50 protein-coding genes and 1 tRNA gene (2 of these 51 cut by a window edge) are annotated in these 55,953 nt (G+C 65.9%); 21 read left to right on the top strand and 30 right to left on the bottom strand.

The features are described 5' to 3' along the window. The 4 genes from ACVRRC_RS02090 to ACVRRC_RS02075 all read left to right on the top strand — a co-directional run. Nucleotides 1-69: the 3' end of a 5-(carboxyamino)imidazole ribonucleotide synthase gene (locus ACVRRC_RS02090; RefSeq protein WP_043942081.1), read on the top strand. 1,017 nt of this gene lie to the left of the window's left edge; the window shows 69 of its 1,086 coding nt (coding positions 1,018-1,086); the start codon falls outside the window, past its left edge; it ends in the stop codon at nt 67-69. An 84-nt stretch (nt 70-153) separates the two neighbouring features. Continuing rightward, entirely contained in the window at nt 154-405 is a 252-nt protein-coding gene (locus tag ACVRRC_RS02085; RefSeq protein WP_013981402.1) for a GlsB/YeaQ/YmgE family stress response membrane protein, read from the top strand. 53 nt (nt 406-458) lie between these two features. Continuing rightward, nucleotides 459-995 (top strand): DUF3299 domain-containing protein, encoded by a 537-nt coding sequence (locus ACVRRC_RS02080; RefSeq protein ID WP_472996576.1) that lies wholly within the window; start codon nt 459-461, stop codon nt 993-995. Then, a complete protein-coding gene (locus ACVRRC_RS02075; protein ID WP_106156399.1) occupies nt 992-1,672 on the top strand; it encodes a uracil-DNA glycosylase family protein in 681 nt (226 codons plus the stop codon). Before ACVRRC_RS02080 ends, ACVRRC_RS02075 begins: the two co-directional genes overlap by 4 nt. Here the strand turns inward: ACVRRC_RS02075 and ACVRRC_RS02070 are convergent. The 6 genes from ACVRRC_RS02070 to oscA form a co-directional block, all read right to left on the bottom strand. Continuing rightward, complete coding sequence (locus ACVRRC_RS02070; RefSeq protein WP_125871541.1) at nt 1,662-2,651, bottom strand: 2-hydroxyacid dehydrogenase; 990 nt, start codon at nt 2,649-2,651, stop codon at nt 1,662-1,664. The two genes, ACVRRC_RS02075 and ACVRRC_RS02070, sit on opposite strands and share 11 nt — an antisense overlap. A 96-nt stretch (nt 2,652-2,747) precedes the next feature. Continuing rightward, on the bottom strand, nt 2,748-3,734 hold the full coding sequence (locus ACVRRC_RS02065; RefSeq protein ID WP_472996575.1) for a sulfate/molybdate ABC transporter ATP-binding protein: 987 nt from the start codon (nt 3,732-3,734) through the stop codon (nt 2,748-2,750). Further along, a complete protein-coding gene (gene cysW / locus ACVRRC_RS02060) occupies nt 3,731-4,606 on the bottom strand; it encodes a sulfate ABC transporter permease subunit CysW (RefSeq protein ID WP_008568697.1) in 876 nt (291 codons plus the stop codon). Before cysW ends, ACVRRC_RS02065 begins: the two co-directional genes overlap by 4 nt. Before the next feature lie 10 nt (nt 4,607-4,616). Then, nucleotides 4,617-5,432 (bottom strand): sulfate ABC transporter permease subunit CysT, encoded by an 816-nt coding sequence (gene cysT, locus ACVRRC_RS02055; protein ID WP_170801076.1) that lies wholly within the window; start codon nt 5,430-5,432, stop codon nt 4,617-4,619. A 137-nt stretch (nt 5,433-5,569) separates the two neighbouring features. After that, nucleotides 5,570-6,568, bottom strand: coding sequence for a sulfate ABC transporter substrate-binding protein (locus ACVRRC_RS02050; RefSeq protein ID WP_278348840.1), 999 nt, complete (start codon nt 6,566-6,568; stop codon nt 5,570-5,572). Nucleotides 6,569-6,838: 270 nt separating this feature from the next. Continuing rightward, nucleotides 6,839-7,018: a sulfur starvation response protein OscA gene (gene oscA, locus ACVRRC_RS02045; RefSeq protein WP_011911457.1), complete on the bottom strand. Its 180-nt coding sequence runs from the start codon at nt 7,016-7,018 to the stop codon at nt 6,839-6,841. Between the two features lie 257 nt (nt 7,019-7,275). Here oscA and ACVRRC_RS02040 point away from each other — a divergent pair, with 257 nt between their 5' ends. The 8 genes from ACVRRC_RS02040 to ACVRRC_RS02005 all read left to right on the top strand — a co-directional run bounded on the left by ACVRRC_RS02040 (nt 7,276) and on the right by ACVRRC_RS02005 (nt 13,365). Beyond that, entirely contained in the window at nt 7,276-7,851 is a 576-nt protein-coding gene (locus ACVRRC_RS02040) for an RBBP9/YdeN family alpha/beta hydrolase (RefSeq protein ID WP_011911458.1), read from the top strand. Between the two features lie 47 nt (nt 7,852-7,898). Continuing rightward, nucleotides 7,899-8,537, top strand: a complete 639-nt coding sequence (locus ACVRRC_RS02035) for a peroxiredoxin (protein ID WP_003284022.1) — start codon at nt 7,899-7,901, stop codon at nt 8,535-8,537. 16 nt (nt 8,538-8,553) lie between these two features. Then, nucleotides 8,554-9,147, top strand: a complete 594-nt coding sequence (gene ssuE, locus ACVRRC_RS02030; RefSeq protein WP_017244243.1) for an NADPH-dependent FMN reductase — start codon at nt 8,554-8,556, stop codon at nt 9,145-9,147. 96 nt (nt 9,148-9,243) lie between these two features. Then, nucleotides 9,244-10,209, top strand: coding sequence for a sulfonate ABC transporter substrate-binding protein (locus ACVRRC_RS02025; protein WP_079329337.1), 966 nt, complete (start codon nt 9,244-9,246; stop codon nt 10,207-10,209). Between the two features lie 47 nt (nt 10,210-10,256). Continuing rightward, nucleotides 10,257-11,405 (top strand): FMNH2-dependent alkanesulfonate monooxygenase, encoded by a 1,149-nt coding sequence (gene ssuD, locus ACVRRC_RS02020; RefSeq protein ID WP_095461194.1) that lies wholly within the window; start codon nt 10,257-10,259, stop codon nt 11,403-11,405. A 136-nt stretch (nt 11,406-11,541) separates the two neighbouring features. Then, entirely contained in the window at nt 11,542-12,327 is a 786-nt protein-coding gene (ssuC, locus tag ACVRRC_RS02015; protein WP_045158076.1) for an aliphatic sulfonate ABC transporter permease SsuC, read from the top strand. Then, nucleotides 12,324-13,115, top strand: coding sequence for an aliphatic sulfonates ABC transporter ATP-binding protein (ssuB, locus tag ACVRRC_RS02010; RefSeq protein WP_472996574.1), 792 nt, complete (start codon nt 12,324-12,326; stop codon nt 13,113-13,115). The genes ssuC and ssuB overlap by 4 nt, the downstream gene beginning before the upstream one ends. A 34-nt stretch (nt 13,116-13,149) precedes the next feature. Beyond that, nucleotides 13,150-13,365, top strand: coding sequence for a TOBE domain-containing protein (locus ACVRRC_RS02005; protein ID WP_014595507.1), 216 nt, complete (start codon nt 13,150-13,152; stop codon nt 13,363-13,365). A 17-nt stretch (nt 13,366-13,382) separates the two neighbouring features. Here ACVRRC_RS02005 and ACVRRC_RS02000 read toward each other — a convergent pair whose 3' ends face one another. Continuing rightward, the gene (locus ACVRRC_RS02000) at nt 13,383-13,607 is read right to left on the bottom strand and encodes a DUF2188 domain-containing protein (protein WP_014595508.1); all 225 of its coding nucleotides are present in this window, start codon (nt 13,605-13,607) and stop codon (nt 13,383-13,385) included. Nucleotides 13,608-13,738: 131 nt separating this feature from the next. Between ACVRRC_RS02000 and ACVRRC_RS01995 the strand changes: the two genes are divergently transcribed. Further along, nucleotides 13,739-14,296, top strand: coding sequence for a nucleotidyltransferase family protein (locus ACVRRC_RS01995; RefSeq protein ID WP_472996573.1), 558 nt, complete (start codon nt 13,739-13,741; stop codon nt 14,294-14,296). Between the two features lie 20 nt (nt 14,297-14,316). On the opposite strand, the gene ACVRRC_RS01990 is transcribed toward ACVRRC_RS01995, so the two are convergent. Further along, nucleotides 14,317-14,748: a hypothetical protein gene (locus ACVRRC_RS01990; RefSeq protein WP_084901362.1), complete on the bottom strand. Its 432-nt coding sequence runs from the start codon at nt 14,746-14,748 to the stop codon at nt 14,317-14,319. Nucleotides 14,749-14,821: 73 nt separating this feature from the next. After that, entirely contained in the window at nt 14,822-15,802 is a 981-nt protein-coding gene (locus ACVRRC_RS01985) for a LysR family transcriptional regulator (RefSeq protein ID WP_472996572.1), read from the bottom strand. Between the two features lie 97 nt (nt 15,803-15,899). Between ACVRRC_RS01985 and ACVRRC_RS01980 the strand changes: the two genes are divergently transcribed. Then, entirely contained in the window at nt 15,900-17,111 is a 1,212-nt protein-coding gene (locus tag ACVRRC_RS01980; protein ID WP_472996571.1) for an MFS transporter, read from the top strand. 151 nt (nt 17,112-17,262) lie between these two features. Here ACVRRC_RS01980 and ACVRRC_RS01975 read toward each other — a convergent pair. From ACVRRC_RS01975 to ACVRRC_RS01960, 4 genes are all read right to left on the bottom strand, one after another. Further along, nucleotides 17,263-17,338: transfer RNA gene (locus ACVRRC_RS01975), tRNA-Thr, on the bottom strand. Between the two features lie 70 nt (nt 17,339-17,408). Then, the gene (locus ACVRRC_RS01970; protein WP_472996570.1) at nt 17,409-18,641 is read right to left on the bottom strand and encodes a methyltransferase; all 1,233 of its coding nucleotides are present in this window, start codon (nt 18,639-18,641) and stop codon (nt 17,409-17,411) included. A 90-nt stretch (nt 18,642-18,731) separates the two neighbouring features. Then, nucleotides 18,732-20,108 carry a TRAP transporter large permease gene (locus tag ACVRRC_RS01965; RefSeq protein WP_013981421.1) on the bottom strand — a complete coding sequence of 459 codons (1,377 nt, stop codon included), beginning with the start codon at nt 20,106-20,108 and terminating at the stop codon, nt 18,732-18,734. Continuing rightward, complete coding sequence (locus tag ACVRRC_RS01960) at nt 20,101-20,646, bottom strand: TRAP transporter small permease subunit (RefSeq protein ID WP_013981422.1); 546 nt, start codon at nt 20,644-20,646, stop codon at nt 20,101-20,103. The genes ACVRRC_RS01965 and ACVRRC_RS01960 overlap by 8 nt, the downstream gene beginning before the upstream one ends. A gap of 295 nt (nt 20,647-20,941) precedes the next feature. Between ACVRRC_RS01960 and ACVRRC_RS01955 the strand changes: the two genes are divergently transcribed. After that, nucleotides 20,942-22,048 (top strand): TRAP transporter substrate-binding protein, encoded by a 1,107-nt coding sequence (locus tag ACVRRC_RS01955; protein ID WP_014595533.1) that lies wholly within the window; start codon nt 20,942-20,944, stop codon nt 22,046-22,048. Nucleotides 22,049-22,124: 76 nt separating this feature from the next. Here the strand turns inward: ACVRRC_RS01955 and ACVRRC_RS01950 are convergent, their stop codons facing one another. From ACVRRC_RS01950 to ACVRRC_RS01935, 4 genes are all read right to left on the bottom strand, one after another. Next, entirely contained in the window at nt 22,125-22,550 is a 426-nt protein-coding gene (locus ACVRRC_RS01950; protein ID WP_472996569.1) for an OsmC family protein, read from the bottom strand. A gap of 41 nt (nt 22,551-22,591) precedes the next feature. Continuing rightward, nucleotides 22,592-22,900 (bottom strand): DUF2388 domain-containing protein, encoded by a 309-nt coding sequence (locus tag ACVRRC_RS01945; RefSeq protein WP_045158014.1) that lies wholly within the window; start codon nt 22,898-22,900, stop codon nt 22,592-22,594. Between the two features lie 69 nt (nt 22,901-22,969). Next, nucleotides 22,970-27,664 carry a PAS domain S-box protein gene (locus ACVRRC_RS01940; protein WP_472996568.1) on the bottom strand — a complete coding sequence of 1,565 codons (4,695 nt, stop codon included), beginning with the start codon at nt 27,662-27,664 and terminating at the stop codon, nt 22,970-22,972. A 181-nt stretch (nt 27,665-27,845) separates the two neighbouring features. Continuing rightward, nucleotides 27,846-29,426, bottom strand: coding sequence for a L,D-transpeptidase family protein (locus ACVRRC_RS01935; RefSeq protein WP_197861123.1), 1,581 nt, complete (start codon nt 29,424-29,426; stop codon nt 27,846-27,848). Nucleotides 29,427-29,642: 216 nt separating this feature from the next. On the opposite strand from ACVRRC_RS01935, the gene ACVRRC_RS01930 reads away from it, so the two are divergent. Next, entirely contained in the window at nt 29,643-30,356 is a 714-nt protein-coding gene (locus ACVRRC_RS01930) for a murein L,D-transpeptidase catalytic domain family protein (protein ID WP_011911507.1), read from the top strand. Between the two features lie 97 nt (nt 30,357-30,453). Here the strand turns inward: ACVRRC_RS01930 and tfpB are convergent, their stop codons facing one another. Both tfpB and ACVRRC_RS01920 read right to left on the bottom strand, forming a co-directional pair. Continuing rightward, nucleotides 30,454-32,238: a type IV pilus assembly ATPase TfpB gene (gene tfpB / locus ACVRRC_RS01925; protein WP_108241332.1), complete on the bottom strand. Its 1,785-nt coding sequence runs from the start codon at nt 32,236-32,238 to the stop codon at nt 30,454-30,456. Between the two features lie 96 nt (nt 32,239-32,334). Beyond that, entirely contained in the window at nt 32,335-33,699 is a 1,365-nt protein-coding gene (locus tag ACVRRC_RS01920) for a CYTH domain-containing protein (RefSeq protein ID WP_048328272.1), read from the bottom strand. A 113-nt stretch (nt 33,700-33,812) separates the two neighbouring features. Between ACVRRC_RS01920 and ACVRRC_RS01915 the strand changes: the two genes are divergently transcribed. The 4 genes from ACVRRC_RS01915 to argA all read left to right on the top strand — a co-directional run bounded on the left by ACVRRC_RS01915 (nt 33,813) and on the right by argA (nt 38,411). Then, a complete protein-coding gene (locus tag ACVRRC_RS01915) occupies nt 33,813-34,490 on the top strand; it encodes a TIGR00153 family protein (RefSeq protein ID WP_015278654.1) in 678 nt (225 codons plus the stop codon). Between the two features lie 41 nt (nt 34,491-34,531). Then, the gene (locus ACVRRC_RS01910; RefSeq protein WP_014595539.1) at nt 34,532-35,797 is read left to right on the top strand and encodes an inorganic phosphate transporter; all 1,266 of its coding nucleotides are present in this window, start codon (nt 34,532-34,534) and stop codon (nt 35,795-35,797) included. 118 nt (nt 35,798-35,915) lie between these two features. Then, the gene (gene argE / locus ACVRRC_RS01905; RefSeq protein WP_053527121.1) at nt 35,916-37,067 is read left to right on the top strand and encodes an acetylornithine deacetylase; all 1,152 of its coding nucleotides are present in this window, start codon (nt 35,916-35,918) and stop codon (nt 37,065-37,067) included. Nucleotides 37,068-37,112: 45 nt separating this feature from the next. Then, nucleotides 37,113-38,411: an amino-acid N-acetyltransferase gene (gene argA / locus ACVRRC_RS01900; RefSeq protein WP_013981432.1), complete on the top strand. Its 1,299-nt coding sequence runs from the start codon at nt 37,113-37,115 to the stop codon at nt 38,409-38,411. A 33-nt stretch (nt 38,412-38,444) separates the two neighbouring features. On the opposite strand, the gene gshA is transcribed toward argA, so the two are convergent. The 11 genes from gshA to bcsE form a co-directional block, all read right to left on the bottom strand. Beyond that, entirely contained in the window at nt 38,445-40,022 is a 1,578-nt protein-coding gene (gshA, locus tag ACVRRC_RS01895; protein ID WP_472996567.1) for a glutamate--cysteine ligase, read from the bottom strand. A gap of 126 nt (nt 40,023-40,148) precedes the next feature. Beyond that, nucleotides 40,149-40,538: a PaaI family thioesterase gene (locus tag ACVRRC_RS01890; protein ID WP_013981434.1), complete on the bottom strand. Its 390-nt coding sequence runs from the start codon at nt 40,536-40,538 to the stop codon at nt 40,149-40,151. Nucleotides 40,539-40,540: 2 nt separating this feature from the next. Then, nucleotides 40,541-42,859, bottom strand: a complete 2,319-nt coding sequence (locus tag ACVRRC_RS01885) for a Tex family protein (protein ID WP_048328277.1) — start codon at nt 42,857-42,859, stop codon at nt 40,541-40,543. Nucleotides 42,860-42,956: 97 nt separating this feature from the next. Beyond that, nucleotides 42,957-46,415, bottom strand: a complete 3,459-nt coding sequence (bcsC, locus tag ACVRRC_RS01880; RefSeq protein WP_472996566.1) for a cellulose synthase complex outer membrane protein BcsC — start codon at nt 46,413-46,415, stop codon at nt 42,957-42,959. A 6-nt stretch (nt 46,416-46,421) separates the two neighbouring features. Next, the gene (bcsB, locus tag ACVRRC_RS01875) at nt 46,422-48,644 is read right to left on the bottom strand and encodes a cellulose biosynthesis cyclic di-GMP-binding regulatory protein BcsB (protein ID WP_108241337.1); all 2,223 of its coding nucleotides are present in this window, start codon (nt 48,642-48,644) and stop codon (nt 46,422-46,424) included. Next, a complete protein-coding gene (gene bcsA / locus ACVRRC_RS01870; protein ID WP_151320479.1) occupies nt 48,641-51,238 on the bottom strand; it encodes a UDP-forming cellulose synthase catalytic subunit in 2,598 nt (865 codons plus the stop codon). The genes bcsB and bcsA overlap by 4 nt, the downstream gene beginning before the upstream one ends. 1 nt (nt 51,239) lies before the next feature. Then, the gene (gene bcsQ, locus ACVRRC_RS01865) at nt 51,240-51,974 is read right to left on the bottom strand and encodes a cellulose biosynthesis protein BcsQ (RefSeq protein WP_472996565.1); all 735 of its coding nucleotides are present in this window, start codon (nt 51,972-51,974) and stop codon (nt 51,240-51,242) included. Continuing rightward, nucleotides 51,971-52,204, bottom strand: a complete 234-nt coding sequence (gene bcsR / locus ACVRRC_RS01860) for a cellulose biosynthesis protein BcsR (RefSeq protein WP_108241339.1) — start codon at nt 52,202-52,204, stop codon at nt 51,971-51,973. Before bcsR ends, bcsQ begins: the two co-directional genes overlap by 4 nt. 7 nt (nt 52,205-52,211) lie before the next feature. Further along, entirely contained in the window at nt 52,212-53,837 is a 1,626-nt protein-coding gene (gene bcsG / locus ACVRRC_RS01855; protein WP_472996564.1) for a cellulose biosynthesis protein BcsG, read from the bottom strand. After that, nucleotides 53,834-54,016, bottom strand: a complete 183-nt coding sequence (bcsF, locus tag ACVRRC_RS01850) for a cellulose biosynthesis protein BcsF (protein ID WP_013981442.1) — start codon at nt 54,014-54,016, stop codon at nt 53,834-53,836. Before bcsF ends, bcsG begins: the two co-directional genes overlap by 4 nt. Next, the gene (gene bcsE, locus ACVRRC_RS01845; protein WP_472996563.1) at nt 54,013-55,551 is read right to left on the bottom strand and encodes a cellulose biosynthesis protein BcsE; all 1,539 of its coding nucleotides are present in this window, start codon (nt 55,549-55,551) and stop codon (nt 54,013-54,015) included. The genes bcsF and bcsE overlap by 4 nt, the downstream gene beginning before the upstream one ends. Nucleotides 55,552-55,767: 216 nt before the next feature. Here bcsE and ACVRRC_RS01840 point away from each other — a divergent pair, with 216 nt between their 5' ends. Beyond that, nucleotides 55,768-55,953, top strand: partial view of a diacylglycerol kinase gene (locus tag ACVRRC_RS01840; RefSeq protein ID WP_013981444.1) — the 5' portion only. 201 nt of this gene lie beyond the right edge of the window; only the first 186 of its 387 coding nucleotides appear in the window; it begins with the start codon at nt 55,768-55,770; the stop codon falls past the right edge of the window.

Raw genomic sequence — 55,953 nt, 5'->3', positions numbered from 1 at the left:
CGCTGCCCGGATCGCGCCACCCTGGACCGGCAGATCACCGCCGTGGAAAGCCTGATCCCGCATTCCTGACGGCCGACCGTCCGGCGCCGGCGAACGGCGACGGCGCCCTCCGGTCCATTGGTTACCTACCTTTCGGACCTGAGGAGCACAACCATGGGCATCATCGGCACCATCATCATCGGCCTGATCGTCGGCCTCGTTGCGCGTTTCCTGAAGCCGGGCGACGACAGCATGGGCTGGATCATGACCATCCTGCTGGGTATCGGCGGCTCGCTGCTGGCGACCTACGGCGGTCAGGCGCTCGGCCTGTACCAGGCGGGCGAGGGCGCAGGCTTTATCGGCGCCGTGGTCGGTGCGATCATCCTGCTGGTGATCTACGGCATGGTCACCAGCCGCAAGCACTGACCCGCCGCGGGGCCGCGCCCTGCGGCCCCGTTCCCTTCTCACGTAGTGACCTCATGCGTTCATTTCTCGCCTCGCTGTTCTGCTGTCTCGCCCTCGTTGCCACCGCCCATGCCGCGCCATCGGAACTCGACTGGCTGGAACTGATGCCGCCCGAGGATCGCCAGGCGCTGGAGGAGATGCCGGAGATCGACCATGCGACGCCCGAGGACCTGGGCTTCAGCGATCAGGGCGGGCTCAAGCAGGAGGCCGGACTGCCGGCGGTGATGTATTCGGCCAAGACGGTCGCCGAGCTGAACGGCCGCGAGATCCGTCTCGGTGGCTACCCGGTGCCGCTGGAAAGCGATGCCCGCGGGCGCAGCACCGAGTTTTTCCTCGTCCCTTATCCCGGTGCCTGCATCCACGTGCCGCCGCCGCCGCCGAACCAGATCGTGCTGGTGCGTTACCCCAAGGGCATCGCCCTGGAGGACATCTACGCGCCACTTTGGGTCGACGGACGCCTGCAGATCGAGCCGGTCAGCAACGATATGGCCGATGCCGCCTATGCCCTGGACGCCGCGGCGATCGAGCTGGTCGAAGAAGACGACTATTGAACCGTGTGCCTGCATCGCTGCGCCAGGCGCTGCGTGACCTGGCTGCCGACACCGACGGCATCGATACGGCGATCTATGCAACCTACGACCGTGATCCGCTGGAGCCCATCATCGGCCTCGGTGACGCCGACGCGCCGCTCTGCTTCTTCGGCCGCGACCCGGGCCGCGAGGAAGTGCGTCACGGCGAGCCCTTCATCGGCGCCGGCGGGCAAATCGTCCGGCGCGTGCTCTATCGCCACCTGCACGGCGCAGAGATGCCGGACTTCGAGGCGGGCCGGGCGCTGGGCCGGCACTACTTCTGGATCAACACCGTGCCGTACAAGCCCATCGGCAACAAGGCCTGGTCCATGGCGGTGAAGCGCCGCTTCCAGCCGCTGATGCGCCAGTTGCTGATCGACAGCTGGCATGGCCGGCACATCGTCACCCTCGGTCGCGAGGCCTTTCTCTGGTTCGCCATCGGCCAGCCGCGCGAGGCGCGCCAGCGCCTGGAGGCGTTCTGGCAGCGTGAGGATCGCTTTACGGCCAACCTCGATATCGACCTGCAGGACGCGCAAGGCCACGCACGAACCTTCACCCTGCACCCGCTGCCGCACCCCTCACCGCTGAACCAGACCTGGTTCAAACGCTTCCCCGCGTTGCTGGAAGCGCGCCTGCGCCAGCTCGACGCTAGTCGCTGACCTGATTGGCGAGCTGCCCGGCCTGCCAGGCAGCGACGTTGCCCAGGGTGGTGCCGGCGATGGCTGCCAGCGCCTCCTCGGTGAGGAAGGCCTGGTGGGCGGTGACGATCACATTGGGGAACGACAGCAGCCGCGCCAGCACATCGTCCTGCAGCGGCAGGCCGGAGTGATCCTCGAAGAACAGCCCGGCTTCTTCCTCGTAGACATCCAGCCCCAGATAGCCGAGCTGGCCGCTCTTCAGCGCGCCGATCAGCGCCGGCGTGTCGATCAGCGCGCCGCGGCCGGTGTTGATCAGCATGGCGTGCGGTTTCATGGTCGCCAGGCTCTGCTGGTTGATCAGGTGACGGGTCTCTTCGGTGAGCGGGCAGTGCAGGCTGACGATATCGCTGCCGGCCAGTAGCTCGTCGATCGCCACGTAACGCATGCCGAGGCGCTCCAGCTCCGGGTTGGGGTAGGGGTCATAGAGCTGCACCTCGCAGCCGAAGCCCTGCATGATCCGCGCGAACACCGCGCCGATCTGCCCACTGCCGACCACACCGACGCGCTTGCCGACCAGATCGAAGCCGGTCAGCCCCTGCAGCGAGAAGTTGCCTTCGCGGGTGCGGTTGTAGGCACGCGGCAGACGGCGGTTGAGCGCCAGAATCAGTGCCACGGTGTGCTCGGCCACGGCATGCGGCGAGTAGGCCGGCACCCGCACCACCGGCAGACCGAGACGCCTGGCGCAGGGCAGATCGACATGGTTGTAGCCGGCCGAGCGCAGTGCGATCAGCCGCGTGCCGCCGGCCGCGAGCTGCTCCAGCACGGGGGCGGAGAGCACGTCGTTGACGAACGGGCAGACCACTTCGGTGCCCGTCGCCAGGGCCGCGGTGTCAGGGTCCAGGCGGGTCTCGAGAAAGTGAAGCTCGAAGCCGTGGGAGCGGTTGGCGGCCTGGAAGCTGTCACGGTCATAGGGCTTGCTGCTGAACAGGGTGATGCGCATGGGGGCCTCGCGATAAGGGGCGACTGCCGACAGGGTGCGACAGTTGCCCGCCGCGGCCAAGTCGCTTCTGTCGCCCGATATGACCGGCGGCACGCATCAGCCTGCGCGCAGTGCCTGCCCCTTGGGCTGGAAGTACAGCGTGCTGCCGCGTTGCACGCCCACCAGGCTGGCGTGGTCGTTGCCGACCTCCGCTTCGATCGGCTCGGCTTGCCCTGCGACTTTCAGCGTGACGCGGGTCAGCGCGCCGAGCGGGCGGATGTCGCGCACCTCGCCGGTCAGGTGCTCGGCCAGCGCTTCACGGCTCAGGGAAACCTCATGCGGGCGGAACAGCACGCTGCGCTGTTCGTCCAGCTGCAGGCGATTGGCGTCGCCGAGGAAGTGGTAGACGAACTCGCTGGCGGGGTTGGCGTAGACCTCCGCCGGCGTGCCGATCTGCTCGATCACACCCTTGTTCATCACCACGATGCGATCGGCGACCTCCATCGCCTCCTCCTGGTCGTGGGTGACGAACACGGAGGTCAGGTGCACGTCCTCGTGCAGCCGCGCCAGCCAGCGGCGCAGTTCCTTGCGCACCTTGGCGTCCAGCGCGCCGAAAGGCTCATCGAGCAGCAACACCTTGGGCTCCACTGCCAGCGCGCGGGCCAGGGCAATGCGCTGGCGCTGGCCACCGGAGAGCTGTTCGGGGTAACGGTCCGCGAGCCAGTCCAACTGCACCAGATTCAGTAACTCGTGCACCTTGGCGGCGATCACCGCTTCGTTCGGGCGCAGCTTCTTCGGCTTCATGCGCAGGCCGAAGGCCACGTTGTCGAACACCGTCATGTGGCGGAACAGTGCGTAATGCTGGAAGACGAAGCCGACGTTGCGGTCGCGCACATCGCGGCTGGAGACATCCTCGCCATGGAACACGATGCTGCCGCTGTCCGGCGTTTCCAGCCCGGCGATGATGCGCAGCAGGCTGGTCTTGCCGCAGCCGGACGGGCCGAGCAGGGCGACCAGTTCGCCGCTCTGGATGTGCAGGTCGATCGCCTGCAGCGCCTGGAACTGGCCGAAGCGCTTGTTGACGTCACGGACTTCGATACTCATGGCTGTGCTCCGGTTTTCAGGCGCGCGATGCGCGATTCGCTCCACTGCTTGAGCAGCAGGATCACCAGCGCCAGGGCCAGCAGCAGGCTGGCCACGCTGAACGCGGCGACGTGGTTGTATTCGTTGTAGAGAATCTCGACGTGCAGCGGCAGGGTGTTGGTCAGCCCGCGGATATGCCCTGAGACCACCGACACCGCGCCGAACTCGCCCATCGCCCGCGCGGTGCAGAGCACCACGCCGTAGATCAGGCCCCATTTGATGTTCGGCAGGGTGATGTGCCAGAACATCTGCCAGCCGCTGGCGCCGAGCAGCCGCGCGGCTTCCTCTTCGGTACTGCCCTGTTCCTGCATCAGCGGGATCAGCTCGCGGGCGACGAAGGGCACGGTGACGAACAGCGTCGCCAGGACGATGCCCGGCACGGCGAAGACGATCTGGATATCGCGATCACTCAGCCACTCGCCGAAATAGCCCTGGGCGCCGAACAAGAGCACGTAGATCAGGCCGGCGATGACCGGGGAGACCGAGAACGGCAGGTCTATCAGGGTCACCAGCAGGCTCTTGCCGCGGAACTCGTACTTGCTCACGCACCAGGCGGCGGCGACGCCGAACACCAGATTGAGCGGCACCGAGATGCCCACGGCAAGCAGGGTGAGCTTGAGCGCGGCCAGGGCATCGGGCTCAAGGATCGCCGTGAAGAAGGTGCCGACCCCTTGCTTGAAGGCTTCGCCGAGGACGATCAACAGCGGCAGCAGAAGGAACAGCGCGAAGGTCAGCCAGGCCGCGCCGATCAACAGGCGGCGGGCCGTTTGCTTGCCGCGACGGGTAGTGGCGGCGCGGGCATTCGCAGACACGGGCAGGGAAGCGGTAGTCATGCTGGCCTCCTCAGCCGTGGGCAATGCGGCGCTGCAGCAGGTTGATCGCCAGCAGCAGGATGAAAGACACCACCAGCATCAGCACGCCGATGGCCGTGGCGCCGGCGTAGTCGTACTGGTCCAGCTTGACCATGATCAGCAGCGGCAGGATCTCGGTCTTCATCGGCATGTTGCCGGCGATGAAGATCACCGAGCCGTACTCGCCGACGCCGCGGGCAAAGGCCAGGGCGAAGCCGGTCAGCCAGGCGGGCAGCAGCGCTGGCAGCAGCACATGGCGAACCACCTGCAGCGGACGCGCGCCAAGGCAGGCCGCGGCTTCTTCCACTTCACGCGGGATATCGGCGAGCACCGGCTGGAGGGTGCGCACCACGAAGGGCAGGGTCACGAAGGTCAGTGCCAGGGTGATGCCCAGCGGACTGTAGGCGATCTTGAAGCCCAGCTCGGTAGCGAACTGGCCGATCGGTCCGTTCGGCGCGTACAGCGCGGTGAGGGCAATGCCTGCCACCGCGGTCGGCAGGGCGAAGGGCAGGTCGATCATCGCCTCGATGATCTTGCGGCCGGGGAAGCGATAGCGCACCAGCACCCAGGCCAGCAGCGTGCCGATCACGCCATTGAGCACGGCGGCCGCGAAGGCGGTGCCAAAGCTCAGCTTGAGCGCCGCCAGCACGCGCGGCGCGCTGACGATGGCGATGAACTGCGCCCAGGAGAGTTCGGTGGTCTTGAGAAACAGCGCACCCAGGGGAATCAGCACCAACAGGCTGAGGTACACCAGGGTGTAGCCCAGCGTCAGCCCGAAGCCGGGTATGACGGAGGTAGATCGGGACATGGACGTTGCCTTTTATTCGAGCGTCTGGCGGCTGAAGTGTCACGAGCGCAGCGTGCAGGGAGGACGCCCACCACCGCTTTCCTCACGGAAGGCAGCGGTGGACCGGTGAAGCCTGGTCCACCCTGCGAAGCCAAGGCCTACTGCGCCTGATAGATCTGGTCGAAGAGGCCGCCATCATTGAAGAACTTCGGTTGTGCGGCCTTCCAGCCACCAAAGTCCCCGTCGATGGTGACCAGCTTCAGCGCCGGGAACTGATCCTTGAATTCGGCCGCTACGGCCTCGTTGCGTGGCCGGTAGAAGTTCTTCGCCGCGATGCGCTGGCCTTCCTCGCTGTACAGGTAGTTCAGATAGGCCTCGGCCAGCGCCCGCGTGCCCTTGCGCTCGACGTTCTTGTCCACCACGGCCACCGGTGGCTCGGCAAGGATCGACAGCGAAGGCGCGATGATCTCGAAATCTTCACCGCCCTGTTCCTTCAGGGCCAGGAAGGCCTCGTTCTCCCAAGCCAGCAGCACGTCGCCGATGCCGTTGTTGACGAAGGTGACAGTCGAGCCGCGGGCGCCGGTATCGAGCACCGGCACATTCTTGTAGAGCTTCTCGACAAAGGCCTGGGCCTGTTGCTCGTCGCCGAATTTCTGCTGGGCGTAGGCCCAGGCGGCGAGGAAATTCCAGCGCGCACCGCCGGAGGTCTTCGGGTTCGGCGTGATCACCTCGACGCCCGGCTTGACCAGGTCGTCCCAGTCCTTGATGCCCTTCGGATTGCCCTTGCGAACGAGGAACACGATGGTCGAGGTATAGGGCGTGCTGGCGTCCGGCAGGCGGGTCTGCCAATCCTCGGGGATCAGTTTGCCGAGGCGATGCAGCTCGTCGATATCGCCCGCCAGTGCCAGGGTCACCACATCGGCGCGCAGGCCGTCGATCACCGCGCGGGCCTGCTTGCCCGAGCCGCCATGGGACTGCTGGATCTTGATCGGCTCATGGCCCTGGGCCTGCCAGTGCTTGTTGAAGGCGTCGTTGAATTCCACATAGAGCTCGCGCGTCGGATCGTAGGACACGTTGAGCAGGGTATCGGCGGCCAGTGCAGGGCCGGCGATCAGCGCGCTCGCCAGGGCGGCGAGGGCGAAGCGACGAATGGACATGGTGCAGCTCCTGAAAAAACTAATTTGGTATGTGTTGGCGCTTCAGGGGCGGTCGCTGAAATCACGCTGGAAGACAGGCAGGGCGAGGCAGAAGCAGCTTGGCGGGTTGCAACCTGGTCTAGCGGTGTCAGGTGGTTTTCAGTGACTCGATTAATTAGCTCCGCATTCGCGGGCGACAGCTGCAGTACCGGTGCGTGTTCATGGTCTCGGCTCGTTTCATGGTCACGCCCTCCGGTGGTCCAGTCGGGCTGATGGATGGGGTAGTCGGGGTCAGGCGTTCTTGCCGGTCGGCTGCAGGCGGAACTTCTCCTTGCGCTCGATCTGCACGACCTGGCCGTTGTGCACGGTGATTTCAACCGAGCCGAACTTGAGGCCGCTCAGGGCACTGTGGATCTCGCGCAGGATGCTGGCTTCGTCCTGCCCCTCGAGGTTGCGAATGGTCGCGGTCATTGCTGTTCTCCGTGAAAGCCTTTCGTGACGACCGGAACGGCCGTAGCCAGCAAGGCGTGGAGCGGATGATAAGTTCGGCCGAAATATTCTTAAAAATATTGTTTAAGAACATTTATAGATTCTTATGGAATAAGGAAGTGGCTCGTTATCAGGTGGTCTTATAGATGAAAAAAATATAAATAAAGAATTCTTTATTCTTTTTAAGTGAATCGATCTGCTGTCTAGACTGGCCGCCATGAATCACAGGAGGCGCCGATATGCGCAGCATCCGATATCTGATCGTGCCGGGCTGGCACGGCTCGCCCGATGAGCATTGGCAGAGCCATTGGCAACGCACCCTGCCGGGCAGCGCCCGAGTAGAGCAGCAGGACTGGCTCCTTCCGCGTCGTGAAGACTGGGTCGCCGAGCTGCAGCGCAGCATTGCCGCCCATGCCGAACCGGTCATTCTGGTGGCGCACAGCCTGGGTTGCATCACGGTTGCGCACTGGGCGGCTCAGGCGCCTGCGCAGCTGCTGCAACGGGTGCGCGGCGCCCTGCTGGTGGCCCCCGCGGATGTCGAACGCAGCGGCTGCCCGGAACCCTTGCGCAACTTCGCCCCGATCCCTCGCCAGCCTTTGCCATTCGCCAGCCTGCTGATCGGCTCGGACAACGACACTGCCGCCAGTGCCGCGCGTGCCGTCGAGATGGGCCACGCCTGGGGCAGCGAGACCACGATCCTGGCCGGCGCCGGGCATATCAACGTGGCCTCCGGACATCGGCGCTGGGAGCAGGGCTTCGCCAGCCTGTACCGCTTGCAGAGCCGGATCGAGCGACAGGCGCAACGGCGCGCCTGAATCGCTATCAACCAATGCCGCAACCCACGCAAGAAAGGAGAACGAAGATGAGCATCCGCCTCGGCGACATCGCCCCCGATTTCGAACAGGATTCCAGCGAAGGCCGCATCCGCTTCCACGAGTGGCTGGGTGACAGCTGGGGTGTGCTGTTCTCGCACCCGGCCGACTTCACCCCGGTGTGCACCACCGAACTGGGCTTCACCGCCAAGCTGAAGGACGAGTTCGCCAAGCGCAACGTCAAGGCCATCGCCCTGTCCGTGGACCCGGTGGATTCGCACATCAAGTGGATCGACGACATCAACGAGACGCAGAACACCCGCGTCAACTTCCCGATCCTGGCTGATGCCGACCGCAAGGTCTCCGAGCTGTACGACCTGATTCATCCCAACGCCAACGACACCCTGACGGTGCGCTCATTGTTCGTCATCGACCCGAACAAGAAGGTGCGTCTGACCATCACCTACCCGGCGAGCACCGGGCGCAACTTCCACGAGATCCTGCGGGTGATCGATTCGCTGCAGCTCACCGACAACCACAAGGTCGCGACCCCGGCCAACTGGCAGGACGGCGACGAGGTGGTGATCGTGCCCTCGCTCAAGGACGAGGAGGAGATCAAGCAGCGCTTTCCCAAGGGCTATCGCGCGGTCAAGCCGTACCTGCGCCTGACGCCGCAACCTAACCGCTGAGCGAGGACGATCACCGATGATGGTCGTTTCCCTGGCCGGCAGCCCCAGCCAGCGCTCGCGCTCCGGCGTGCTGCTGGATGCGGCGGGTGACTGGCTGCAGCGCCACGGCGTGGAGGTGGTGCGCTACGCCGTACGCGATTTCGAGCCGGCCGACCTGATCCACGCCCGCTTCGACAGCCCAGTGGTGCAGCGTTTCGCCGAGCACGTCGAGCAGGCCGATGGTCTGCTGGTGGCCACGCCGGTGTACAAGGCGTCGTTCGCCGGTGCGCTCAAGACGCTGCTGGACCTGCTGCCGGAGCGGGCGCTGGCGAACAAGGCGGTGCTGCCGCTGGCCAGCGGTGGCAGCGCGGCGCACATGCTGGCGCTGGACTACGCGCTCAAGCCGGTGCTGGCGGCGCTCAAGGCACAGGAGATCCTGCACGGCGTGTACGCCGTGGACCGGCAGATCGCCTATGCCGAGGGCAACCAGCCGGCGCGACTGGATGACGAGCTGCGTGAGCGCCTCGAAGCCGCCGCGTCGCAGCTGCTCGCGGCGCTGGCGCGATGTCCGCGGCCACTCGATCCGCACCTGTTGAACGACCGGCTGGCCAACGCCCGCTGGAGTATCTGAAAACCCGGGCTCCGGCCCTGACGCCTCACCCCGCCTTACTCCCCCGCCAACGGGTGAGCAGGTCGCTTCCCAATCCGATCGCAGAGGAGCGTGCTCATGAGCACTCGCAACCTGCGTCGAGGACTGGTCGCCCTGCTTGCCGCGACCCTGTCCATCGGCGCTTTCCATGTCCAGGCCGAAACCCTACGGATCGGCTACCAGAAATACGGCACGCTGGTGCTGCTCAAGGCCCGTGGCACGCTGGAGCAGCGGCTCGCCGGGCAGGGCTTCGACGTTCAGTGGACGGAGTTCCCTGGTGGCCCGCAGCTGCTGGAAGGGCTCAACGTCGGCTCCATCGACTTCGGCGTGACCGGTGAAACCCCTCCGGTGTTCGCCCAGGCCGCCGGTGCCGATCTGCTCTACGTCGCCCATGAGCCGCCGGCGCCCAGTGGCGAGGCGATCCTCGTGCCGAAGGACTCGCCGATCCGCTCGGTGGCCGAGCTCAAGGGCAAGAAGATCGCGCTGAACAAAGGCTCCAATGTGCACTACCTGCTGGTCCGCGCGCTGGAATCGGCGGGGCTGCAGTACCGCGACATCCAGCCGGTGTACCTGCCGCCAGCCGATGCCCGCGCCGCCTTCGAGCGCGGCAGCGTCCATGCCTGGGTGATCTGGGACCCGTTCCAGGCCGCCGCCGAGGCGCAGCTGCAGGCGCGCACCCTGCGCGACGGCCAGGGGCTGGTCAGCAACCATCAGTTCTACCTCGCGGCGCGCCCGTTCGCCGAGCGCAATCCCGCGGTCATCAGCACCCTGATCGGTGAAATCCGTGATATCGGCCGCTGGGTCGAGGCCAATCCGGACCAGGCCACCGAGCAGGTGGCGCCGCTGCTCGGCCTGTCCCGCGAAATCACCCGCAAGGCGGTGATCCGCCAGGGATACGGTGCCCGGCCGATCACGCCAGAGGTGGTTCGTGCCCAGCAGCGCATCGCCGACACCTTCGCCGAACTCAGGTTGATTCCACGAAAGCTGGTCATCCAGGACGCGGTCTGGGCGGCGCCGAAGAGCATCGCCCAGTACCCGGAATAACCCTCCTTGCCCTCGGTTCGCCCGACGAACAAAACGGAGTTCTACCCATGAGCCTCAACATCTTCTGGTTCCTGCCCACCCATGGCGACGGCAAGTACCTCGGCACCAGCGAAGGCGCCCGCGCCGTCGACCACGGCTACCTCGGCCAGATCGCCCAGGCCGCCGACCGCCTCGGTTTTGGCGGCGTACTGATTCCCACCGGCCGCTCCTGCGAGGATTCCTGGCTGGTGGCTGCCTCGCTGATCCCGCTCACCCAGCGCCTGAAATTCCTGGTCGCGTTGCGCCCGGGGATCATTTCGCCCACCGTGGCGGCGCGCCAGGCGGCAACGCTGGATCGGCTCTCGGGCGGTCGCGCGCTGTTCAACCTGGTCACCGGCGGCGACCCGGACGAGCTGGCCGCCGACGGCCTGCACCTGTCCCACGCCGAACGCTACGAGGCCTCGGTCGAGTTCACCCGCATCTGGCGTCGCGTGCTGGAAGGCGAAACCGTCGATTACAACGGCAAGCATCTGCAGGTCAAAGGCGCCAAGCTGCTCTACCCGCCGATCCAGCAGCCGCGCCCGCCGTTGTATTTCGGGGGTTCATCCGACGCCGCGCACGAGCTGGCCGGGGAGCAGGTAGACCTGTACCTGACCTGGGGCGAGCCGCTGGAAGCCGTGGCCGAGAAGATCGCCCAGGTGCGCGAGAAGGCGGCCCGGCATGGCCGAACGGTGCGCTTCGGCATCCGTCTGCATGTGATCGTGCGGGAAACGGATGCAGAAGCCTGGGCCGCCGCCGACCGGCTGATCAGTCACCTGGACGACGACACCATCGCCCGCGCCCAGGCCTCCCTGGCGCGCTTCGATTCGGTGGGCCAGCAGCGCATGGCTGCGCTGCATGGCGGGCGGCGCGACCGCCTGGTGGTGGCGCCGAACCTCTGGGCCGGCGTCGGCCTGGTTCGCGGCGGCGCTGGCACCGCGCTGGTGGGCGACGGCCCGACCGTGGCGGCACGGGTCAGGGAGTACGCCGATCTCGGCATCGACACCTTCATCTTTTCCGGCTACCCGCACCTGGAAGAGAGCTATCGGGTCGCCGAACTGCTGTTCCCGCACCTGGACATCGCCCAGCCCGAGCGCCCGGCGAGCCGTGGCTATGTCAGCCCGTTCGGCGAAATGATCTCCAGCGACATCCTGCCGAAGGCGGCAGCAGCGAGTTGAGTCGGCGGGGTGGTCTGAACCCGATCCTACGGGGTAAACCCCCGCCCTGCGGTCGGCCTGTGCACATCGAGCCGTTGGCGAAAGCGACCGACCGCAAACCTTACGTCAGCGAAATTCGAACATACGGAGCAAAAGCATGACCTTCAATTCTCTTGGTCAGCGTCTGGCGCCGTGGGCCTTGCCGGTCGCGCTGCTGGCGGCCTGGCAGGGCGCGGTGGTCCTCGGGCTGTTGTCCACCCGCATCCTGCCGGCGCCCAGCGCTGTGCTTGCGGCCGGCTGGGAGCTGCTCGGCAGCGGCGAGCTCTGGACCCATCTGGCCATCAGCGGCTGGCGCGCCGGCGTCGGCTTCGCCATCGGTGGCGGCATCGGTCTGCTGCTCGGTTTCATCACCGGTTTGTCGACCTGGGGCGAGCGTCTGCTCGACAGCTCGGTGCAGATGATCCGCAACGTGCCGCACCTGGCGCTGATCCCGCTGGTGATTCTCTGGTTCGGCATCGACGAGAGCGCAAAGGTCTTTCTCGTTGCGCTCGGCACCCTGTTCCCCATCTATCTGAACACCTACCACGGCATCCGCAACGTCGACCCGGCGCTGGTGGAAATGGCGCGCAGCTACGGACTCAGCGGATTCGCCCTGTTTCGCCAGGTGATCCTGCCCGGCGCGCTGCCGTCGATTCTGGTTGGCGTGCGCTTCGCCCTCGGTTTCATGTGGCTGACCCTGATCGTCGCCGAGACGATCTCGGCCAGTGCCGGCATCGGTTACCTGGCGATGAACGCCCGCGAGTTTCTGCAGACCGACGTGGTGGTGCTGGCGATCCTGCTCTACGCGCTGCTCGGCAAGCTGGCCGACCTGGCCGCCCGCGGCCTCGAACGCGCCTGGCTGCGCTGGCATCCGGCCTATCAGGCCAAGGCGGGTGCGCAATGACCGCGCTGCACAACATCCGCCAGGGCATCCCGTTGGCAATCGAGAGGATCGAGAGATCCTTCGGCGAGCGTCAGGTACTCAAGGGCATCGATCTGCATATCCCGGCCGGCCAGTTCGTCGCCGTGGTCGGCCGCAGCGGCTGCGGCAAGAGCACGCTGCTGCGTCTGCTGGCTGGCCTCGATCACCCGAGTCGCGGTGCTGGCCTAGGGCCACTAGAGGCCGTGCGTGACGACATCCGCCTGATGTTCCAGGACGCCCGCCTGCTGCCCTGGAAGCGCGTGATCGACAACGTCGGTCTGGGGCTTTCCGGCAACTGGCGCCAGCAGGCCGAGGAAGCGCTGGCCGCGGTGGGCCTGGGCGAGCGGGCCCATGACTGGCCGGCGGCGCTGTCCGGCGGGCAGAAGCAGCGCGTCGCGCTGGCCCGGGCGCTGATCCATCGTCCGCACCTGCTGTTGCTCGACGAGCCACTCGGTGCGCTGGATGCGCTGACCCGCATCGAGATGCAGCAGCTGATCGAACGGCTGTGGCAGCGGCATGGCTTCACCGTGCTGCTGGTCACTCACGATGTCAGCGAAGCGGTGGCGGTGGCCGACCGGGTGATCCTGATCGAAGACGGCCGCATCGGCCTGGACCTGCCCATCGACCTGCCACGCCCGCGTCACCGTGGTGATGCGCGTCTGGCGGCGCTGGAGGCGCAGGTGCTCGACCGTGTCCTGGCCTTACCGGCGTCGCCGCCTCAGGCACAGGCGCTATCCCCCCTGCCAACCCAGCTGCGCTGGGCGCTATGACCGAATCACAATTTCATACAGACGGAGCAACGACATGACCATCAAAGCCATCAACGTGCGCAACCAGTTCAAGGGCACCATCAAGGAGATCGTCCAAGGCGATGTGCTCTCGGAAATCGACGTGCAGACCGCCGCCGGCATCGTCACCTCGGTGATCACCACCCGCTCGGTGCGCGAGCTGGAGCTGCAGGTCGGCAGCGAGGTGATCGCCTTCGTCAAATCCACCGAAGTGTCGATCGCCAAGCTGTAGAGGATGGGTTGGCGGAGTCAGCCCTTACTCTCACGAGGGTCGGCACTGCGCGGGTAGGTGCGCTCTTCCTGCAGGGTGCCGTCCTTCTTGTGGATCTTTACCGAAGCCGTCCGGCCTTCGAGAAAGGCCGCGGTGATCTGTAGCATCTCGTCCTTGGTGGCCGCGGTCTTCGAGGCACGGGTCGCCCCTTGCTTGCGCAGTTCCCAGCCCGAATCGGTGGCGCTGATGTGGTAGTTGTCCATGCGCGAATCCTCTGCTGTGGGTTGCGGTTTAGAGTGCTGCGCAAAACAGGGGTTCGGTAAGACGGGGCACCGGCAGCGCCGTTGTGCGCCAACTGCTAGCCTGGCCGCTTGCAGCCTCCAGGACCGAGCTCATGCCGACACACGCCCAGTTGCGCGCCATCATCGCCGCCGATCCGCTGCGCATGCGCTGCCTTGCCCACGTCAGGGCGCTCGCCTTGCCGGATTGCTGGGTGGCCGCCGGATTCGTGCGCAGCGCGGTATGGGATCACTTGCATCGGCGTGGCCGCAGCGCCTTGCCGGCGGACATCGACGTCATCTGGTTCGACCGGGCTCGCTGCGAGGCAGCGGTGGACGCCGAGATCGAAGCGAGATTGCGCCGTGCCGACGCCTCGCTCGAGTGGTCGGTGAAGAACCAGGCGCGCATGCATCTGCACAACGGCGATCGGCCCTATAGGACCGCAGCAGACGCGATGTGCCATTGGCCGGAAACGGCCACGGCCATCGGGGTCAGGCTGAGCGCGGAAGGCGAGATCGAGGTCGCCGCCCCCCTGGGTCTGGACGACCTTTTCGCGCTGATCGTACGTCCCACCGCGGCCTTTCGTGGCCGTAAACGGCAGGTCTATCTCGATCGCCTGGCCGCGAAGCGCTGGTCCGAAACCTGGCCGGACCTGCGCATCGTGCAAGGCTGAGCGCCGCGACGCTTGGCATTCTAGATGAAGGCCTGTCGCGCGACGCCACGTGGCTGGCGATTGCGTCCCGGCAGCTGCTCGAGGCGCTTGTGCCATTCGGCACGCACGGACGGAACGGCAACCGGCTTCGCTGCCGCGTCGGGCGCAGTCGGAGCGGCCTTGATCGCCGCTGCGGGTGTTCGCGTGCTCGCCGGCTTCACCGCCGCAGCGGGAGCAGTGGTTGCAGTCGTCGCGACCGCCGCGGGCGCAACCGCCACAGTTTTCGCCGCCTTTGCGGCAGCCCGCAGTTCGGCGAGGCTCGGTGTCTTGCGTACAGGCTCGCTTACCGCCTTTTCCACGCTGCGCAGGCACAGCTTGCAGGAAACCTGAGTGGCGTCCGCCGAACTGTTCAGGCTCGATCCCGTGCGCCCACATGCGACATTGCCATTGGAGGCGGAGTAATGAATCACCAACGTTCTGTCTCCTGATTTTGGGGCGCGGGATTCTACACGCTCAGGCCACCCTGGCAATGCAGGTGACAGACTCTCAGGGAACAGGCCGTCCGGCGATGGCGGCAGGTTGCGGCGCGTTGGTGCCTGTATGGGTCATGCCGACGAGGTTGGGCATGTCCGTACGGATGATCTCGGCGAACAGGCGCAGCTTGGCGGGATAGCTGCGCGCATGTGGGTAGATGAGGTAGACGGGCAGGGGAGCGGCTCGCCACTGTGGCACGAGCTGGACCAGCCGGCCTTCTTCGATGTCCTGTGCAACCACCCAGGCGGAGCTGACGCACGCGCCAAGCCCTGCCAGCGCCGCACTGCGCAGGGCGTAGAGGCTGTCGGTACTCATGCGTGGCTGGATCGCGAAGCGATGCGAGCGCCCGTCCGCCTGGCAGGTCAGCACGACCTCGTCGGTGTAGTAGGTTCGCAGGGCCAGCCAGGGCAGGCGCTGGAGTTGCTCGGTGGTGGTCGGCAGCGGGCCCTCGCCAACCAGTGCCGGATGGGTCACCACTATGCGCGGGACTTCGCCGAGGCGGATAGCGACCACGGACGGGTCCTCGATGGCGCCCACTTGTATGGCGCAATCGATTCCCTCGGCCGTGAAGTTGGGCGAGCGATCATGCAGTACCCATTCGACGCTCACGTTCGGGTAGCGCGACAGATATTTGCCGAGCGGGGCAACCAGCTGGTTCTGGCCGAAGGCGTGCGGGACCTGCACCCGAAGCGTGCCGCGCGGGTCGTCTCGCGCGCCGAGCAGCTCGGCTTCCATCTCGCCCCAGCTTTCGAGGACCTGCCGGGCGAAACCGTAGCAGCGCTCACCATCACCGGTAAGCTGCATTCGGTGGGTCGAGCGATTGAGCAGCTGCAGGCCGAGTGACCGCTCCAGCGCCTGCAGACGTCGGCTGACCGTGGGCTGGGTTGTGCCCAGTTGCGTCGCCGCCGCGGAGAGGCTTCCGGCGTCGACGATTCTGATGAACGTGCGTAGTAGTTCGATGCGATCGATGCCCGCTGTCGAGTAGTCATTCATACGTGTCACGCATAACGGATCTGTGTCTGACGGTACTACAGTCGCCGTTTATGCGCACGGAGAATGTCGCGACTCTGTTCGGACTGGGATTGCCCTCATGACTTCCACTTCCTCATCCCTGACGCTCAACAACAGCACGGATCTGCTCTCGCCTGGGCTTGTCCTGCTCCTGGCATCGGGTGCCGGCTTCAGCGTGGCCACGCTCTATTACAGTCAGCCGATCCTGGGTGTGCTCGGTTCTGATATCCAGGCCAGCGAAGGTGCGGTCGGCATGGTTCCGATGCTGACGCAGCTTGGCTATGCGCTCGGCATTCTGCTCCTGGCGCCGCTGGGTGATCGCTATGACCGGCGCGGGATCATTCTGGCAAAGGCCTCGATGCTCATGCTGGCTCTGCTAATCGGCAGCATCGCCCCGGGCGTCGGTACCTTGCTCGCCGCGAGCCTGGTGATCGGCCTTGCCGCGACGCTGGCGCAGGACATCGTTCCAGCGGCTGCCACCCTGGCGCCCGAGACGCAGCGCGGGAAGGTCGTGGGTACGGTCATGACCGGGCTGCTGCTGGGCATTCTGCTCTCCCGGGTCATGAGCGGCCTCATTGCCGAGCAATTCGGCTGGCGTGCCGTTTACGCCCTCGCGGCTGGCTCGATTGGCTTGATCGGGGGCGCCGCCTGGCGCGGATTGCCACGGTTCGCACCAACCACGTCACTGGGCTACGGCGCCTTGCTCGGCTCCATGCTCAGACTCTGGGCGCAACATCCGACCCTGCGCCGCGCGGCTGTTTCCCAGGGTCTGTTGTCCGTTGCCTTCAGTGCGTTCTGGTCGACGCTCGCCGTCATGCTGCACGCCAGTTTCGGGCTCGGTAGCGCCGCGGCCGGAGCGTTTGGCCTTGCAGGAGCCGCTGGTGCGCTTGCCGCGCCTTTAGCCGGACGACTGGCCGATCGCCGCGGACCAGAGCGCGTGACACGCCTCGGTGCGGCCCTGACCACCGTATCCTTCGCGGCCCTCGGGTTGGTCGGTGTGGTGCCACCGCAAGCCCAGTTGGGTCTGATCGTGGTGGCCGCCATCGGCTTCGACTTCGGCATTCAGGCGACCCTGGTCGCCCACCAGACCATCGTCTACGGCATCGACCCGCCCGCGCGCAGTCGCTTGAATGCCGTGCTGTTCACAGGTGTGTTCGTGGGGATGGCGACGGGCGCGGGACTGGGCAGCCTGGCGCTTGGGCACTGGGGCTGGAATGGCGTGGTCGTGCTGGCGACTCTGGCATCCAGCGGCGCGCTGGCGGCCCGCCTTGTGCGAAGGACTGCGCCTTGATCGCTATCGAGCTCGGCTAGTGCCGCAGATGCGCGTCGACTCTGGCGCATCTGCGGCATCACCTCGAACGGTGCTCGCCTGTGTTGGCGGCGAGCATTGCTGGCTCAGCCAAAAACGAAAAAGGCCCGCATTTCTGCGAGCCTTCAAATCGTGGTGCCGGCACCAGGAGTCGAACCCGGGACCTACTGATTACAAGTCAGTTGCTCTACCAGCTGAGCTATACCGGCAAGTGAGGGTCGCCATTATATCCATTGCGGGCGGCGAGTAAACCGTTAGCTGACGGTCACTTGCGCTGGCTTATTCAGGCCGCTTCACATTTTGTGCGCTGTGGCTGCGCTCGGCCAGCAGAAGGATGTTGCGCGGTGTCAGCTCGCTGGGGCAGAAGGTGCCAAGGTGCACGCGGTAGCCCTGTTCCTCCAGCAGCAGGGCGCGATCGAGCAGTAGCCAGAGTTCCAGCGGGCGGCGGAACAGGCCGCGCACCAGTTCGAGGTTGCGCACTTCGGCGAGGCGTTGCCAGCCGGCCCGCTCCAGTGCGGCCCAGTCCTGCTCGCCCGGGGCGGGCAGTTGCTTGAGGGCGGCCAGGTCGCGGCAGTAGTCGGCGAAGGCTTTCTTCAGCCAGGCGCTGGGCAGCGAGGGCGTCGGCAGGTAGTCGTCCTGCTGGCGCAAGCGTCGCTGCAGCAGATCGAAACCCAGCCGCCAGGCCATCGAATGGTCACGGTTGCGCCGTTCTCGCGCGCCGGCGGTGACGGTTTCGCTCAGCGGCAGGCCGAGGTCGTCGCGGCTGAGTTGCAGCGCCGTGGCCCGGCCGGCTTCGGAGAGCGGCACGTAGATTTCGTCCCGGGTGCGGTTGTAGCAGCAGGGGGCGATGGCGAGCTGGCGACAGCCCTTGGCAATGCTCAGGCGCAGCAGGCGTACATGCAGATCACCGCAGGCGTGCAGTGCGACGGGGGTGTGCGTGGCTTGTAGCTGGTCGCCGGCATCGGCTGCGAGCACGTCCTGGCAGCGGTGTCGGGCCGGGATGCCGAGCCGCTCGCTCATATGCGTGCCTGTCCGTACCAGTGCTTCATCCCATTCCAGGCAGGTCAGCGCGGCGCCATCGCGGGCGAGATAGCGTCCGAGATGGCCCTTGCCGGCACACCAGTCCAGCCAGTGTGTCGGCGCTTCGGCGAACCGTAGGCGGGCGCCGAAGGCCTGAATCTGCAGGGCCTTGCGGCCTGGCACGTCCACCGCGTGGCGATGGTCCATGGCTGGCGATTCGCCGGCGGGCAACGCGTCGAGATGGCTCAGTCGGTCGGCGAGGTCAGCCAGCTCAGGAAAAGGTTCGGGTGCGGCGAGCGTCGTCGGCTGATTGTGCGCGGCCTCGGCATCGGCCAGCGAGCGGCTTCGCAGCCAGGCGGCCAGTTCGGGGTGCTCGGCTTCCCATGGCAGCGTTTGGCAGACGAACGGCCGCGGCCGCCAGAGCGACTGGTGCGCAGTGAGGAAGCGGTCCAGTGCCTGGAAGCGCTCGAGCAGGTTGGGGGCGGCGGACATCGGCGGGGCGGGTATATGAACAGGCGCCGATTGTAGCGGGAGCGCCTGCCATAAAGCACAACGCCCGTCGAGGACGGGCGTTGTGTCGGGCTACTTGCCGTAGACCTGTTCCGGCAGCCAGGTCACCAGGCCCGGCCACATGTACGCCACCACCAGCATGCCGATCTGGATCATGATGAAAGGCAGCACACCCTTGTACATCACGCTGGTGGGCACGCTGCGTGGCGTGACGCCGCGCAGGTAGAAGAGCGAGAAGCCGAAAGGTGGGGTGAGGAACGAGGTCTGCAGGTTGATGGCGAACATCACACCGAGCCAGACCGGGTCCAGGCCCATAGCGAGCAGGATCGGGCCGACGATGGGCACCACCACGAAGATGATCTCGATGAAGTCGAGGATGAAGCCCAGCAGGAAGATGACCAGCATCACCACCAGGAAGGCGCCGAGCACGCCGCCGGGCAGCGAGTGCAGGGCATCCTCGATCAGCGCTTCACCGCCGAAGCCACGGAAGACCAGGGAGAACAGCGAGGCGCCGATGAGGATCAGGAACACCATCGAGGTGATCTCGGTGGTGCCGAAGGCGACCTGCTTGAGCTGGGCGAAATTCAGCTGGCCTTTGGCGATCGACAGCAGCGTTGCGCCCAGCGCGCCGATGGCGGCGGCCTCGGTCGGCGTGGCGTAGCCGGCGAGAATCGAGCCGAGCACTGCGGTGATCAGCGCCAGCGGTGGCAGCAACGCACCGATCAGCTTGCCCCACTCGATCGGCCCCAGCTCTTCCTGCGGCAGCGCTGGCAGCTTCTTCGGCTGGAAGATCGCCACCGCGACGAGGTAGAGGATGTACAGGCCGACCAGCACCAGGCCGGGGATCAGCGCACCAACGAACAGGTCGCCGACCGAGACGGTCTTCGGCGAGAAGATGCCCATCTTCAGCTGCGCCTGCTGGAAGGCGCTGGACATCACGTCACCCAGCAGGACCAGGATGATCGATGGCGGGATGATCTGGCCGAGGGTGCCGGTGGCGGCCAGGGTGCCGGTGGCGATGGCCGGGTCATAGCCGCGGCGCAGCATGGTCGGTAGCGCCAGCAGGCCCATGGTGACCACGGTGGCGCCGACGATGCCGGTGCTCGCGGCGAGCAGCGCACCGACCACGCAGACCGAGATCGCCAGGCCGCCGCGCATGGTGCCGAACAGGCGCGACATCGACTCCAGCAGGTCCTCGGCAACCCTGGATTTCTCCAGCATCACGCCCATGAAGACGAACAGTGGCACGGCCAGCATCGTCTGGTTGTTCATGATGCCGAAGATGCGGTTCGGCAGCGCATGCAGGTAGCCGACGTCGAATGAGCCAGTGACCACGCCGATGCCGGCGAACAGTAGCGCCATGCCGCCCAGGGTGAAGGCCACGGGGTAGCCCGACATCAGGGCCAGGCAGATGCTGATGAACAGCGCGATAGCCATGAACTCAGCCATGCTTCACCTCCGGCTCCGGCAGGCGGCCCGCGATGCGATAGGCCACCTTGACCAGATCCGAGAGTGCCTGCAGCGTCAGGCTGCCGACCAGCAGGAGGATGATGCTCTTCTGTAGGTAGACGAACTTCAGCCCGCCGGATTCGTTCGAGCCCTCGCGCGTCGCCCAGGAGTTGCTGACGTAGTCCCAGCTGTTCCAGCCGATGAACAGACATACCGGCAGCAGGAACAGCAGATGGCCGAGGCCGTCGACCGTCGCCTGCCGGCGGCTGCTGAACTTCTGGTAGAAGATGTCGACGCGCACGTGGCCGTTGCGCTGCAGGGTCCAGGCCGCGGCGCCCATGAACACCAGCGCATGGCCGTACATCACCGCTTCCTGCAGGGCGATGGCGCCGATGCCGAAACCGTAGCGCAGCACCACCACGATGGCGGTGCCGATGACGAGAAACAGGGTGATCCAGGCACAGAGCTGGCCGAGGCGCATGTTGAACGCATCGATGAGGCCAGCCACGCGCAGCAGGGGCGGGGGGCTCTGGGACATTTTTAGTCCTTCTTAGGTAGACGCAAGGTTGGCGGGAGACGGCGATTCTTGCAGTACTGGCGCTTTGCAGCAATCGGCCTACGACTTTTAGCTTATGCGCTAGGCTTGAGACGCCGAAGGCTCTAATGTTAGTCGAGCCCGGAGTGGTGTCTGCACCTCCGGCGCAGGTTTCGCCGCATGAGCCCGCTGCCAGTCAGGCTGGTGGGCGCACACGGATCGAGAAGCGCAGGCGGTCCGGCAACAACGCGTGGCCTTGCCAATGCGCAATAAGAACAAATAACAAGGAGTTACCCTCATGAAACGTCGTGACATTCTCACCGCCGCTGGCGTGGGCCTGGCGGCTACCGCTCTGGCCGGTTGCAATGACAAGAGCGAAAAACCAGCCGCGGGCGAGAGCAAGCAGGCGAGCGAGCAGCAAACCTTCAATTGGAAAATGGTCACGTCCTGGCCGAAGAACTTCCCGGGCGTGGGCGTCGGTGCCGAGCGTTTCGCGCAGCTGGTCAACGAGATGAGCGGCGGCCGCCTGAAGGTCAAGGTCTACGCGGCGGGTGAGCTGGTTCCGGCACTGGAAGTGTTCGATGCGGTGTCGCGCGGCACGGCGGAAATGGGCCACGGCGCGCCTTACTACTGGAAGGGCAAGGTTCCGGCCGCGCAATTCTTCTGCGCACTGCCGTTCGGCCCGAACGCCCAGGAAATGAACGCCTGGCTGCACCGCGGCGGCGGCATGCAGCTGTGGGAAGAGGTCTACAAGCCGTTCGGCGTGCTGCCGATGGCCTGCGGCGCCACCGGCGTGCAGACCGCGGGTTGGTTCAACAAGGAAATCAACTCGGTCGACGACTTCAAGGGCCTGAAGATGCGCACCCCGGGCCTGGGTGGCGAAGTGCTGACCAAGATGGGCGGTACCGTAGTCAACATGCCGGCCGGCGAAATCTTCACCGCGCTGCAGACCGGTGCGATCGACGCCACCGAGTGGATCGGTCCGTACAACGACCTGGCGCTGGGCCTGCACAAGGCGTCCAAGTACTACTACACCCCGGGCTGGCAGGAGCCGAACGTCACCTTCGAACTGGACGTCAACCTTAAGGCCTGGGAAACCCTGCCAGACGACCTGAAGGCGATCGTTCGTGCCGCGGCACGCGACGTCAACGGCGACATGCTCGACGACTACAACGCCAAGAACATGGAAGCGCTGGAGCAGCTGCGCGAGCAGGGCGTGGAAGTCCGTCGTCTGCCGGACGAAGTGCTGGCTCGCCTGAAGGAAGTCGCCGCGGAAGTGGTCGATGCCTCCGCCAAGGCCGACCCGGTGGCCGCCAAGGTGTGGGAGCAGCAGAGCGCCTATCTCAAGCGGCTGTATGAGTACGCCGAGCTGAACGAGAAGGACATCTACAACATCCGCGGCTGATCACGGCGGATGCAAGAACGCCACCCTGGCAACAGGGTGGCGTTTTTTTTGGCGGGGCGGAACGTTGCCGTGTCGGTCAGCCTTCCAGCGTCGCGTTCAGGCTGATGCGTGCGTTGAGTACCTTGGACACCGGGCAGCCTTCCTTCGCCTGGTTGGCGATTTGCTGGAACTGCGCATCGTCCGCACCCGGAATGCGGGCCTTGAGGGTCAGGTCGATCGCCGTGATGCTGAAGCCCTCGCCGTCCTTGTCCAGGGTCACCTCGGCGCGGGTCTCGATGCGCTCGGCGGTGAGGCCGGCCTGGCCGAGCATCATCGACAGGGCCATGGAGAAGCAGCCGGCATGGGCGGCACCGATCAGTTCTTCCGGATTGGTTCCGGGTGCGCCTTCGAAACGGGTGTTGAAGCCATAGGGGTTGTCCTTCAAGGCACCGCTTTCGGTGCTGATGGTGCCCTTTCCATCTTTCAGGCCGCCTTGCCAGATGGCGGAAGCGCTCTTCTTCATGTTCGGTCCTCGCGTGGGTGGGTGGATGGTCAGCGCACCGCTCAGCGAGGCTGTTCCGCCGCCAGAATCGCGCTGGCCAGCTCCATGTCGGTCGCCTGCAGCTGCGGCTGTTCGCTACGCAGTTGCTGCAGCATCGCTTCCAGATACGGACCACGGATCTCGCCATTGCTGGCAACGAAGGTGCCGGCATCCTCACGGGCCGGAATCACCAGCTTGTTGTCCTTGAACGTCAGGTAGGTGGACGCGGTGGTCGCGCCCGAGGACAGGATGTCACGTACCAGGCCATCGGCCACGGCACTGCCGAGCGGTGCCAAGGCCAGGGCGAATGCGGCGATAAATGTCTTGCGCATGAGCGGAAACCTCCTTGCTATCGTCCTCTGTTGAGAGTGCGAGCCGTTGCGCAGAGTTCCGGTTGCCGCTCAGACGCCCGTGTCGATGAGGCTGCGGATGCGCGCCGCGAGGATGTCGATGCTGAACGGCTTGGCGAGGATATCCATGCCGGGGCCGATGAAGTCGTTGCGCATTTCGTCGTCTGGCACGTATCCGGTGATGAACAGCACCTTCAGCTCCGGGCGATGCTGCCTGGCGCTTTCCACAAGCTGCCGACCGTTGAGCCCGGGCAGACCGAAGTCGCTGACCAGCAGATCGAGGCGCTGATCGCCGTGCAGGTAGGGCAGCGCACTGGTCGCATCGCAGGCTTCCAGCACCTGGTAGCCGAGCTCCTGCAGTACTTCCACCACCAGCATGCGTACCGCCGCTTCGTCCTCCACCACCAGTACGATCTCGCCACTTCTGGCACCTGGCATGTCGGTCGCTTGCGCCGGCCCGGGCTGGGCCTGGTCGTCGCTCAGATTGCGTGGCAGATAGAGCGTGACCCGGGTGCCCTCGCCGAGGGCGCTGTCGATGCGTACATGGCCGCCGGTCTGCTTGGCGAAGCCGTAGACCATCGACAGGCCAAGGCCGGTGCCCTGGCCGATCGGCTTGGTGGTGAAGAACGGATCGAACGCCTTGGCGATGGTCTGCGCCGACATGCCGGCACCGTTGTCGGTGACGCAGAGCACCACGTAGTCGCCGGGCTCCGGCGCGTCGGGCTGGTGCTGCTCGATGCGCTGGTTTTCGGTGTGCACGCCGAGGCGGCCGCCGTTGGGCATGGCATCGCGGGCATTGATCACCAGATTGAGCAGGGCGTTCTCCAGTTGGTGGCCATCGGTGTAGGCGAGCCAGGCATCGGCCTGCAGGTCCACTTCCAGTTGGATGTGCTCGCCCATGGTGCGGCGCAGCATGTCTTCCATCGACACCACCAGCATGTTCACGTCCACCGGTTTGGGATCCAGCGACTGGCGCCGGGCAAAGGCCAGCAGGCGATGGGTCAGCGCGGCGGCGCGGTTGGCCGAGGTGGTGGCGGCGTCGATGTAGCGGTCCAGGTCGCCGGTGCTGCCGCTGGCAACGCGGCGCTGGATGAGGTCCAGCGAGCCGAGCACGCCGGTCAGCATGTTGTTGAAGTCATGGGCCAGGCCGCCGGTCAGCTGGCCGATGGCTTCCATCTTCTGCGCGTGGCGCAGTGCTTCCTCGGCGCGTTCGCGTTCGGCCATCTCGATATGCAGGCGGCTGTTGATCGCCGCCAGCTCGCGGGTACGTTCGGCCACACGCCGTTCCAGGCTTTCGTTGAGTTCGCGCAGGGCTTCTTCGGCGGCAACCTGGGCCGTCACGTCGGTGTTGGTTCCGAACCAGTGGGTAACCTGGCCGAAGTCGTCGCGAATGGGCAGCGCCCGGGAGAGGAACCAGCGGTACTTGCCGTCCTTGCCGCGCAACGGGAAGGTTTCCTCCCAGATGGAGCCGATGGCGAAGGCACGCTTCATCGAGGCGCTGACCCGCTCGTGATGATCGGGATGGTTGACCGCGCGCCAACCCAGCGCGCGCATGGCCTCGCTGGTGGTGCCGGTGTAGTCGTACCAGCGCTTGTTGTACCAGTAGATGCGCCCGGCGGGGTCGGCCATCCAGGCGAACTGGCTCATGTTGTCGGCCAGGGTGCGGAACTGCTCTTCGCTCTCACGCAATGCGCGTTCGGCGCGCATGCGTTCGTCGGCGGTCCAGGCGCGGTCGGCCACTTCGCGGATGAACGAAATGTCCTCGTCTAGCCAGGCGCGCGGCTGCTCCTCGAGCAGCATCATCACGGCGGAGATGCGGCCCTGCTCGAACAATGGCACGCAGACGATGCTGCGGATCAGGCTTTCGGCGAAGTTCTCGGCGTGGCTGGCGGTGCGGGCGTCGTGCAGCACGTCCTCGATGACCACCAGCTCGTTTTCCTGCAGGTCGTAGAAGAAGTCCCCGTAATCGGCGAAATAGACCATCTCATTGCTGCTGTCGGAACCGCCGTCGCTCCAGTAGCGCTCGATGGTGGCGCTCTGGCTGGAGGCGTCGACACTGGCGAACAGCACCCGCGATACGCCGATGGTCCGGCCGATCACGCTGACGGCGGCATGGGCGATGGTCTGGCTGTCGTGCTGTTCGCGCAGCAGGTCGCCCAGCTCGATCAGCGCCGTCTGCCGCTGCTCGGCCTGCTGACGATCCTTGATCTGCTCTTCGAGCATCTCGTTCATGCGCAACATGCGCTCGGCGGCGTTGCGTTCGGCAGTGATGTTGCGCGCCGTACCGAGGATGCGGACCTCGCCGCTGGGGTCGAGCAGCCGGCGGCCGCGGTTGGCCAGCCAGACGAAGTCGTCGATGCGGGTGTCGTAGATTCGGTAGTCGAGCTGGAACTCGCCGTCGCCCTCACCGGCGAGGGTTTCACCCAGCGCCCGGATCAGCTTGCCGCGATCGTCCGGATGCACCCGTGCCAGCACCTCATGCACATCCAGCCCCGGCTGCTCGGGTGGTATGCCGGCCATCGCCTTGAGCTGGGCGTCCCAGTGCAGGGAATGCTGATGGTCGCGGTACTCCCACACGCCGATTGAGGCGATCTCGTTGGCCAGGCTGATGCGCTGTTCCGCCTCGCGCAACGCCTTGTTGGCGCGGATGCGCTCGGCACTGCTGCGCAGCCGTTCGAGAACTTCACGCACCAGGGTGACGTCATCGCTGGTCCAGGCTTGCGCCTGGCCTCGCATGAACAGCAACACCAGCGGCTGGGTGCCGATCGTCGGTAATTCGGCCATCAGCAGCCCCGTGCTGGCCAGCCGCTCGTGCAGCCCAGGTTGCGACTCATCCCGGTCGAGTACGACCAGATGCTCGCGCCGCAGGCGCTCGGTCAGCGTCGCGCCGTCCGCCAGGGCGTGCCGGCCGAGCCGGCTCGGTGTGCCTGGCGCCAACCATTGTTGCTGTACCACCAGTGCATCCTGTTCCAGGCAGGCCCAGGCGATGCAGTCGCTGCGTGTCAGACGTGCCAGGCGTTCATCCAGTACGCAGCAGAGGTCCACCTGTTCGCTGTTGGCCTGCAGGCAGTCGCTCAGTTCCAGCAGGAACGCCTGCAGGGCCTGGTGCTGGGTGCGCTCGCTGATGTCGCTGAAGGTGCAGATCGCCCCCTGCAGTTCGCCGTCACGGAAGATCGGTGCGACCCGGTATTCGACGGGCAGGCTGCTGCCATCGACGCGGAAGAACAGCTCGTGTTCCACATGCCGCGGCTGACCGGTGACCGCCGTATGCTGGATCGGACACTCCTGCACCGGATAGGTGCTGCCATCGGGGCGACTGTGGTGGATCACATGGTGCAGGTGCCTGCCCAGTACCTCTTCACGGCTGGCGAAGCCGAGAATCTTGAGAAAGGCGTCGTTGCACAGGGTAACGGCGCCGTTGCGGTCGATGGAGTAGAAGCCTTCGTTGGCCGAATCCAGCAGCAGGCGGGTAAAGGCCTCGCTCTCCAGTCGCTGCATTTCCGAACGCCGACGGCTGTCGATGTCCTGGGCGACACAGACCCAGCGCAGCAGCTGTCCGTCGGCGTCGTAGGTAGGCGCCGCGTTGGCCTGGAACCAGCGCAGGTTGCCGTCGACATCGCGCAGCGGCAGCTCCAGTTTGAAGGGCAGCTCCCGGCGCAATGCGGCTTGCCATTGCTCGGCGACGCGCTGGCGATCACTGGTCGACACAGCGGCCAGCCAGCCTTCGCCGGTGGAGCTCGCCTCGCCGAGCCCGGTGAACTCGCACCAGTAGCTGTTGCAAAAGGTGAGGCCACCCGCGGCATCGCATTGCCAGATGATCTGCGGGCTGAGGTCGACCAGGGCGCGGTAGCGCTCCTCGGTTTCGCGCGCCGCCGCCTGCTGCTGACGGGATTCGGTCAGGTCGCGCAGGATCTTGACGAAGCCCTGCGTCTGGCCGTCGTGCAGCAGTGGCGTGAGGATGCCGCTGGCCCAGAAGCGTGAGCCGTCCTTGCGCAGATGCCAGCGTTCGTCGCCGGCACGCCCCTGCTCCAGCGCCGTGCGCATTTCGGCCTGGGGGACCTGTGCGGTGCGATCGGCTTCGCTGAAGATGCACGCCACGTCGCGGCCGATGGCTTCCTCCGGCGACCAGCCCAGCAGCCGCTGCGCACCGCTGTTCCAGCTGGTGATGCGGCCCTGCAGGTCGGTGGCGAGAATGGCGTAATCCTGGGCGCTGTCGATGATCTGCCGGCTGCGTTCCTGCTCGCCGCGCAGTCTGCTGAGCTCCAGCAGGGCCATGACCTGGCGCGCCACCGCCAGCAGCTGAGTGCCCTGGCGCGGCGTGAGTTCGCGGGGCTGGTGGTCAAAGACGCTCATGGTGCCCAGTGGCAGCCCGTCACTGCTGCGCAGGATCACCGCGACGTAGAAACCAGTGGTCTGGCCGTCGGCCAGCCGCGGCAGTTCGAACTGGGCGAGGGTGTCGGTATGGGGGAGAACCAGCGCGCCTTCCTGACGGATCGCCCAGGCCGACGGTGACCGTTCGCGCACGACAGCTTCGCGCTCCAGTGCGAACGCAGCCATGCAATGCTGGTACTGGTCGTCGACGAAATGAATCGCTGCCGCCGGACAGGCGCAGAGATCTGCAGCCATGGCGGCCAGCGCCTCGAGGTCCGTTATGCACAGAGCGTCGAGCGCGGTGTAGCGAGCCAATGCGATCAGCCGTTCAGCTTCATTCCAGGTCGCTGCGGGAGCGCAGTGTTCGGCGTTCAAAGTGTCCTGCTCGGCTATCCATGGCACTGAGTAATTCAGACGGTTTCGGTAGTTAAGCACCCGGCAGCGGCGGTCGTTGTCGAGTGGTCAGCAAAAGACTACGCCGAGGCCGCGAGGTTCAGACGGCGGGTAACAAAACTCCCGACGAACGGAGCACGTCGAAGCCAGCCGAATCGCGCATTCAGCGGGCCGCGTCCAGGGCCCGCAGCAAGGCTGCATCGCGCTTGTAGATGTCCGGGCGGTAGCGGGGCAGGCCGCTGTCGTCGGCATCCGCCGTCCAGTAGGCCATCAGGATCGGTGTCTGCCGGGCGAGCCGGTATTCGTGGGTCTCGCCGCTTTGCAACAGCCTGGCGACGGTGTCCCGCTCGTCCTCCTCGAGCAGCAGATCGACCAGCTGCAGGGCGGACTCGACCCGTACGCAGCCGGAGCTGACCGCGCGGGCGGCACGTTCGAACAGCGGCTTGCTCGGCGTGTCGTGCAGGTACACCGAAAACGGATTGGCGAAGCGGATCGCCACCTGGCCGAGAGGGTTGGCCGGGCCGGCGTCCTGGCGCAGCAGGATGCCGCGCGGGTTGGCCCAGTCCACGGCGTAGGGGTCCACGGCATTGCCTTGGGCGTCGATCACGCGCATCTGGTGGCGCGCCAGGTAGGCGATGTCCTCGCGAATCAGCGGCAGCTTGTCTTGCTTGAGAATGGTTGGCGGCACGGTCCAGGTGGGGTTAAGGGTGAGGCGTGAGATCCGCGATTTCAGCAGCGGAGTCTGCCGCGCCTCGCGGCCGACCTGGGTGCGCGTCTGCCAGAACGGGCAGCTGTCGCGGAAATAGATCAGCCGTGCCCCGGCGATGTCCACCAGCAGCGATTGAGGCTCGAGGTCGCGGCTGATCCAGCGCAGGCGCTCGAGGTTGATGCGCAACTGATCGAGGCGGCTGGCCGGGCTGACATTGAGCGCCACCAGGGTGGCGGCGCCGACGACGCCATCGGCCTCAAGCCCGTGCTGCAGCTGGAAGCCACGTACGGCCTCGACCAGTTCGTCGTCGTAGCGCAGGTCCAGCGCGGGCGTGCTGCCGGCACCGGCGAGCAGCAGTTCGCGCAGCAGCGGGCTGCGCTCGTCACGCATTCCGGGGCGCAGCGTCGGGCCGCTCGGCAACGGGCGCCAGGCCGGCAGGGCTGCCTGGCGCTGCCTGGCATAGGCCGCACGCAGGTCGCGGTACAGGGCGTGCGGCGGGCGCGCGCGATCGAATGCCCCAGGCAGATCGGTGAGGCCCTGCACGGCGATCTGCAGAAGCCGCTGGCGATCATCCGCCTCCGGCGCATCCGGGCTGCGCCAGATGGGTTCGATGTCCGCCTGTCGCAGCCGTCCGCGGGCCAGGTGGTGCAGCGCTTGGAGGTAGGCCTGGCTGGCAAGCAGGTCGTCGCATTCGGGCCGGCGTGGGGAAGACGCGACCGGGTAGAGCTGCTCGCGTATCCGCTCCGGCTGGTAGTAGGCAGGGTCCAGGCCGTCGTCGGCCAGCTGCGCGAGCTGCTGCAGCAGGCCTTCGAGCAGGGAGCGGGAGGTCCAGGCGGGCTGGAACTGGCGGGCCTGGTAGAACGCGTTCAGGTGTTCGCTAATCGCGGACCTGACCGGCAGCTGCGGGCAGCTCTGCGGCAGGCCTTCCAGCACGCTTTGCAATGTCGCCTGCTGGGCGGAGGCAGACGTGGCGAGGGCCAGGCCGGAGGCGAGGCATAGCCAGATGGCCAGACGGGATGCACATTTTCTGAACAACGTTTCGCTCCAGACCGCTGCGGTGGCTGCTAGACTGCGCCGCTATAGGGCTGCGGCTCCGGCATCGACCGGTGACCGTTCGGACCATAAGAACATATCGTGCCGGACATGTGGGCTTCACTCGTCCCGGCTTCGTCGCGCTGCTGCATTGGGTAGCGAGTATAAGGCGCCGACCAGACAGGAAGTCGTCAGGTCGTGCCCGTGGGGTTGCTTGTGATGATTTCAGTGCTTCGACGTGCCTGCCTGGCGGCGGGCCTTCTCGTCTTCGCCGCGCCGCTCTGGGCGGCCACCGCCACCTATCAGCCGATGGTCGACAGCCTGGCGCGGCTGGCGCCCAAGCTGGACCGGCAGGTCCTGACCCACGCGGTCGCAGCAATGCAGTGCGCGGTCAACAATGGCGCCGGAGCCGCGCAGCGTCTGGCGGTGATCGATTATTCACTGCCTTCCAGCGAGAAACGCCTGTGGATCTTCGACCTGGAGAGGGAGCAGCTGTTGCTCGAGGACCTGGTCGCTCACGGGCAGAAATCCGGCGATAACCACGCCACGCGTTTCTCCAATGCGGTGGGCAGCCACCAGTCCAGCATCGGCCTGTTTCGCACTGCCGAAAGCTACAGCGGCAAGCACGGCTACTCGCTGCGCATGGACGGGCTGGAGCCGGGCATCAACGACCGCGCCCGTGAGCGCGCCATCGTCATTCACCCTGCCGACTACGTGAATCCCTCCTGGATCGCTACCCAGGGCCGCATCGGCCGCAGCCAGGGTTGTCCGGCGGTTCGGCCCGAGGTGGCACGGATGGTGGTCGACAGCCTCAAGGGTGGCCAGTTCATGTTCTCCTGGTACCCGGACCAGCAGTGGTTGCAGTCCTCGGCCTACCTCAACTGCAAGCCCAATCAGGTGGCGAGCATCCTCGCGGCGCGATCGGACGGCTGAATCGTCGTTCTGCTTGAAGGCAGGCGCCTCGGGTCGTTCGGTGCTGCGCTGAGCGGTTCGCCGCCAAGGCCGCTCTTACAGCGCCCGCTTGAATGGGCTACTTCTGCTCGCTCTGCGGCGTCACCCGCAACACTTCTTCGACGGTAGTCAGGCCGGCAGCGATCTTCTGCGCGCCGGACAGGCGCAGGCTGCGCATACCGTCCTTGAATGCCTGGCGACGCAGGGCGACGATGTCGGTATCGGCGGTGATCAGCGGCTTGATCGCGTCATTGAGCAGCATGATCTCGTAGACGCCGGCGCGCCCGCGATAACCGGTGTCCCGGCATTCCAGGCAGCCGACCGCCCGCTGCGCGGTGCTCGGCAGCGGCGCATTCCAGGGCCTGGTCAGCGCGGCCCAGTCGTCGGCGTCCAACTGCATCGGCGCCTTGCAGTGCGGGCACAGCGTGCGCACCAGGCGCTGCGCCATGACGCCGAGCAGGGTGGCCTTGAGCAGATAATGCGGCACGCCCAGCTCCAGCAGGCGGGTGATGGCACTCGGCGCGTCGTTGGTATGCAGCGTGGACAGCACCAGGTGGCCGGTCAGTGCGGCCTGGATGGCCATCTCCGCGGTTTCCAGGTCGCGGATCTCGCCGACCATGATGATGTCCGGGTCCTGACGCATCAGCGCGCGCACGCCGCTGGCGAAGGTCAGGTCGATGTTGTGCTGCACCTGCATCTGGTTGAAGGCGCCTTCGATCATCTCGATCGGGTCCTCGATGGTGCAGACGTTCACCTCCGGCGTCGCCAGCTGCTTGAGCGTGGTGTAGAGCGTGGTGGTCTTGCCCGAACCGGTCGGCCCGGTGACCAGAATGATGCCGTTGGGCTGGCTGGTCATGCTTTGCCAGCGGCGCAGGTCATCGGCGGAAAAGCCCAGCTGGTCGAAGCCCTTGAGCAGCACCTCGGGGTCGAAGATGCGCATCACCATCTTCTCGCCGAAGGCGGTCGGCAGTGTCGACAGGCGCAGCTCCACCTCGCCGCCATCCGGCGTCTTGGTCTTGACCCGGCCATCCTGCGGCTTGCGCTTCTCGGCCACGTTCATGCGGCCGAGGGATTTCAGCCGGCTGACCACCGCCATCGTTACCTGAGGCGGGAACTGATAGACGTTGTGCAGCACGCCATCGATGCGAAAGCGCACGGTGCCCTGCTCGCGGCGCGGTTCGATGTGGATGTCGCTGGCGCGCTGCTGGAAGGCGTACTGGAACAGCCAGTCGACGATATTGACGATGTGCGAGTCGTTGGCGTCCGGCTCCTGATCGCTGGCGCCGAGGTTGAGCAGCTGCTCGAAGTTGCCGACGCCGCTGATCTTCTGATCCGTGCTGCTGGCACCGCTGACCGACTTGGCCAGGCGGTAGAACTCGACGGTGAAGCGTTGAATGTCCGTCGGGTTGGCCACCACACGCTTGATCGGCCGCTTGAGCACGTGGGTCAGGTTGGCTTCCCAACCATGCACGAAAGGCTGGCTGCTGGCGATGGTCACGGCGCTGGCATCCACCGCCACGGCCAGAATGCTGTGGCGCTGGGCGAAGGCGTAGGACATCAGTGGAGTGACGGCGGCGACGTCGATCTTCAGCGGATCGATGCGCAGGTAAGGCTGGCCGGCACGTTCGGCCAGCCAGACGGTGAGGGTTTCCAGATCGAGCTTCTTGCCCGGACGCTGCAGGTCGTCAAGCTGCTGGGCGGCGAGGAATTCCAGCGGATGCTGCTGGTTGGCCACCGCGCTGCGGCGTACCGTCAGGCACTGCTCGGCGCTGTCCTGCGCGACCCGCCCCTGGGCAACCAGCTCGCGCAACAGGTCGGCAAGATCGAGAGGGCGGTCCTGGGTGGGCGAGTTCAGCACGGACATGGTGTTCCTTCGACGTGGCGCGCAAAAATCCAAGCTTGCCGTTAAACACCCGGCGTTGTCTGCCGCCGGGGTTCAACTTTGCGCAGCGTTATGCCGTTATTTTTCCAGCAGCTTCCAGGCCTTGAGCGTCCATACCCGATGGGCCTGCTCGACGCGTTGCTCGCGCGCTGCTTCGTCCAGCGGCTGACGGGCCATTTCGTGGAGCTTGGCCAGTTCGCCGTAGAGACGGTCGGTTTCCGGTAGCTCCAGCACGCCGCGCGCCAGGTGCAGCCATACCAGCATGCGCTCCATGCGCGGGCTCTGCTCGGCCAGGTCTTCCGGCTGCTGCTGGTAGCGCGGCAACTGCAGAGCCTTGGCTTCTTCGGCCAGCAGGTGCGGCAGCCATTTGCCCAGCTCGGCGGCACCCTGGCGATCGCCACGGGCGTTGCGGCCTTGGGTCCAGCTGCGTTGCAGCAGCCAGAGGGACGCCTTGAGCGACAGCAGGCCCCAGCGGGTCTGACCCAGTTCCTCGGTGAACTGCGTCGGTGCGGCCTTGCGCACCCCCTCATCGTCCTGACCGGCTTCGACTCGCGGACGCCAGTCCTGGATCAGCATATCGAGCAGTTCGCGCAGCTCTCGGCTGCTGGCACGTGGGGCGGCCTGGCCGAGGCTGCCGAGCAGGGCGCGCAGTTCGACGAGCTGCTGCAGCCATTCGCCCAGCAGTTTCCAGCGGCCATTGAAGCGGTACTGCTCGGCCAGTCGCTGGCTATTGCCGAGCAGCTGCCAGCCAAGCGCGACGACGGCATCGTCCAGCGGCATGCTCGCTGCCAATTCAGGTGCGGGCAGCTGCAGGCTGTAGCCATCGGCGTCATACAGGCGGTAGCCGCGTTCGGCCTTGCTGATGTCGCAGGGCATCAGCGGCAGGTCGGCGGCCAGTTCGGCGGCCAGTTCCAGCAGCGCTTCGGGCTCGCCCTGGCGCAGTTCCAGCTCCAGCTCGCAGATCTCCTCGGACTGCTTGCCGGCCTTGACCTGGCCCAGGTCCAGTGCGGCTTCGATGACGACCCTGGTCTTTCCGCGGCCCCAGGCGATCTCGGCCTTCTCGCGGACGAAATCGGTGGTGAAGATCGGTTTCAGGGTCTTCTTGTCCAGGTCGGCGAGGCTGGCCGGCCAGCAGTCATCGCCAAGCTTCTTGATGTCCAGCTTGGCCTTGTCCAGGTACCAGTCCCACTCGTTGCGTTCGGACAGGCCGGCGACGCTCTGGCCGCGGCTTTTCAGGGTCTGGATGAACTGCTCGCCGTCGCGCCGCAGGCGCAACGCCACGCGGGCATGAGCCAGATCGCGCTCGGCGGTGTCGTAATACTGGTTGAACAGCTCATGGCGCGACCAGCCGCTCTTGTTGCGCTTCTTCAGCAGCGGATGTTCGCGCAGGGCGAGCAGGGTCTCGCGGCTGGCGCGTAGCTTGATTTCGGTTTCTTTCTGCATGGTGCCGACTGGGTGCCTATGATGTGTTGATGTTGCAGCCTGATGACGCACGGTAGCAGGCGTGATGGCCTGTCCGTATACTTGCCGCCTCTTTCAAGCCGGGGCCATACCCTATGCCAGTCAATCCTTTCGTCAGCTTGTTCGGACGTTCGCCAATCGGCCCGATGCAGCAGCATATGGCCAAGTCGCATGAATGTGCAGCGAACCTGGTGCCGCTGTTCCAGGCGGTAATGGCCGAGGACTGGGAAAAGGTCGAGCAGATCCAGCAGCAGATGGCGCAGCTGGAGAACGAGGCCGACAAACTGAAGAAGAGCGTACGCCAGCACCTGCCCAAGAGCCTGTTCCTGCCGGTGCCGCGCTCCGATCTGCTTGATCTGCTGAGTGTACAGGACAAGATCGCCAACCGCGCCAAGGACATCGCCGGCCTGATGCTGGGTCGCTGCATGACGATCCCGCAGCCGCTGCAGCCGCAGATGCTGGCCTATGTACAACGCACCGTCGACGCCAGCGCTCAGGCGCTCAAGGCGCTCAAGGAACTGGATTCGTTGCTGGAAACCGGTTTCAGTGGCCGCGAAGCCACACTCGTCGAAAAGATGGTCGAGGAGCTCGAGGAGATCGAGCGCGAAACCGACCGCATGCAGATCACGGTACGCCGTGCGCTGTTCAATCTGGAAAAGGACCTGCCAGCAGTCGACGTGATCTTTCTCTACAAGATCATCGAATGGATCGGTGATGTAGCCGACCGCGCCGAGCGCGTCGGCAACCGTCTGGAACAATTGCTGGCGCGCTGAGGCGCCAGCGTCCTTTCTGGGTTCAACAGGTAGTTTTCCTTATGTCTCTTATTGCGGATTACGGCTTCGTACTCCTGATTCTCGCCTGCGCATTCGGTTTCTTCATGGCCTGGGGTGTCGGTGCCAACGATGTCGCCAACGCCATGGGCACTTCGGTGGGTTCCCGTGCGTTGACCATCAAGCAGGCGATCATCGTGGCGATGATCTTCGAGTTCTGCGGCGCCTACCTGGCCGGTGGCGAGGTTACCGAGACGATCAAGAACGGCATCGTCGATGCCGAGGTCATCTCGCCCGATCTGATGGTGCTGGGCATGATGTCGGCGCTGTTGGCGGCCGGTACCTGGCTGATGATCGCGACGATGAAGGGCTGGCCGGTTTCCACGACGCATTCGATTATCGGCGCTGTCATCGGCTTCGCTGCCGTCGGCGTATCCACCGACGCGGTGCACTGGGAGGCCATCGGGCCGATCGTCGCCAGCTGGGTGGTCACGCCAATGCTTTCGGGGGTCGTCGCCTTCGGCCTGTTCATGAGCGTGCAGAAACTGATCATCAACACCGATCATCCCTTCGAGAACGCCAAACGCTTCGTCCCGCTGTACATGTTTCTCACCGGTTTCATGGTCGCCCTGATGACGGTGACCAAAGGTCTTAAGCATGTCGGCCTGCACCTGAGCAGCCAGCAGGGCGTGGTCATCGCCTTCGGCATCGGCCTGCTGGTAGCACTGCTCGGCGTGGCACTGCTCAGCCGTATCAAGCTGGACGTGGAGGCGGACAAGACCTTCCACTTCGCCAGCGTGGAAAAGGTCTTCGCCGTGCTGATGATCTTCACCGCCTGTTCGATGGCCTTCGCCCATGGTGCCAACGACGTCGCCAACGCCGTCGGCCCGCTGGCCGCCATCGTCGGTGTGATCGAATCCGGTGGTGCTGCCGACATCGCCGCCAAGTCCGCAGTGCCGGGCTGGGTGCTGCTGCTGGGCGCGCTCGGTATCGTCATCGGTCTGGCCACCTACGGCTACAAGGTGATCGCCACCATCGGCAAGGAAATCACCGAGCTGACCCCGAGCCGTGGCTTCGCCGCCGAACTGGCCACCGCGACCACCGTGGTCGGCGCCTCGGCCATCGGCCTGCCGGTTTCCACCACCCATACGCTGGTGGGTGCCGTGCTTGGCATTGGTATCGCCCGCGGTATCGGTGCGCTGAACCTGGGCGTGGTCGGTTCGATCTTCATGTCCTGGCTGATCACCCTGCCGGCCGGCGCCTTCCTCGCGATCGTCTTTTTCACCGTGCTCAAGTTCATCTTTACCTGAGTCGAGCCGCCGCGATCGACGCCCCGCCTCGGCGGGGCGTTTTCGTTTGCGGGTCCCGCCGTCGCGCGTTTCGTGCTTCACTGCACCTTCGTTCCGATCGCATCACGGGAGGTCACCGGTGCCCATTCCTTCGCTCAAGGAGCAGTTCGCCGCGCTCATTGCCGCGCCCTCCGTCAGTTGCACGCAGCCTGGCTGGGATCAGAGCAACCGTCCGGTGATCGAGCTGCTGGCCGCCTGGCTCGGCGAGCTGGGCTTCGCCTGCGAGACGCCGGAGGTCGCGCCCGGCAAATTCAATCTGCTGGCCAGCTACGGCAGCGGTCCCGGTGGCCTGGTGCTGGCCGGACACAGCGACACCGTGCCGTTCGATGGTGAACTGTGGACGGCCGATCCGCTGCGCCTTCGCGAGGCCGATGACCGCTGGTACGGGCTCGGCAGTTGCGACATGAAGGGCTTCTTTGCGCTGATCATCGAGGCGGTGCGGCCTTTGCTGGAGCAGCCGTTCCGTCGTCCGCTGCTGATCCTTGCCACCTGCGACGAAGAAAGCTCGATGTCCGGTGCCCGCGCCCTGGCCGCAGCCGGCCAGCCGCTCGGCCGCGCGGCGCTGATCGGCGAGCCCACGGGTCTGCGGCCGGTGCGTCTGCACAAGGGCATCATGATGGAGCGCATCGACATCCTCGGGCAGAGCGGACATTCTTCCAACCCCGCCTACGGCCACAGCGCGCTGGAGGCCATGCACGGCGTGATCGGCGAGATGATGACGCTGCGTCGGCAGTGGCAGGCCGAGTACGACAATCCGCTGTTCGACGTGCCCAAGCCGACCCTCAACTTCGGCTGCATCCACGGCGGCGACAACCCCAACCGCATCTGCGGACAGTGCGCGCTGGAGTTCGACCTGCGCCCGCTGCCGGGCATGGACCCGCAGCAGCTACGCGGGATCATTCGCCAGCGCCTGCAGCCGCTGGCCGAGCAGCACCAGGTGAAGATCGAACTGGCGCCGCTGTTTCCGGCGGTGCCACCCTTCGAACAGCCGGCCGAAAGCGAGCTGGTGCGCCTGGCCGAGCGCCTCACCGGGCACCGTGCCGAGGCGGTGGCGTTTGCCACCGAAGCGCCTTATCTTCAGCAGCTCGGCTGCGAGACCCTGGTGCTCGGCCCCGGCGACATCGCCTGCGCGCACCAGCCCGACGAGTACCTGCAGCTCGAGCGCATCGAACCGACCGTGCAGCTGCTGCGTCGGATGATTGAGCACTACTGCCTGCAACCCCAGGCCTGACCGGCCGCCCACCCGACGAACAAGACCTGCCACAAAGGCTTTTCCATGCACGACTACGTCACCTGGCTCCGCGATTCCTCGCCCTACATCAACTCGCACCGTGATCGCACCTTCGTCGTCATGCTGCCGGGCGACGGCGTGGAGCATGCCAACTTCGCCAATATCGTCCACGACCTGGTGCTGCTGCACAGCCTTGGCGTGCGCCTGGTGCTGGTGTTCGGTTCGCGGCCGCAGATCGAGGCGCGGCTGGCGGCGCGCGGTATCACGCCGCGCTTCCACCGCGACCTGCGCATCACCGACGGTCCGACCATGGAATGCGTGATCGATGCCGTCGGCCAGCTGCGCATCGCCCTGGAGGCGCGGCTTTCCATGGATAAGGCCGCTTCGCCCATGCAGGGCGCACGCCTGCGGGTGGCCAGCGGCAACTTCGTCACCGCGCGACCGATCGGCGTGCTCGATGGCGTTGATCTGCACCACACCGGCGAGGTGCGGCGCATCGATCGCAAGGGCATCGGTCGACTGCTGGACGAGCGCACCATCGTGCTGCTCTCGCCGCTGGGCTACTCCCCCACCGGAGAGATCTTCAACCTGGCCTGCGAGGACGTCGCCACCCGCGCCGCCATCGATCTGCAGGCCGACAAACTGGTGCTCTACGGCGCCGAGACCGGCCTGCTCGACGAAAGCGGCAAGCTGGTGCGTGAGCTGCGTCCGCAGCAGATCCCGGCCTATGTCGAGCGCCTCGGCAGCCAGTACCAGGCCGAGCTGCTGGATGCGGCGGCGCAGGCCTGCCGCGGCGGCGTGCGGCGTAGCCACGTGGTCAGCTATGTCGACGACGGTGCGCTGCTGAACGAACTGTTCACCCGCGACGGTGCGGGCACGCTGGTGACCCAGGAGCAGTTCGAGCAACTGCGTGAGGCGACCATCGAGGATGTCGGCGGGCTGATCGATCTGATCACCCCGTTGGAAGAGCAGGGCATTCTGGTGCGGCGCTCGCGCGAAGTGCTGGAGCGGGAAGTTGAGCAGTTCAGCATCGTCGAGCGCGACGGGCTGATCATCGCCTGCGCGGCGCTTTATCCGATCGCCGATTCGGATGCCGGCGAGCTGGCCTGTCTGGCGGTCAATCCGGAGTACCGTCACGGCGGGCGTGGCGACGAGCTGCTCGAACGCATCGAGGAGCGCGCCCGGGCGCTGGGGTTGAAGAAACTCATCGTGCTCACCACGCGTACCGCGCACTGGTTCCAGGAGCGCGGCTTCGAGCCCATCAGCGTCGATCGTCTGCCGGCCGCGCGGGCCTCGCTGTACAACTTCCAGCGGAATTCGAAGATCTTCGAAAAGCCGCTCTGAAGCCGGCTGGCGGGCGTTGCGCCCGCCGGCCGGTTAGAGCGTCAGGCTGCGCTGGTAATCGGCGACGAAGCTGTCGAAGTCCGGCTCGTCCGCAGCTTCCATTGCCGCCTGGCGCTCCAGCGACTGCCGCGCCGCCGTTTCGAACTGCTGCAGTTCATTGGCGCTTGGCGCCTGGCTGCGGAAGTAGTCGGCGTGGGCAAGCGTCTGGCGCATGGCGAACTGGCTGAAACTCTCGCCGTTCGTGCGCAACTGCTCGAGCACGCGCGCCGAGGGCGTCAGGCTGCTGTCGGCGACCTTGGCGCGCTGTTCGGCCAGTGCTTCGGCATGCCGGCTGTCGCCATGGCTGCGGTCGAGCAGGGCGGCGACTTCGGCGATCTCGTCGAGCAGCTGGCCGGCCCACTCGCCGAGCGGGACGGCCTCGCCGCAGTGCTGCAGCTGCAACCCGGGGCGTCGGCCCTCCTTGACCACCTTGAGGAAGTTGTCGGTGGCCGCGCCGCACTCGCCATCGGCCAGGCAAGGGCTGTCGGCCAGCGCGCAGAACAGCAGGAAGGCGTCGAGGAAGCGTGCTTCGTTGAGGTCGATGCCCAGCGGCAGGAACGGGTTGATATCGAGGCAGCGCACTTCGATGTATTGGATGCCGCGGGCGCGCAGGGCCTGCAGCGGGCGTTCGCCGGTGGCGGTGACGCGCTTGGGGCGAATGTTCGAGTAGTACTCGTTCTCGATCTGCAGCACGTTGGTGTTGAGCTGCTGCCAGTTGCCGGCGGCGTCCTTGATGCCCATTGCCTCGTAGGGTGAATACGGCGTGGAAACTGCGCGGTAGAGGCTTTCGGTATAACTCGACAGGTCGTCGTAGCAGGGCGTGAGGCCGGCCTGGGCATTGTTCTGGTAGCCCAGGTCGCTCATGCGCAGGCTGGTGGCGTAGGGCAGGTACAGGGTGTCGGCGTCGAGCGCTTCGAGCTGATGCGGGCGCCCGCGCAGGAAGCCGGCGTCCAGTGCCGGCGAGGCGCCGAACAGGTACATCAGCAGCCAGCTGTAGCGGCGGAAGTTGCGGATCAGCCCGATGTAGCGCGCGGAGCGGTAGTCCCGCTCGGTGCGGGTATCGCCATCATCGGCCTGCAGCACCGGCCACAGCGCCTCCGGTAGCGAGAAGTTGTAGTGGATGCCGGCGATGCACTGCATGGTCTTGCCGTAGCGCAGCGCCAGGCCCTGGCGATAGACATGCTTGAGCCGCCCGATGTTGGAGCTGCCGTATTCGGCGATGGGGATGTCCGCTTCGCTCGGCAGCGGACAGGGCATCGACGGACTCCACAGGTATTCATCACCCAGCTTGGCGTAAGTGAAGCGATGGATCGCTTCAAGCTCGGCCAGGGTATTGCGAGGGTCCTGGTCGGTGCCGGTGATGAACTCCAGCAGCGCCTCGGAATAATCGGTGGTGATCTGCGGGTGGGTCAGCGCCGAGCCCAGCGCGATGGGGTGCGGCGTCATGGCCAGATGGCCGTGGGCATCGACGCGCAGGCATTCGCGCTCGATTCCGTGCAGGCATTGGTTGAGCAGCGGCAGGTGTGGAGCCTTGGCCAGCAATGCCAGGCGGTGGGTGAGAAGAGCGCTCAACTTGTGGATTCCTTCACGCGACAGTCGCCCCAATATGGGGATGGAAACGCCGCTTCACAAGAGGCAGCGTTGCTTCGACCACAGGCCAGGCGTGCCGACTCCGCGAGCGGCTGGTGGCACAGGCCGCTAGAGGCAGGCGAAGGTCGCCTGGGCCTTGGCGATCAGCTTGTCGCCCTGATGGACCTCGGCTTCGAGCACCTGGGTCCGCCGGCCACCGTGCACCACCCAGGCGCGACAACGCAGCTCGCCATCGGTCACCGGGCGGATGTAGTTGACCTTGCATTCGAGCGTGACGCTGTTCGGCGAGCCATCGCCCAGGCTGTGGCTGGCCTGGCCCATGGCGGTGTCGATCAGCGAAAACAGCGCGCCGCCATGCAGCTTGCCGTGCAGGTTGCGCAGGCCGTCGTGCATGGACAGGCCGAGCACGGCCTCGCCGTTGCCGACCTGGTGAATCTCCAGGCCGAGCAGACGGCCGAAGGCGCTGGAGCTGCCCACCGCCTCGACTTGAATGCTCATGCTTATTTCCTCAGCTGCTTGGCGTTGGCGAACAACGCCGCCATGGCGGCATTGGCCGGCGCCGGCTTGTCCTCCCTGGCGTGGCGCTCGCTACGCGGCGCATTGCCTCGTGGCTTGCCACCGCTGCGCTGCGGGCCGTCGGTCTTGGCACCGGGCGTGTCGCTCATGCGCATGGACAGGCCGACGCGGTTGCGTGGGATGTCCACTTCCATGACCTTGACCTTGACGATGTCGCCGGCCTTGACCACCTCGTAGGGATCCTTGACGAACTTCTCCGACAGCGCGCTGATGTGCACCAGGCCATCCTGGTGCACGCCGATGTCGACGAAGGCGCCGAAGTTGGTGACGTTGGTCACCACGCCTTCGAGCACCATGCCCGGCTCCAGATCGCTGAGCTTCTCCACGCCGTCCTGGAACTCGGCGGTCTTGAACTCCGGACGCGGGTCGCGGCCGGGCTTGTCCAGCTCGCCGAGAATGTCGGTGACGGTGGGCAGGCCGAAGGTCTCGTCGGTGAACTGCTTGGGGTCCAGGCGCTTGAGAAACGCCGAGTCGCCGATCAGCGAGCGGATATCGCGGCCGGTGTCCTGGGCGATGCGTTGCACCAGCGGATAGGTTTCCGGGTGCACCGCCGAGGCGTCCAGCGGGTTGTCGCCGTTCATCACGCGGAGAAAGCCGGCGGCCTGTTCGAAGGTCTTCTCGCCCAGGCGCGGGACCTTTTTCAGCTCGCTGCGGGACTTGAACGCACCGTTGGCATCGCGGAACTGCACGATGTTCTGCGCCAGCGTCGCGTTGAGGCCGGAGATGCGGGCCAGCAGCGCGGCGGAAGCGGTGTTGACGTCGACGCCGACGGCATTCACGCAGTCCTCGACCACGGCATCCAGCGAACGCGCCAGCTTGAGCTGGGACACGTCGTGCTGGTACTGGCCGACGCCGATGGACTTCGGGTCGATCTTCACCAGCTCGGCCAGCGGGTCCTGCAGGCGGCGGGCGATGGAGACGGCACCGCGCAGGGAGACGTCCAGATCCGGGAATTCGCGGGCGGCGAGCTCCGAGGCCGAATACACCGAGGCGCCGGCTTCGCTGACCATGATCTTGGTGAGTTTGAGACCCGGTACCTTCTTGATCAGCTCGCCCGCCAGCTTGTCGGTCTCGCGGCTGGCGGTGCCGTTGCCGATGGCGATCAGGTCGACGGCATGCTTGGCGCACAGCTTGGCGAGGATTGCCAGGGTGCCGTCCCAGTCGTTGCGCGGGGCGTGCGGGTAGACGGTGGCGGTTTCCAGCAGCTTGCCGGTGGCGTCGACCACTGCGACCTTGCAGCCGGTGCGCAGGCCCGGGTCCAGCGCCAGGGTCGCGCGCGGGCCGGCCGGCGCAGCCAGCAGCAGGTCATGCAGGTTACGGGCGAACACCGAGATCGCCTCGTCTTCGGCCTTGTCGCGCAGCTCGCCGAGCAGGTCGGTTTCCAGGCTGGTGTAGAGCTTGACCTTCCAGGTCCAGCGCACCACCTCGGCCAGCCACTTGTCGGCGGCGCGGCCGCGGTTGGCGATGCCGAAGCGCTCGCCGATCATGCCTTCGCCCGGGTGCATGCTGCCCGGGGTCTCATCGCCGACCTTGAGGCTGACGCTGAGGATGCCCTCGTTGCGTCCGCGGAAGATCGCCAGTGCCCGGTGCGAGGGCGTGTTCTTCAGCACCTCGTCATGTTCGAAGTAGTCGCTGAACTTGGCGCCTTCGGTTTCCTTGCCTGGTACGACGCGGGCACTGAGGGTGGCGTTGTGCTTGAGGAAGTCCCGCAGCTTGGCCAGCAGGTCGGCGTCCTCGGCGAAGCGCTCCATGAGGATGTACTTGGCGCCTTCGAGCACGGCCTTCACATCGGCGAAGCCCTTCTCAGCGTCGATAAAACGGGTGGCTTCGCTTTCAGGGTTCAACTCGGGATTGCCGAACAACGCATCGGCCAGCTCGCCGAGACCGGCTTCCAGGGCGATCTGGCCCTTGGTGCGGCGCTTCTGCTTGTAGGGCAGGTAGAGGTCTTCGAGGCGGGTCTTGGTGTCGGCGAGGTCGATCTCGCGCTTGAGCTCGGGGGTCAGCTTGCCCTGTTCCTCGATGCTGGCGAGGATCGAGACGCGCCGCTCGTCCAGCTCGCGCAAGTAGCGCAGGCGCTCTTCCAGGTTACGCAGCTGGGTATCGTCGAGGCTGCCGGTGACTTCCTTGCGATAGCGGGCGATGAAGGGAACGGTGGAGCCTTCGTCGAGCAGCGCCACGGCGGCGGCGACCTGTTGCGGGCGTACGCCCAGCTCGTTGGCGATACGGGAATTGATGCTGTCCATGTGGTGTCCTGCGGGCGGAATGACGGCCGGCCGGCCAGAAAAGCGGGCAAGTATAACTGCGCCCGCTTGAACTGGGTCGGTCAGGACGACCGCTTCGTCAGCGGAAATCCGCGTATGGCGTCAGAGGCTCGACCGGCAGAGGGAGGTTTCCACGCCAGGGCATCAGGTTGTAGCGCAGGTAGAGCAGCGCGCGGCTGGGTGCGTAATCGTCGCTGTGCAGCAGGCTGACGCCGCCGCCCAGAACGAAATGATCGCTCAGGCGCCGTTCGAACAAGCCCTGCAGACGATAGCTGATGCCGCGATTGGTGGAGCCTTTGCTTTCGCCATTTGCTGCGGCAGCTGCTCTCTGCTCGCTGCTCAACAGCGAACGCAGCGGATAGTCAGGGCCGCCATCGCTCTGCGATACCGACCAGCCGACGCTGCTTTCCAGCAGCACGGACCAGTCTTCGTTACGCCAGGCGTAGCTCACCGGCACGCTGATGGAGTTGTAGTTCTGCGGGCTCCAGTAGCCGCCCTGGCCCAGGGTGTAGCCGCTCAGGTCCTTGTCGTAGCCGAAATGGATGAACGTCAGGCCGGTACGCACGCGCTCGCTGGGGCTGTCGACCAGCTTGTAGTAGTAGCCGGTCATTGCCGTGGTGCGATTGTTGCGCGCGACGTTGTCGCCAAGCAGCCAGTGATAGCCCAGCGAGGCCCATACACCATGCGCGCCGCCCTGGTCCCAGCTCAAGCCAAGGCTGCTGCCGTTCGCGGTCACGGCGCCCCACTGCTCGCCTGTCACCGGATCGCGACTGCCGCCATAGGACAGCAGGGAATTGCTCATCGGTCGGCGCGACGCAGTGAGCGACAGGCCGAAGGGCCCGGCGTCGCCGCGGCCGGTGATACCGCCATAGACATTATTGATCTCGAACCCCTGGGTCAGGCCCAGATCGGCTTCCCAGCGCTCGTCGCGCCAACCGCCGGCCAGTACTGCGGCTTCGGCCTGCTGACGCTTGTCCACGCATTTGCCGTCGTCGAACGCGCAGGTGCCAAAGGGGGCGTCGCTTTCGAGCGTGCCGGCATCCAGCGCCAGCCGCTCGGCGCGGACAAAGCTGCGCCCATTGGCTGCCGGCCATTCCACGTGCAGCAGCGTCGTGTCGGTCAGCAGTTCGGAGATGCCCGGGGTGCCGTCGTCGTTGCGCCAGCCGTGGTCATGCAGCAGCGTCACGGTGACATCCTGCTGCTGGTGCAGGTTCGCCACATCGCTGCGCAGGCTGCGGATCAGCCAGTCGTCCGTCTCGTTCTCACGGGTAGCCTGGGTCAGATCGGCGTCGCTCGCGCCTTCCGGCACCAGTTCGGCATCGACCATGGCCTTGCGGTAGTAAGCCATCGCACGGTCCGGCTCGGTCCTGGCCAGCAGGCGTGCCGTATCGCGGCGCAGCAGCGGGTCCGGCGCCTCGACCTGAGCCTCCAGCTGCTCGAGCATCTGCCGGGCCTTTGCCACTTCGCCGACCGCCGCCCAGCTGTTGGCCAGGCGCCGAATGGCGTTCGACTCATCGTTGCTGAACTGTGGCGGTGCGTCATGCAGGGCCTGGCTGGCTTCGTTCACCTGTCCCGCGGCGAGCAGCAGCTCGATCTGGGCGAGTCGTGCCGCGGCGTGTTCCGGATCGATGCGCAGCGCGCGTGCCAGATAGGACTGTGCTGCGGCTGGCTCGCCGCGCTCCACCGCCCAGTCGGCCAGCAGCAGGAGGTCGTCCACCGAGTCTCCATGGCTGCGCAGGTGCTGCTGCATCAGATCGGCCGCCGCGGTTTCTCGCCCCGCCGCGCGCAGCTTGGCTACACGCGACATGAATTCGCGCCGCTCGACACGCGTCGCAAGCGCGCGGATGTCATCGTTCCAGTCGCTCGCGGGGACCTGTTGCAGGCTGGTCAGGGCCTGGGTATCGCGTTCGGCCGCGGCGAGATAGAGCGCATGTGCATAGCGTGTGGTCGGATCAGCGGGCTTGCGCGCGAGCAAGTCATCGAAGGTGCTGTCCGCCTCGTAGAAGGCGCCCTGCGTACGTAGCGAATTGGCCAGCCGGTAGGTCAGCCAGGGGTCGTTCGGGTCGAGCCGGCGAGCCTGGCGCAGTGCCTCGCTCGCCGCAGCCTGGTCGCCGCGCTCCAGTGCCTGGTCGGCCTGGAGCTGATAGCGAGCCAGGAGCAAAGCATTGCGCAGTTCGTTGAATTCCTGGCGCTGGGGTGCAGCAAGGGTTTCGATGAATGCCAGCGCACGCTCCGCGGATTCTGCTCGATAGAGGCGCACCAGCCCGCGGATCGCGCCGCCGTTGGCCGGGTCACGCGCAAGCAGGCGGCGATAGGCGGCTTCGGCTTCGTCGGTGCGGCCTTCGGCTTCGGCGACCTGGGCCAGACCGAGCGCGGCGAAGAGGCTATCGGGTTGTTGCCTGAGCGCACGGGTATACAGCGCCGCCGCTTCGCGGGGCCGCTGTTGTTCCAGTGCCTGGTCGGCCTGCTCGAGGGCGAGCCAGTAGTGGGTCGAGTCGATCAGGTCGCTCCACTTGCTCAGGTTGTCGATGTCCGCCTCGTTGTCCTTGGCGCGCTGGAAGTACACCAGGGCTTCCGGGCGGTGACCGGGGCGCATGAGGGCAAGGCCCAGGCCGCCGAGCAGTTCGGGGTCCTTCGGGTACCCGCGCAAGGCCTGGCGGAGTTTGGCTTCCGCGGCTTCGTCCTGGTCCTGATCGAGCAAGCGCAGGCCCTCTTGGCCAGCCCGCCAGAGCGGGTCGGCGAGCAGCCGCTGCTGCCGCTCCAGGTGTTGCCGGGCGTCACCGGCGAAGCGCCCGTTCGGATAGCGCTCGAGAAAGGCCTTCCAGGCCTTGGGTCCGTTGTCGTCGATCCGCCTGGTAGCCAGGTACTCGAACTCCCGCTGTGCCGCGGCATCGGTCGCCACCGGGTTTCGGCCCAACTCGGCCAGCAATGCCAGCGCCGCCTTGTCCTGCCCATCGGCAAACAGCAGATTCGCCAGCAACTGGCGTAGCTGGGGGTTGCCCGGGTACTCGTCGTCCAGGCGGCGCAACGCACCGATCGCCGACGTGCGCTGCCCCGGCTGGGCGCTGCGCAGGCGCCAGTATTCGACGGCCAGTTCCAGTGTCGGTGGCTGGTCGCCATAGAGGGCTTTGAAGCCCTGCAGCGCGTCATCCAGCCGGCCGGCCAGGGCTGCCAGACGGGCCTGCTGCAGGCGCTGTTGGCCTGCTTCACTGCTCAGCTCCACGAGCATCCGCCCGGTGCGCTCGGCCTCGCTGCCGGCGGCGGTACGCTGCAGGTTCTGCTGCAGCGCCTCGAGCTGCTGCAGGTCACGCTGACGCAAGGCAAGCCGCATCTGCGCCAGCGTTGCCTGAGCATGGCCGGGCGCGACACGTTGCAGCCGTGTCAGGGCGTCACGAACCAGCTCGTCACGGTTGACGGCTTCGGCGGCACGTACCTGTGCCAGCAACCACTGGGCCTGCTCGGCGCGATCGGCCGGGATCTCGGCATGGCTCCAGATCGGCAGCAATGCCGCGAGCAGAAGAAGCGGGGGCTTGCGCATGGCGGATTACCCGGCATCGCTCAGGCGGCGCCCGGCAGCCCAGCGCAAGGCCCGCCACAGCACGATGGCGAACAGCACGACACTGGCTGCGGCCAGAAACGCCAGCAGCACGGGGTGTGCGGAAAGGTGGAACCACAACAGCAGCCACCAGGGCAGCTTGCCCACGTAATAGGGTTCGCCCACGACATGGCTGCTGACGCCGCTGGTGCGAATCAGGGTAACGGCGCCGGCGAAGGCTTCCTGCTTGCCCGAATCGGTCAGCGCATCGCGCAACAGGCCGTAATCCGTCGGCGTCGAGGCAAGCAGGGCGATGAGACTGCGCTGTGCGTGGAAGGGTGACTGCTGACCGACGACCGCCGCCAGAGGACCGTTGGCGCTCATGCCCAGCTTGCCGCCGGCGGACCGTCCGTCCGTGCCGGCAGCGCCGTGCTGCAACCAGCTGCGTGGCGACTCGAGCAGGAACGGCAGGGAGGCATCGTTGACCAGCTCATTGGGCAGAGGGCCCAGCAGCAACAGGTCGGCGTCGGCCTGCGCCGCGGACTTCCAGTTGTCGGTGATGCGCACGCCGAATGCCGGGTAGCCGGTATGAGAGCCGATCAACGCAAGGGTATCGAGCAGGGTGCCGACCTGCGCCTCGTCGGGCTGGGCCGAGGTCAGCACCAGGGTCTCGGAAAGATCAGCCATCCGGCTGAAGGGGAAGCCGCTGCGCGAGAAGGCCTTCAGGTCGGGCATGGCCATGTAGTGGTGATAGCCCGACAGGTCGATCGTCGATTGCTCGTCGATGGCGGCCTGGATGTTGGTCGGCAGGTAGGTCTGGCAGCGATCGCGCTGGGCATTGCCCAGTTTGCTGGCGAAGTTGAATTCGAAGCGCACCTTGTTGCGCATACCCATCTTCAGCGCAGGCACCAGCAGCTTTTCGCTTTCGGCAGTGGAGTCCGAGGCAAGAACGGTCAGGCGCAGGTTTTCCACGCTGCTGCGGCTGTCGCTGCCCTGTAGGGGGATGCTGCTGATGTATTGGTCGTTGACGCTGATGTTCAGGCGGGACTCGTCCGTCGTCACCGGCGGCGTATAGCGATAGCGCGTCTGCAGCGGGATGCCCTGGTTGCGCCAGACGAACAGGTCCGGCGGCAGGTTGACATCCAGTGTGATGGGATAGGGCTGAAGGCCGCTTACCTGCAGTTGCTGCGGGTAGTCGATCAGCTCGGCGAGCTGTACGGCGCGGTCCGTGCGGATCCAGTTGGGGGCGTCGTAAGGCTTGCGTGCCGGCGGTTCGACCTGTTCCAGGCGAACCCGATTTCCGCGCAGCTGGCCGCGATCAAGTGCCAGCGCCGTCGCCGCGACCACCAGATCGTCGTCGTTACGGCCGCTAATCAGCAGCAGCTTGCTGTAGCGGTCCTGGGGATGGTCGATCAGTTCGACGGTCGGCCCTTCCGCCGCTGGATGCTCGGCGAGGAACGACGGACGACGGTCGTTGGTGGCGAACACCAGCGCAGGTTGCGGACGTTCCTGCGTCGACGGCAGGGCATCGAACAACACCGGGAAGGTGGCGCTTCGCCAGGCGGCCAGGCTGCCGAAATAGGACGAGAGAATGCCTGCGGCCCGCTGCTCGCCAAGGGTCGGCGTGCCGGTGAAGACGACCGGCAGATTGAGCTGCTGGGTGTCGCGCTCGTCGAAGAAGGGCAGCGGGAACCAGGCCAGGTCGCCGGTGACGTCCAACGCCTGCTCATGCAGGCTGACCCGGCTCTGACGACCCAGGTTCAGCCACAGGCCGCTGTGCGCGGGGTCTTCGCAGACATCGCTGTAGTGGCCGACGAATTCGATTCGCACCCGGTTGAAATCGCCCAGCAGGCGCGGGTCCAGGGCCAGCTCTTGACGAACACGCTGGCCGATCTGCTCCTGGGTGATGGGCAGCGTGCCCATCAGCTCATCGTTCAGGTACACGCGCAGGTGCGACAGCACCGGGATCAGCGCCGGCGATGGCGTGTAGTCCAGGTGCAGGGTGGCGGCGGTGGCGATCCGGTCATGACGCAGGCGGAACTCGACCTGCTCCGCGTTGCGTATGCCAAGCAGCAACTGGTCGCGGGGACGGCCCAGGTCGCTGAAGCTGCGACTGGAGTTCCAGCTCGGCGGCGTGCTGTCGGCGTCGAGGCTCGGCTCAGCGAAGGCGGCAGCGCTGAATGCCCACAGCAAGGCGGTGAGCAGCGTCCGGGAATAGGTTCGGGTGATCATGACGGGGTTACCAGGGATTTAGAGGCTGGAGTACGAGGGCAATAGCTCAGTAGCCAGGCGGCTAACCGAAGAAGCGGGCGAAGGGGTCTGCTCAGGACGCTCGGCAGTTGTTCGTAGAGGCGGTGGTAGCCGCGTCCGCCGATACGCAGCACTTCGATGAAGCTGTGCAGCGGCCGGTCCGTCTCGAAATCCTGATGGCGGTTCAGCCAGACGTCGGCCCGGGCGAAGGTGCACTGGACCAGGTCGATCTGCTGCGCGAGGTCGAGGTTGTCGAGGCGGATACCCAGGCGCTCGCCGATCTGCCGGGAGGCTTGACCAGGAAACATGAACGAGCGATCCCCGCGCTGAAGGATCAGGGAGACCGGCTGGTCCATGTCCACCTTCAGCCCCGGCGGGATCTGCAGGCCCGCACCGCCTTCGGCGAAGTCCAGCAGCGTGCAGGGGTAGGCGTGACCGTCGGCGAGCTTCAGCGAGGCCGGCAGCTGGGCCATGACACGGTGGGCGCGACGGATCTGCCGGACTTCGGATGCGACGGCCACCGCGGCGCCGATGATGAGCAGGTTGTAGATGACCCAGGCGGAGCTGACCAGAACCGTGCCGATTTCACTGACCGGACCGGTGAACAGGCGCCAGACGGCGAATCCGAGACCGGCCACGTTCAAGGCCGCCAGAACCAGGTAGGGGCGCGCGATGCGCCAGTCGAACTGATCGTGATCGATCAGCCCGCCTTTGGCCGTGACGTTGAACTTGCCCTTGCCCGGGTTGAACAGCGCCACCGTGGTGGGCCGCGCGATGTACCAGGCCAGTACCGTCTCGTACACCTCGCCCCAGAACGAATGCCGGTACTCGCCCTGCATCCTGGCGTTGGTCAGGCTGGCGTGAATCATGTGCGGCAGCACGTAGAGCACGATCATCAGCGCCGGCGCGTAGATGATGTAGGCGTGCAGCAGGAGAAACGCGAGCGGTGCCGTCAGGTAGATCAGGCGGGGCAGGCCCGCGAGAAAATGCAGCATCGCATTGGCGTAGCAGAGGCGCTGGAAGATCGTCAGGCCCGGACCGAGCAGCGGGTTGTCGGTGCGGAAGATCTGCGCCATGCCGCGTGCCCAGCGTATCCGCTGGCCGATATGCGCCGAAAGGCTTTCGGTGGCCAGGCCCGCCGCCTGCGGCGTGCCCAGGTAGGCGGAATTCCAACCGGCACGATGCAGGCGCAGCGCCGTGTGAGCATCTTCGGTGACGGTTTCCACGGCGAATCCACCGATGCTTTCCACTGCGTCGCGGCGCAGCACGGCGCAGGATCCGCAGAAGAACGAGGCGTTCCACATGTCGTTGCCGTTCTGCACCAGGCCGTAGAACAGCTCGCCTTCGTTGGGCTTGCGGCGGAAGGATCCCAGGTTGCGTTCGAACGGGTCGGGCGAGAAGAAGTGGTGCGGCGTCTGCACCAGCGCCAGTTTCGGGTCGCGCAGGAACCATCCCGTGGTGACCTGGAGAAAGGAGCGCACGGGTATGTGGTCGCAGTCGAAGATGGCGATCAGCTCGCTGTGGGTCACGGTCAGCGCATGGTTGAGGTTGCCTGCCTTGGCGTGCTTGTTGTCCGGGCGGACGATGTAGCCCACGCCGACTTCCTCGGCGAACTGCTTGAAACTGTCCCGGCGGCCGTCATCGCAGATGTACACGTTCAGCTTGTCGCGTGGCCAGTCCAGGCCCAGCGCCGCGAGCACCGTGGTGCGCACGACCGAGAGATCTTCGTTATAGGTCGGGATGAAGAGGTCGACCGACGGCCAGCTGCTGCTGTCTGCCGGCAGCGGGGCGGGTTTGCGATCCAGCGGCCAGCAGGTCTGTACGTAGCCGAGGATCAGGACGATCCAGGAGTAGGTCTCCGCCACCAGCAGGGTGATGCCGCACGCCAGGTCGAAATAGGAATCCCAATGCAGCGTGGCGGTGTAGCGCCACCACAGGTAGCGGCAGGAAATGATGGCCGACAGCACGATCAGCATCAGCACCGCGAAGCGCCCGGGAACGCGCCGGACCAGCAGGGCCAGGCCCCAGAGCAGGAGCACGAAGGTGACCTGCGCGGTATAGCCGAACGGTTCGGTGATACAGAGAATGCCAAGCAGTATGGCCAGCGCGCCGATGGCGATGTTGAACGCGTAGCGGACGGGTCTCGATAGGCTGGAAAGCCAGCGCTCGGCCTTTCCGACGCGCGCTTCGGCATTGCGCAAGCCAGGCAGGTCGAACGTCCGCCTGTGCCGCGGGCGCGGCGGCCTGGGCAGCTGCTGCGCGACGCTGCGCAGTCGCTGCCAGGTCGAGCGGAGTCGATCGCCCAGCGAGCGCGCCGGCGCGGACCCGGGGGCGCGTGCGACGAGCAGCCAGATGCTCTGGATGACGATCCGCAGCGGGTCGCCGGCGGTGGGCCTTTTGCCCGCGACGTGCGGATACAGCCTGCGGCGTTCGGCCATGACCCACTGCCAGCCAGGGGCATCCAGGCGCAGCAGCAGCCAGGCTGTCATGTAGGCGATCAGCCAGCTCAGCGCAGCAATCGGGCTGGCACCGCGCCGATAGCGGATGTACTGGTAGTAGCTCAGTGGGTTGGGCATATCAGCACTTCGCTCGCTGGGCCAGGCACCAGAGCGCCAGGCTGCGCAGGTCGCTGGCGGCCTGGCTCTTCGGTGCGTAATGACCTATCGGCAGCTTGTGCGCTAGGGCTTCCGGCAGCGCTTCGTCCTCGTGGATCAGTTGCGGTTGCCGGTTGCTCCTCGGCTGGCTGCGCCAGAGCAGCAGCAGATCGCGCTGCAGCTGGCTGGCCGGATTGAAGCGATTGATCAGCAGGAGATCCGCATCCGGGCGTGGGCGCTGCTGTAGCAGTACATGACACCCGGGATCGGGTGTAGCCAGATCGATCAGCACGTCGGCCCGATTCGCTTCCGACACAACGGCGCGATGGCCCGGCAGCCGCTGCGGCAGGTCGAACAGCACCCAGTCGTAGTTGTGTGCGATCAAGTCACAGCGCTGCGCCCAGCAGCTCGAATCCGCGCAGAGCTGGCCTTCGATCTGGGAAATCTCCGCCCCGCCAAGCTCGCCGTACGGCAGCAGGTGCAGGCCCGGGAGCAGTTCCAGGGCACTCTCATGCCATGGCGCAGCATCCAGCTGCGCGCGCGCCCAGCCGGAGGCGTACGCAATGTCGACGCTGAAATGCAGGCGCAGCATGTTGTCCGGGCTGAGATCGATCAGCAGTACCCGCTCACCCTGTTCATGCAGCGCGATGCCGAGGCCAGCCAGCAGCGAGGTGGCGCCGATTCCGCCGCGCAGGCCGCGCAGCACGAGCTGCTTCATGCCGGACGCCTGCTGGCCACGGCCACACTGGCGTTCTCGAGCGAGACGCTCTCGAGCGCGCTGTTCAGGTGGGCGACGACGGAAAGCTCGCTCAGCAGCGGCCAGCGCTGAACTGCCTTGTCCAGTGCCAGCGACGCGGAGATGTCCTGATAGCCGAGCTTCGGCATGCCCAGATGGCGTTTCAGGTTGTCGACATCGTCTTGTGGCGACGGCAGGACCAGCGATTCCATAGGCGTGCTACTCGAACCGGTTTGGATAAGGAAGCCAGATGGTCTGGCCGCTGAGACGTACGTACGGTTTTCCTGCGAGCTCGATCACCTGCGCGCCGGCCGTTTCGGAGACCAGCTCGGTCTGCGGCAGGTCAGCGACCAGCGCCTCCAGGTTCGGGGTGCTGCCTTGCTGACGGGCGGCGTAGAGCCGGGAAACCAGCTCGGAAAGCGCCAGGAAGCTCGTTGGCTGCTGGATGTGCACGGGCTGCGTGCCGTGAGAGGCGTCCATCCCGATCAGTTTCAGGCCGACGGGCACCTGGGTGATCGATGGCCGGGGAATCTCGCGCATGCCGGCGATCTGCATGCGGTCACCATGCAACGCCGCTCCGTGCTCGGGTACCAGCAGCAAGGCGACCGGTCGACCGCTGCGCTCCAGCTCATCGATGAAACGGTTGAGGTCATCCAGCAGGCGCTGTGCGCGAGGCCTATATGCCGCCGATTGGGCATTGCCATCCGCCCCGACGATGCGGTTCCCGTCGTGCAGGCTGATGCTGTTGTAGAAAAGGCTGACCTGTGGCTCCGGCAATGCCTGACGACGCTGCCACCAGCCGTTGAGCACGTCGAAATCCCTGGCGATCGGCGAGCCGTCGAAGCCTGCCAGCGCACGCGCGAACTTCTGGCTCGCCAGCACCGGCTGGGGCATGCCCTGGGCTTCGATTTCACCGGCGAAGCCGTCGAACTTGCCGTTGTGGTTCATCAGGGTTTCGGCGTGGAAGCCCAGGTTGGCCAGGTTCTGGAACAGCAGGCATTGTTCCGGCGCGGGTTCGTACAGGGCCTGGTGACGGGGCTGACCGCAGCTGGCTCGCAGCAGCCGGATGGCCGCCGGCCCGCTGTAGGACGTGGCGGAGTTGAAACGATCGAAGATGACGTCCATGCGTTTGAGCAGAGCGTTGTCGCGTAACTCGACCGCGTCCAGATCGTCCCAGGCCAACGAGCAGACATTGATGAACAGCACGTCGAACGCCGCGGTTTGCTCGCTGCGCAGGGGGAACTGCGTCTGGCGCGTGGCCTCGGTGCGGAAGAAATTCTCCAGCCAGGTATCCAGCGCCACATTGTCCTGAAGGGCCGGCGCGTCGTTGCCCTGTGCGGACGCCACGACGGGGGCGGCATCTGCACGCGGTGGTGATGCCAGCAGAGGGATGCTGCCCAGGTTCAGCCAGATCAGACCGCCCAGGCAGATGGTGGACAGGCGAATCCAGTTCGCCATGTAGCTGTAGCCAATCACCAGCAAGGCGCAGAGGCCAAGCACGGTCCAGTCGACGAAGCGTCCGGCTAGTTCCACGAGATAGGCTGGGGAAAAATCCAGCACCCCCGGTTGTGCCAGCAACCGGTCGAACGGGGGCAGCCAGGTGTCGTGGTACAGCAGCGCGATACCCACGGGAATCGCGATCAGCTGCCGTACGATGCGCCACGGGGCGCCCGGAAGGGGCACCACGAGAAACGCCGCGAACACCAGGTTCGGCAGAGCCTGGAAGTTCAGCAGGCCAAGGCCCAGCAACAGGAACTTCAGCAGAAAATACAGATTCCACACACCCAGGCCCGGCCAGCGCGTAACCGGGGGCGCGGGTACGATCAGCCGCTCCGGCGCATTCATGGCGTGTCTCCCGATCCAATGGAACGACGGCGTATCGCTGTCCTTTTCAGGTAGCGGGGCGGGAGCATTCGATCGAATGCACGCAGCGCCGTGTGGCCGTACCGGGTCAGCAACCAGCCGATACCGATGCCGATCGCCAGGAACAGGCTGGCGACCTCGAGGAGTTGCTCGAGCGTCATGGTTGCGTCACCAGCGAAAGGGTCAGGGGGCGGGGTTGAAGCTGTCGACCCGGTGCCGGCTCGTTGACGAGCGTTTCGTTGCCGGGCAGTGACAAGGTTTCGCCGTGGAAGCCGGGGCCGGACAGGGGCTCGAGATCCGCCAGCTGTTCGAGGCCGAGGAACAGCTCCTGCCAGGTGACGCCAAAGATGTTGTCCAGAGCCGCCTCGAGCGATTCCGCGCGGCAGGCGAAAAGAAAAAGATACAGCGCCTTGTCGACGATGCAGGCTATGTCGCCGTTACGCCGCAGATGAGCCTGACCAAGCACCTGCTCCAGGCTCAGTCCGGGTACCGGTTGCAGCCGAACCAGCTGATGAACGATCTCACCCGTTGTGCTGCCGGCCCACATTTCCTGGGCGGCTTCGGCAAAGCGGCGCGGGCTCAGCTGGCCACGCAGGGGAAGCGGTTTGAGCTTGTCGAGGCTGGCATCGATGTCGCTCAACTGACGCTGCCAGATATGCCCCTGAGCGCTCTCGACCATCGTCAGGAAGCGTGGCAGCGAGGTGCCGAAAGGCACGACCAGCGACGCGCCACCGGCCAGCAGCAGCTGTTCGTCCCGATAGCGCAGGCAGGGCGCCGTTTCCCGGATGATCAGCTTCAGCTGGTTGCCACAGGTGCGGCGCAAGCCATTGAGCTGATGGGCCAGCTCGTCGACCTGCTCGTTATCGGTGATCGCGAAGAGGATGCTCGCAGCCCTGGCGGTTTCGGCATGCGCCAGTAGGGCCGCTCTGCTCTCGAACAGGCGCCACTGCGTGGACAGGTTGTGCACCCCTTCCAGCACGCTGCGCTCCGCGTAGAAACGCCCCTGATCGGGGTGCTCGAGCACCTCGCCGAGTTCTCCGGAAGCCGTCAGCTGGAACCCGTCGGCCTGGTGGCGCAGGGCGAATTGGCGGGCGCTGGTCATGCCGCGCTCGTTCTGCCAGTGATGCAGATACAGGCGGGTGCCGGACGGGGTTTGAGTGAGCGAGGCGAACCCGGCCAGGCAATGGCTGAGTCGGAGCAAACCCTCGCTCAGGGCGTCGCTGACACCATCACTGATGATCAGCAGGGTCGCGCGGCGCTCGAGCAGCCAGGCGCCGATCCGCGTCAGCCAGCTTGAGAGGCGCGGCCCTGCAAGACGCTCCCAGGCCTGAGTGGGGAGGTTGAGCAGGATGTACCGGGTGCGCATGTTGCCCGAGCGATCCAGTTCGGAATCCAGGCGCTGCAGCATCGCTTCGAAATGGTCCGGCATCAGAGTCAGGGCCAGCAGTTCACCAGGGCCCGCGTCAGCCGGCAGGTCGGCCAGTGCGTGCCGCTGGCGGGCTGCGTCCGCTATCATCGCCGCCCGCTGACCGGCCGCCATGTTCCCGATGACCTGCCGGGTCAGCAGCGCCGCATCGCTCGCTTTTTCCGCCATGATCCAATGCAGGCGTCCGTCATTTAGCGCAAAAATCGGCCATTCGATACCGTCCAGTCCGAGCGGGGCCGGAAGCTGCTGGTTTTGGCGGAAGAGAAGCAAGAAGTCACCTGCGGCGGTTTCGGGCGCGACCTGTAGCGTCCTGAACAGCGTGTCGGCCAGGCGCTAAAGCGCTTTAAACCGTCACCAGACTGTTCGTCGGAAACTGAATCGTCCTTGATTGATGCCAATATGATATCAAGTGGCTTCGGCGTACGACAGTGGGGGTCGATGGCCGGTCACGAGTCGAATGAGCAGTCACGAACGAGCGGATGAGAGATGAAAGTCGAAACGACCAACGAGGCGTCTGCCTTCAAGAGCAAACCGGGGCTTGGGCGCATCGCCAAGGCGGCCGGCTATTCCTTTGCCGGCCTCGCCGCAGCCTGGCGGCATGAGGCGGCCTTTCGTCAGCTGGCCCTGCTTGCCTGCGTGCTCATTCCTGTCGCCTTCATGGTTGGCAGCACC

The sequence above is a fragment of the Stutzerimonas sp. LR2 genome (assembly GCF_055755175.1).
The sequence above is the reverse complement of the archived record's forward strand: the minus strand, read 5'-3'. Positions and strand labels throughout refer to the sequence as shown.

What these genes read in the sequence shown, in the direction of transcription:
- bcsG (WP_472996564.1), bottom strand. Translation starts at nt 53,837, where the DNA reads ATGAATGCGCCGGAGCGGCTGATCGTACCCGCGCCCCCGGTTACGCGC.
- ACVRRC_RS02000 (WP_014595508.1), bottom strand. Translation starts at nt 13,607, where the DNA reads ATGGACAACTACCACATCAGCGCCACCGATTCGGGCTGGGAACTGCGC.
- ACVRRC_RS01915 (WP_015278654.1), top strand. Translation starts at nt 33,813, where the DNA reads ATGCCAGTCAATCCTTTCGTCAGCTTGTTCGGACGTTCGCCAATCGGC.
- ACVRRC_RS02070 (WP_125871541.1), bottom strand. Translation starts at nt 2,651, where the DNA reads ATGCGCATCACCCTGTTCAGCAGCAAGCCCTATGACCGTGACAGCTTC.
- bcsR (WP_108241339.1), bottom strand. Translation starts at nt 52,204, where the DNA reads ATGGAATCGCTGGTCCTGCCGTCGCCACAAGACGATGTCGACAACCTG.
- ACVRRC_RS02050 (WP_278348840.1), bottom strand. Translation starts at nt 6,568, where the DNA reads ATGTCCATTCGTCGCTTCGCCCTCGCCGCCCTGGCGAGCGCGCTGATC.
- ACVRRC_RS01960 (WP_013981422.1), bottom strand. Translation starts at nt 20,646, where the DNA reads ATGTCCCAGAGCCCCCCGCCCCTGCTGCGCGTGGCTGGCCTCATCGAT.
- tfpB (WP_108241332.1), bottom strand. Translation starts at nt 32,238, where the DNA reads ATGTCCGTGCTGAACTCGCCCACCCAGGACCGCCCTCTCGATCTTGCC.
- ACVRRC_RS02005 (WP_014595507.1), top strand. Translation starts at nt 13,150, where the DNA reads ATGACCATCAAAGCCATCAACGTGCGCAACCAGTTCAAGGGCACCATC.
- ACVRRC_RS01920 (WP_048328272.1), bottom strand. Translation starts at nt 33,699, where the DNA reads ATGCAGAAAGAAACCGAAATCAAGCTACGCGCCAGCCGCGAGACCCTG.
- cysT (WP_170801076.1), bottom strand. Translation starts at nt 5,432, where the DNA reads ATGTCCCGATCTACCTCCGTCATACCCGGCTTCGGGCTGACGCTGGGC.
- ssuB (WP_472996574.1), top strand. Translation starts at nt 12,324, where the DNA reads ATGACCGCGCTGCACAACATCCGCCAGGGCATCCCGTTGGCAATCGAG.
- bcsA (WP_151320479.1), bottom strand. Translation starts at nt 51,238, where the DNA reads ATGCCCAACCCACTGAGCTACTACCAGTACATCCGCTATCGGCGCGGT.
- bcsQ (WP_472996565.1), bottom strand. Translation starts at nt 51,974, where the DNA reads ATGAAGCAGCTCGTGCTGCGCGGCCTGCGCGGCGGAATCGGCGCCACC.
- bcsB (WP_108241337.1), bottom strand. Translation starts at nt 48,644, where the DNA reads ATGATCACCCGAACCTATTCCCGGACGCTGCTCACCGCCTTGCTGTGG.
- oscA (WP_011911457.1), bottom strand. Translation starts at nt 7,018, where the DNA reads ATGACCGCGACCATTCGCAACCTCGAGGGGCAGGACGAAGCCAGCATC.
- ACVRRC_RS02065 (WP_472996575.1), bottom strand. Translation starts at nt 3,734, where the DNA reads ATGAGTATCGAAGTCCGTGACGTCAACAAGCGCTTCGGCCAGTTCCAG.
- ACVRRC_RS01995 (WP_472996573.1), top strand. Translation starts at nt 13,739, where the DNA reads ATGCCGACACACGCCCAGTTGCGCGCCATCATCGCCGCCGATCCGCTG.
- ACVRRC_RS02080 (WP_472996576.1), top strand. Translation starts at nt 459, where the DNA reads ATGCGTTCATTTCTCGCCTCGCTGTTCTGCTGTCTCGCCCTCGTTGCC.
- ssuD (WP_095461194.1), top strand. Translation starts at nt 10,257, where the DNA reads ATGAGCCTCAACATCTTCTGGTTCCTGCCCACCCATGGCGACGGCAAG.
- ACVRRC_RS01980 (WP_472996571.1), top strand. Translation starts at nt 15,900, where the DNA reads ATGACTTCCACTTCCTCATCCCTGACGCTCAACAACAGCACGGATCTG.
- bcsF (WP_013981442.1), bottom strand. Translation starts at nt 54,016, where the DNA reads ATGACGCTCGAGCAACTCCTCGAGGTCGCCAGCCTGTTCCTGGCGATC.
- ACVRRC_RS01985 (WP_472996572.1), bottom strand. Translation starts at nt 15,802, where the DNA reads ATGAATGACTACTCGACAGCGGGCATCGATCGCATCGAACTACTACGC.
- ACVRRC_RS01945 (WP_045158014.1), bottom strand. Translation starts at nt 22,900, where the DNA reads ATGCGCAAGACATTTATCGCCGCATTCGCCCTGGCCTTGGCACCGCTC.
- ACVRRC_RS02040 (WP_011911458.1), top strand. Translation starts at nt 7,276, where the DNA reads ATGCGCAGCATCCGATATCTGATCGTGCCGGGCTGGCACGGCTCGCCC.
- ACVRRC_RS01885 (WP_048328277.1), bottom strand. Translation starts at nt 42,859, where the DNA reads ATGGACAGCATCAATTCCCGTATCGCCAACGAGCTGGGCGTACGCCCG.
- ssuE (WP_017244243.1), top strand. Translation starts at nt 8,554, where the DNA reads ATGATGGTCGTTTCCCTGGCCGGCAGCCCCAGCCAGCGCTCGCGCTCC.
- ACVRRC_RS02025 (WP_079329337.1), top strand. Translation starts at nt 9,244, where the DNA reads ATGAGCACTCGCAACCTGCGTCGAGGACTGGTCGCCCTGCTTGCCGCG.
- ACVRRC_RS01950 (WP_472996569.1), bottom strand. Translation starts at nt 22,550, where the DNA reads ATGAAGAAGAGCGCTTCCGCCATCTGGCAAGGCGGCCTGAAAGATGGA.
- cysW (WP_008568697.1), bottom strand. Translation starts at nt 4,606, where the DNA reads ATGACTACCGCTTCCCTGCCCGTGTCTGCGAATGCCCGCGCCGCCACT.
- ACVRRC_RS01910 (WP_014595539.1), top strand. Translation starts at nt 34,532, where the DNA reads ATGTCTCTTATTGCGGATTACGGCTTCGTACTCCTGATTCTCGCCTGC.
- bcsC (WP_472996566.1), bottom strand. Translation starts at nt 46,415, where the DNA reads ATGCGCAAGCCCCCGCTTCTTCTGCTCGCGGCATTGCTGCCGATCTGG.
- ACVRRC_RS02085 (WP_013981402.1), top strand. Translation starts at nt 154, where the DNA reads ATGGGCATCATCGGCACCATCATCATCGGCCTGATCGTCGGCCTCGTT.
- ACVRRC_RS02035 (WP_003284022.1), top strand. Translation starts at nt 7,899, where the DNA reads ATGAGCATCCGCCTCGGCGACATCGCCCCCGATTTCGAACAGGATTCC.
- ACVRRC_RS01970 (WP_472996570.1), bottom strand. Translation starts at nt 18,641, where the DNA reads ATGTCCGCCGCCCCCAACCTGCTCGAGCGCTTCCAGGCACTGGACCGC.
- ACVRRC_RS01890 (WP_013981434.1), bottom strand. Translation starts at nt 40,538, where the DNA reads ATGAGCATTCAAGTCGAGGCGGTGGGCAGCTCCAGCGCCTTCGGCCGT.
- ACVRRC_RS01930 (WP_011911507.1), top strand. Translation starts at nt 29,643, where the DNA reads ATGATTTCAGTGCTTCGACGTGCCTGCCTGGCGGCGGGCCTTCTCGTC.
- argA (WP_013981432.1), top strand. Translation starts at nt 37,113, where the DNA reads ATGCACGACTACGTCACCTGGCTCCGCGATTCCTCGCCCTACATCAAC.
- ssuC (WP_045158076.1), top strand. Translation starts at nt 11,542, where the DNA reads ATGACCTTCAATTCTCTTGGTCAGCGTCTGGCGCCGTGGGCCTTGCCG.
- ACVRRC_RS01955 (WP_014595533.1), top strand. Translation starts at nt 20,942, where the DNA reads ATGAAACGTCGTGACATTCTCACCGCCGCTGGCGTGGGCCTGGCGGCT.
- ACVRRC_RS01965 (WP_013981421.1), bottom strand. Translation starts at nt 20,108, where the DNA reads ATGGCTGAGTTCATGGCTATCGCGCTGTTCATCAGCATCTGCCTGGCC.